The organism is Allobosea caraganae (assembly GCF_003351345.1).
Taxonomy (GTDB): domain Bacteria; phylum Pseudomonadota; class Alphaproteobacteria; order Rhizobiales; family Beijerinckiaceae; genus Allobosea; species Allobosea caraganae.
Genome location: NZ_QQTO01000033.1, coordinates 1 through 56264, shown reverse-complemented (window position 1 = coordinate 56264; position 56264 = coordinate 1). Strand labels below are relative to the sequence as shown.

General features: G+C 67.5%; 50 protein-coding genes and 1 pseudogene (1 of these 51 running past the window's edge). 28 read left to right on the top strand and 23 right to left on the bottom strand.

All coding sequences use genetic code 11. From position 1 onward, the window contains the following. Positions 1 to 2617, top strand: partial view of a 3-keto-alpha-glucoside-1,2-lyase-like domain-containing protein gene (locus DWF00_RS21195; RefSeq protein WP_114829818.1) — the 3' portion only. 3590 nt of this gene lie to the left of the window's left edge; 2617 of the gene's 6207 nt are visible here — the last part of the coding sequence; its start codon lies off the left edge, out of view; its stop codon occupies positions 2615 to 2617. A 92-nt stretch (positions 2618 to 2709) separates the two neighbouring features. On the opposite strand, the gene DWF00_RS21190 is transcribed toward DWF00_RS21195, so the two are convergent. Beyond that, complete coding sequence (locus tag DWF00_RS21190; RefSeq protein ID WP_114829819.1) at positions 2710 to 3585, bottom strand: aldo/keto reductase; 876 nt, start codon at positions 3583 to 3585, stop codon at positions 2710 to 2712. A 281-nt stretch (positions 3586 to 3866) separates the two neighbouring features. On the opposite strand from DWF00_RS21190, the gene DWF00_RS21185 reads away from it, so the two are divergent. After that, positions 3867 to 5453 carry a S10 family peptidase gene (locus tag DWF00_RS21185; RefSeq protein ID WP_114829820.1) on the top strand — a complete coding sequence of 529 codons (1587 nt, stop codon included), beginning with the start codon at positions 3867 to 3869 and terminating at the stop codon, positions 5451 to 5453. Here the strand turns inward: DWF00_RS21185 and tenA are convergent. The 4 genes from tenA to DWF00_RS21165 all read right to left on the bottom strand — a co-directional run bounded on the left by tenA (position 5425) and on the right by DWF00_RS21165 (position 8633). After that, on the bottom strand, positions 5425 to 6117 hold the full coding sequence (tenA, locus tag DWF00_RS21180; RefSeq protein WP_114829821.1) for a thiaminase II: 693 nt from the start codon (positions 6115 to 6117) through the stop codon (positions 5425 to 5427). The genes DWF00_RS21185 and tenA overlap by 29 nt on opposite strands. 10 nt (positions 6118 to 6127) lie before the next feature. Beyond that, entirely contained in the window at positions 6128 to 7057 is a 930-nt protein-coding gene (locus DWF00_RS21175; protein WP_114829822.1) for an acetamidase/formamidase family protein, read from the bottom strand. A 173-nt stretch (positions 7058 to 7230) separates the two neighbouring features. Beyond that, entirely contained in the window at positions 7231 to 7929 is a 699-nt protein-coding gene (locus tag DWF00_RS21170; protein ID WP_245974164.1) for a flavin reductase family protein, read from the bottom strand. Then, positions 7926 to 8633, bottom strand: a complete 708-nt coding sequence (locus DWF00_RS21165) for a GntR family transcriptional regulator (protein WP_114829823.1) — start codon at positions 8631 to 8633, stop codon at positions 7926 to 7928. The genes DWF00_RS21170 and DWF00_RS21165 overlap by 4 nt, the downstream gene beginning before the upstream one ends. 251 nt (positions 8634 to 8884) lie before the next feature. On the opposite strand from DWF00_RS21165, the gene DWF00_RS21160 reads away from it, so the two are divergent. The 7 genes from DWF00_RS21160 to DWF00_RS21130 all read left to right on the top strand — a co-directional run bounded on the left by DWF00_RS21160 (position 8885) and on the right by DWF00_RS21130 (position 17157). Then, positions 8885 to 10453: an ABC transporter substrate-binding protein gene (locus DWF00_RS21160; RefSeq protein ID WP_114829824.1), complete on the top strand. Its 1569-nt coding sequence runs from the start codon at positions 8885 to 8887 to the stop codon at positions 10451 to 10453. Between the two features lie 61 nt (positions 10454 to 10514). Then, a complete protein-coding gene (locus tag DWF00_RS21155) occupies positions 10515 to 11507 on the top strand; it encodes an ABC transporter permease (protein WP_114829825.1) in 993 nt (330 codons plus the stop codon). After that, positions 11497 to 12429, top strand: coding sequence for an ABC transporter permease (locus DWF00_RS21150; protein ID WP_114829826.1), 933 nt, complete (start codon positions 11497 to 11499; stop codon positions 12427 to 12429). Before DWF00_RS21155 ends, DWF00_RS21150 begins: the two co-directional genes overlap by 11 nt. 22 nt (positions 12430 to 12451) lie before the next feature. Next, a complete protein-coding gene (locus tag DWF00_RS21145) occupies positions 12452 to 13648 on the top strand; it encodes an amidohydrolase family protein (RefSeq protein WP_114829827.1) in 1197 nt (398 codons plus the stop codon). Beyond that, positions 13645 to 15150, top strand: a complete 1506-nt coding sequence (locus DWF00_RS21140; RefSeq protein WP_210207894.1) for an amidohydrolase family protein — start codon at positions 13645 to 13647, stop codon at positions 15148 to 15150. The genes DWF00_RS21145 and DWF00_RS21140 overlap by 4 nt, the downstream gene beginning before the upstream one ends. Then, entirely contained in the window at positions 15147 to 16136 is a 990-nt protein-coding gene (locus DWF00_RS21135) for an ABC transporter ATP-binding protein (RefSeq protein WP_114829828.1), read from the top strand. The genes DWF00_RS21140 and DWF00_RS21135 overlap by 4 nt, the downstream gene beginning before the upstream one ends. Positions 16137 to 16191: 55 nt before the next feature. Continuing rightward, on the top strand, positions 16192 to 17157 hold the full coding sequence (locus tag DWF00_RS21130; protein ID WP_114829888.1) for an ABC transporter ATP-binding protein: 966 nt from the start codon (positions 16192 to 16194) through the stop codon (positions 17155 to 17157). Between the two features lie 52 nt (positions 17158 to 17209). Here DWF00_RS21130 and DWF00_RS21125 read toward each other — a convergent pair whose 3' ends face one another. Beyond that, positions 17210 to 17497, bottom strand: coding sequence for an acylphosphatase (locus tag DWF00_RS21125; RefSeq protein ID WP_114829829.1), 288 nt, complete (start codon positions 17495 to 17497; stop codon positions 17210 to 17212). A gap of 184 nt (positions 17498 to 17681) precedes the next feature. Here DWF00_RS21125 and poxB point away from each other — a divergent pair, with 184 nt between their 5' ends. After that, a complete protein-coding gene (poxB, locus tag DWF00_RS21120) occupies positions 17682 to 19418 on the top strand; it encodes a ubiquinone-dependent pyruvate dehydrogenase (protein ID WP_114829830.1) in 1737 nt (578 codons plus the stop codon). A gap of 70 nt (positions 19419 to 19488) precedes the next feature. Here the strand turns inward: poxB and DWF00_RS21115 are convergent, their stop codons facing one another. Further along, positions 19489 to 20469, bottom strand: a complete 981-nt coding sequence (locus tag DWF00_RS21115) for a Bug family tripartite tricarboxylate transporter substrate binding protein (protein WP_114829831.1) — start codon at positions 20467 to 20469, stop codon at positions 19489 to 19491. 214 nt (positions 20470 to 20683) lie between these two features. Here DWF00_RS21115 and DWF00_RS21110 point away from each other — a divergent pair, with 214 nt between their 5' ends. After that, entirely contained in the window at positions 20684 to 21160 is a 477-nt protein-coding gene (locus tag DWF00_RS21110; RefSeq protein WP_114829832.1) for a tripartite tricarboxylate transporter TctB family protein, read from the top strand. Between the two features lie 9 nt (positions 21161 to 21169). Then, positions 21170 to 22678, top strand: coding sequence for a tripartite tricarboxylate transporter permease (locus DWF00_RS21105; protein ID WP_114829833.1), 1509 nt, complete (start codon positions 21170 to 21172; stop codon positions 22676 to 22678). Positions 22679 to 22694: 16 nt separating this feature from the next. Here the strand turns inward: DWF00_RS21105 and DWF00_RS21100 are convergent, their stop codons facing one another. After that, positions 22695 to 23465, bottom strand: a complete 771-nt coding sequence (locus DWF00_RS21100) for a glucose 1-dehydrogenase (RefSeq protein ID WP_114829834.1) — start codon at positions 23463 to 23465, stop codon at positions 22695 to 22697. A gap of 207 nt (positions 23466 to 23672) precedes the next feature. Here DWF00_RS21100 and DWF00_RS21095 point away from each other — a divergent pair, with 207 nt between their 5' ends. Continuing rightward, complete coding sequence (locus DWF00_RS21095) at positions 23673 to 24479, top strand: amidohydrolase family protein (protein ID WP_181832688.1); 807 nt, start codon at positions 23673 to 23675, stop codon at positions 24477 to 24479. A gap of 264 nt (positions 24480 to 24743) precedes the next feature. Here DWF00_RS21095 and DWF00_RS21090 read toward each other — a convergent pair whose 3' ends face one another. From DWF00_RS21090 to DWF00_RS21065, 6 genes are all read right to left on the bottom strand, one after another. Further along, on the bottom strand, positions 24744 to 25697 hold the full coding sequence (locus DWF00_RS21090; protein ID WP_114829836.1) for a DUF6282 family protein: 954 nt from the start codon (positions 25695 to 25697) through the stop codon (positions 24744 to 24746). Positions 25698 to 25855: 158 nt separating this feature from the next. Further along, a complete protein-coding gene (locus DWF00_RS21085) occupies positions 25856 to 27361 on the bottom strand; it encodes a tripartite tricarboxylate transporter permease (RefSeq protein WP_114829837.1) in 1506 nt (501 codons plus the stop codon). A gap of 4 nt (positions 27362 to 27365) precedes the next feature. Then, entirely contained in the window at positions 27366 to 27854 is a 489-nt protein-coding gene (locus tag DWF00_RS21080; RefSeq protein WP_114829838.1) for a tripartite tricarboxylate transporter TctB family protein, read from the bottom strand. A gap of 27 nt (positions 27855 to 27881) precedes the next feature. Continuing rightward, positions 27882 to 28859, bottom strand: a complete 978-nt coding sequence (locus DWF00_RS21075) for a Bug family tripartite tricarboxylate transporter substrate binding protein (protein ID WP_181832689.1) — start codon at positions 28857 to 28859, stop codon at positions 27882 to 27884. 73 nt (positions 28860 to 28932) lie between these two features. Then, complete coding sequence (locus tag DWF00_RS21070; RefSeq protein ID WP_114829840.1) at positions 28933 to 30093, bottom strand: sialidase family protein; 1161 nt, start codon at positions 30091 to 30093, stop codon at positions 28933 to 28935. 31 nt (positions 30094 to 30124) lie between these two features. Then, positions 30125 to 30565, bottom strand: coding sequence for a YybH family protein (locus DWF00_RS21065; protein WP_210208764.1), 441 nt, complete (start codon positions 30563 to 30565; stop codon positions 30125 to 30127). 340 nt (positions 30566 to 30905) lie between these two features. Here DWF00_RS21065 and DWF00_RS21060 point away from each other — a divergent pair, with 340 nt between their 5' ends. The 3 genes from DWF00_RS21060 to DWF00_RS21050 all read left to right on the top strand — a co-directional run bounded on the left by DWF00_RS21060 (position 30906) and on the right by DWF00_RS21050 (position 34179). Beyond that, positions 30906 to 31820 (top strand): hypothetical protein, encoded by a 915-nt coding sequence (locus tag DWF00_RS21060; RefSeq protein WP_147283716.1) that lies wholly within the window; start codon positions 30906 to 30908, stop codon positions 31818 to 31820. Between the two features lie 252 nt (positions 31821 to 32072). Continuing rightward, positions 32073 to 32996 (top strand): 3,5-dioxohexanoate:acetyl-CoA acetone transferase, encoded by a 924-nt coding sequence (kce, locus tag DWF00_RS21055; protein ID WP_114829843.1) that lies wholly within the window; start codon positions 32073 to 32075, stop codon positions 32994 to 32996. 157 nt (positions 32997 to 33153) lie between these two features. Next, positions 33154 to 34179 carry a helix-turn-helix domain-containing protein gene (locus DWF00_RS21050; RefSeq protein ID WP_114829844.1) on the top strand — a complete coding sequence of 342 codons (1026 nt, stop codon included), beginning with the start codon at positions 33154 to 33156 and terminating at the stop codon, positions 34177 to 34179. A 186-nt stretch (positions 34180 to 34365) separates the two neighbouring features. Here DWF00_RS21050 and DWF00_RS21045 read toward each other — a convergent pair whose 3' ends face one another. Continuing rightward, positions 34366 to 35136 carry an HpcH/HpaI aldolase family protein gene (locus DWF00_RS21045; protein ID WP_114829845.1) on the bottom strand — a complete coding sequence of 257 codons (771 nt, stop codon included), beginning with the start codon at positions 35134 to 35136 and terminating at the stop codon, positions 34366 to 34368. Positions 35137 to 35333: 197 nt separating this feature from the next. Between DWF00_RS21045 and DWF00_RS21040 the strand changes: the two genes are divergently transcribed. From DWF00_RS21040 to DWF00_RS21025, 4 genes are all read left to right on the top strand, one after another. Continuing rightward, a complete protein-coding gene (locus DWF00_RS21040; RefSeq protein ID WP_181832691.1) occupies positions 35334 to 36305 on the top strand; it encodes a tripartite tricarboxylate transporter substrate binding protein in 972 nt (323 codons plus the stop codon). Positions 36306 to 36421: 116 nt separating this feature from the next. After that, positions 36422 to 36868 (top strand): tripartite tricarboxylate transporter TctB family protein, encoded by a 447-nt coding sequence (locus DWF00_RS21035; RefSeq protein ID WP_181832692.1) that lies wholly within the window; start codon positions 36422 to 36424, stop codon positions 36866 to 36868. After that, entirely contained in the window at positions 36856 to 38364 is a 1509-nt protein-coding gene (locus DWF00_RS21030) for a tripartite tricarboxylate transporter permease (protein WP_114829848.1), read from the top strand. Before DWF00_RS21035 ends, DWF00_RS21030 begins: the two co-directional genes overlap by 13 nt. A gap of 59 nt (positions 38365 to 38423) precedes the next feature. Beyond that, positions 38424 to 39431 (top strand): alpha/beta hydrolase, encoded by a 1008-nt coding sequence (locus tag DWF00_RS21025; protein WP_114829849.1) that lies wholly within the window; start codon positions 38424 to 38426, stop codon positions 39429 to 39431. A gap of 6 nt (positions 39432 to 39437) precedes the next feature. On the opposite strand, the gene DWF00_RS21020 is transcribed toward DWF00_RS21025, so the two are convergent. The 3 genes from DWF00_RS21020 to DWF00_RS21010 all read right to left on the bottom strand — a co-directional run bounded on the left by DWF00_RS21020 (position 39438) and on the right by DWF00_RS21010 (position 41554). After that, positions 39438 to 40496 carry an NAD(P)H-dependent flavin oxidoreductase gene (locus tag DWF00_RS21020; protein ID WP_114829889.1) on the bottom strand — a complete coding sequence of 353 codons (1059 nt, stop codon included), beginning with the start codon at positions 40494 to 40496 and terminating at the stop codon, positions 39438 to 39440. A gap of 38 nt (positions 40497 to 40534) precedes the next feature. Continuing rightward, positions 40535 to 40780, bottom strand: coding sequence for a tautomerase family protein (locus DWF00_RS21015; protein ID WP_114829850.1), 246 nt, complete (start codon positions 40778 to 40780; stop codon positions 40535 to 40537). 63 nt (positions 40781 to 40843) lie between these two features. Continuing rightward, positions 40844 to 41554 (bottom strand): SDR family NAD(P)-dependent oxidoreductase, encoded by a 711-nt coding sequence (locus DWF00_RS21010; protein WP_114829851.1) that lies wholly within the window; start codon positions 41552 to 41554, stop codon positions 40844 to 40846. A 155-nt stretch (positions 41555 to 41709) separates the two neighbouring features. Between DWF00_RS21010 and DWF00_RS21005 the strand changes: the two genes are divergently transcribed. After that, positions 41710 to 42606 (top strand): LysR family transcriptional regulator, encoded by an 897-nt coding sequence (locus tag DWF00_RS21005; protein ID WP_114829852.1) that lies wholly within the window; start codon positions 41710 to 41712, stop codon positions 42604 to 42606. 12 nt (positions 42607 to 42618) lie between these two features. On the opposite strand, the gene DWF00_RS21000 is transcribed toward DWF00_RS21005, so the two are convergent. Further along, positions 42619 to 43965, bottom strand: coding sequence for an LLM class flavin-dependent oxidoreductase (locus DWF00_RS21000; RefSeq protein ID WP_114829853.1), 1347 nt, complete (start codon positions 43963 to 43965; stop codon positions 42619 to 42621). A 402-nt stretch (positions 43966 to 44367) separates the two neighbouring features. On the opposite strand from DWF00_RS21000, the gene DWF00_RS20995 reads away from it, so the two are divergent. The 3 genes from DWF00_RS20995 to DWF00_RS20985 are packed head-to-tail and all read left to right on the top strand — an operon-like array spanning position 44368 to position 47180. After that, a complete protein-coding gene (locus tag DWF00_RS20995; protein WP_114829854.1) occupies positions 44368 to 45399 on the top strand; it encodes an ABC transporter substrate-binding protein in 1032 nt (343 codons plus the stop codon). Between the two features lie 15 nt (positions 45400 to 45414). Beyond that, on the top strand, positions 45415 to 46311 hold the full coding sequence (locus DWF00_RS20990) for an ABC transporter ATP-binding protein (protein WP_114829855.1): 897 nt from the start codon (positions 45415 to 45417) through the stop codon (positions 46309 to 46311). Further along, the gene (locus DWF00_RS20985; protein ID WP_114829856.1) at positions 46308 to 47180 is read left to right on the top strand and encodes an ABC transporter permease; all 873 of its coding nucleotides are present in this window, start codon (positions 46308 to 46310) and stop codon (positions 47178 to 47180) included. Before DWF00_RS20990 ends, DWF00_RS20985 begins: the two co-directional genes overlap by 4 nt. A 78-nt stretch (positions 47181 to 47258) precedes the next feature. On the opposite strand, the gene DWF00_RS20980 is transcribed toward DWF00_RS20985, so the two are convergent. Further along, entirely contained in the window at positions 47259 to 47981 is a 723-nt protein-coding gene (locus DWF00_RS20980; protein WP_245974162.1) for a formylglycine-generating enzyme family protein, read from the bottom strand. A gap of 71 nt (positions 47982 to 48052) precedes the next feature. Continuing rightward, on the bottom strand, positions 48053 to 49165 hold the full coding sequence (locus DWF00_RS20975) for an aldo/keto reductase (protein WP_245974160.1): 1113 nt from the start codon (positions 49163 to 49165) through the stop codon (positions 48053 to 48055). A gap of 231 nt (positions 49166 to 49396) precedes the next feature. Here DWF00_RS20975 and DWF00_RS20970 point away from each other — a divergent pair, with 231 nt between their 5' ends. Beyond that, positions 49397 to 50263, top strand: a complete 867-nt coding sequence (locus DWF00_RS20970; RefSeq protein WP_114829858.1) for an AraC family transcriptional regulator — start codon at positions 49397 to 49399, stop codon at positions 50261 to 50263. 3 nt (positions 50264 to 50266) lie between these two features. Here the strand turns inward: DWF00_RS20970 and DWF00_RS20965 are convergent, their stop codons facing one another. Then, on the bottom strand, positions 50267 to 51166 hold the full coding sequence (locus DWF00_RS20965) for a LysR family transcriptional regulator (protein ID WP_114829859.1): 900 nt from the start codon (positions 51164 to 51166) through the stop codon (positions 50267 to 50269). 94 nt (positions 51167 to 51260) lie between these two features. On the opposite strand from DWF00_RS20965, the gene DWF00_RS20960 reads away from it, so the two are divergent. Both DWF00_RS20960 and DWF00_RS20955 read left to right on the top strand, forming a co-directional pair. Next, a complete protein-coding gene (locus DWF00_RS20960; RefSeq protein WP_181832693.1) occupies positions 51261 to 51776 on the top strand; it encodes a nuclear transport factor 2 family protein in 516 nt (171 codons plus the stop codon). 34 nt (positions 51777 to 51810) lie between these two features. Further along, positions 51811 to 52824, top strand: a complete 1014-nt coding sequence (locus DWF00_RS20955; protein ID WP_114829861.1) for an alpha/beta hydrolase — start codon at positions 51811 to 51813, stop codon at positions 52822 to 52824. Between the two features lie 24 nt (positions 52825 to 52848). On the opposite strand, the gene DWF00_RS20950 is transcribed toward DWF00_RS20955, so the two are convergent. Then, positions 52849 to 54063: a helix-turn-helix transcriptional regulator gene (locus DWF00_RS20950; protein ID WP_245974158.1), complete on the bottom strand. Its 1215-nt coding sequence runs from the start codon at positions 54061 to 54063 to the stop codon at positions 52849 to 52851. Between the two features lie 232 nt (positions 54064 to 54295). Between DWF00_RS20950 and DWF00_RS20945 the strand changes: the two are divergent. Then, positions 54296 to 56264: pseudogene (locus DWF00_RS20945) on the top strand (autotransporter outer membrane beta-barrel domain-containing protein); the annotation flags it as partial.

The window sequence follows — 56264 nt, the reverse complement described above, 5'->3', positions numbered from 1 at the left end:
CGGCAAGGCGAGCGTCACGCTCGACGCCGGCAGCTCGTTCGGCCGCACCGACATCACCTCCTATGTCTGGACCGACAAGGACGGCAACGTGGTCGCGACCGGCAAGAACCCGGCCGTCGAGTTCGCCGCCGGCCTGCACCAGCTCACGCTGACCGTGACCGACGCGGCGGGCAAGACCTCGTCCGACCGCGTCGACATCGACATCGTCGACAAGTCGAAGCTCCTGGTCGCCGAGGACTTCTCGTCCGCGGCCTCGCTGTCGAAATGGACGATCGTCGACGAAGGCGAGTTCGGTGGCGTCGGCACCGGCGGCAAGTCGTCGGAATGGCACGTCACGGCAGACGGCAAGCTGATCCAGACCAGCGACCTGCAGAGCCGCGAGCTGACCTGGAACGGCGCCAGCAACCCGGATGTCTGGCAGGATGGCTGGAGCCCGCTCGGCGACGGCGTCAACGTGCTGCGGCTGGGCACCTACGCGCTCTACAACGATCCGGCCGCGCGCAACTGGGACGACTACGCCATCGAGGCGACGTTCCAGACGCCGGATAATGACGGTCTCGGCTTCCTGTTCCACTACACGGACAACAAGAACTACTACAAGCTGGAGCTCGACGCCGAAGGCACGCTCGACCGCAGCCCCTCCAACGGCGCCGGCAGCATCTTCAACCTGATCCGCATGCGCGACGGCATTGAGGAGATCCTCGCCCAGGTTCCCGGCAAGTACGAGCCCGGCCTGGCGACGCAGCTGCGCGTCGAGATCGTCGACAACCGCATCCAGGCCTGGCTCGGCGGCGAGCCGCTCTTCGCCTACGCCATCGAGGACCATGGCAACGAGAAGGGCACGTTCGGGCTCTACTCATGGGGCAACCAGGGCCTGAGCTTCGACGACGTCCGGGTCACCGATCTCTCGGCCACGCCCGACACGCCGGTCGGGGGTCCGACCGAGTTCGACGACACGCTCGTCGGGAGGGCTGGCGACGACGTGATCAACGCGCTTGCCGGCGACGACATCGTCTCCGGCCTGGCGGGCAACGACACGCTCGACGGCGGCAGCGATGACGATACGCTCGATGGCGGCGAGGGCAACGACGTGCTGCTCGGCAACATCGGCGACGACGACCTGATCGGCGGCGCGGGCGACGACACGCTCGTCGGCGGCGTCGGCGACGACACGCTCGATGGCGGCGACGGCACGGACATCGCCGACTATTCCGGCGACACCGCCGGCGTGGCGGTCGATCTCGCGGCCGGCACCGCCGATGGCGACGCGGCCGGCTCGGACGAGCTCTCCGGCATCGAGACCGTCATCGGTGGCTTCGGCAACGACAGGCTGACCGGCGATGCCGGCGCCAATACACTCCGCGGCCAGGCCGGCAACGACGTGCTCGACGGCGGCGCGGGTGACGACGCGATCGATGGCGGCAACGGCATCGACACGCTCGCCCTCCTCGGCGCAACCGGCACGGTCCTGCTCGACTTTGCCGCGCACAAGGCCTCGGGCCAGGGCATCGGCACCGACAGCTTCAGCAGCATAGAGCGCGTGCTGTTCGGCGATGGCGACGATACGATCCGGCTTATCGCCGGAGCGGCTGCGGCGATCGATGGCGGCGCCGGCCATGACGTGCTGGAGCTTGCCGCGGCAGGCGAAAACACGCTCGGCCCGATCGCCGGGATCGAGGTGCTGAAGCTCGTCGACGGCGCCTGGACGGTGTCTCAGGAAGGCGCGGCGATCGCCTTCCAGGACGGCGCCCAGACCCTGCGCGTCGACCTCGACCTGCTCGGCGACAACCAGTTCGCCGGGACGATCTCGGGCTTCGGCCAGGAGGACGTGATCCAGCTCCAGGGCATCGGCGACGCCAACGCCGCCACCCTCAGCGCCGGCAACTTGCTCACCGTCCTGGGCGGGGCGATCGGGCCAATCACCCTGCAGCTCGATCCGGCGCAGGATTTTGCCGGCATGGCCTTCAGCGTGGCGTCGGACGGCAATGGCGGGATCAACCTCAGCTACGCTCCCGTCGCCACCGACGACACGCTGACTGGTGGCAATGGCAGCGACGTGCTCGACGGCGGCGCGGGCAACGACACCGTCACCGGCGGCGCCGGCAATGACACGCTCACGGGCGGCACCGGCAACGACGCGGTCGATGGCGGCTCGGGCGCCGACCTCGTCTCCGGCGGTGCCGGCGAGGACGTGCTGAAGGGCGGCTCCGGCGTGGACGTCATCGACGGCGGCGACGGCGCGGACAAGCTCGACGGCGGCTCGGACAACGACATCCTGACCGGCGGCGCGGGCGACGATGCCCTGGCCGGCGGCTCGGGCGACGACCGGCTCATCGGCGGCGCCGGCAATGATACGCTGACGGGCGGCTCCGGGCACGATGCCTTCGTGTTCCAGGCCGGCATGGGCAACGACCTCATCACCGACTTCACGCTGACGGGCTCGAGCTCGGACGTGATCGAGATCGACGCCACCCTGTTCGCCAACCTCGCCTCCCTTGTGGATGTGATGGCGCAGGACGGCCGCAACGTGGTGATCACGGTAGATGAGAACGATACGATCACCCTCGCCAATGTCTCGCTCTCCTCGCTCCAGACCGACGATTTCCGCTTCGTCTGAGCCGGCGAGAAGCACCCATCAATGAGGAAGGGGCGCCAATGGCGCACCTTTTTCGTTGTGATATCTGTCCGAGGCGAGCCGCTCGCCCGGGATCAGCGCCCGGCTTCGGCCTTGCCGGCGCGGTCGAGCGCGGCGAACTCCTCGTCCGAGAGCTGCAGCGCCGCAGCCGCGACGTTCTCCTCGAGATGGGCGACTTTCGAGGTTCCCGGGATCGGCAGCATCACCGGGCTGCGCTTGAGCACCCAGGCAAGCGCGACCTGGCTCGGCGCCACGCCATGGTGATGCGCGATCGTGTCGAGCAGCGAGCCGGGCTTGGCGAGGTTGCCCGCTGCGAGTGGATACCACGGGATGAAGCCGATGCCGTGCGCGGCGCAATAGTCCAGCACGTCCTCGCTGCCGCGATCGACGAGGTTGTAGCGGTTCTGCACGCTCGCCACCGGGAAGACCTTGCGGGCGGCCTCGATATCGGCGACCGAGACCTCGCTCAGGCCGGCATGGCGGATGAGGCCCTCAGTGAGCAGCGACTTGATGGCGGCGAACTGCTCGTCGCGCGGCACTTTCGGATCGATGCGGTGGAGCTGCCAGAGGTCGATCCGCTCGACGCCGAGCTTCTGCAGGCTCTTCTTCGCCTGGCCGATCAGGTAGTCCGGGCGCCCGTTCGGCGCCCACTGGTCGGGGCCGCCGCGGGTGAGCCCGCCCTTGGTCGCGATCAGCAGGCCGGAATAAGGGTGGAGCGCCTCGCGGATCAGCTTCTCCGAGACGTCCGGCCCATAGGAATCGGCCGTGTCGATGAAGTTCACGCCGAGCTCCGGCAGGCGCTTCAGGGTGCGGATCGCCTCGGCATGGTCGCTGGGCTCGCCCCAGACGCCACGGCCGGTGATGCGCATCGCGCCGAAGCCGAGGCGGTTGACCGTGATCTCGTTGCCGATCTTGAAGGTGCCGGATTGGGCTGCGTTCGGTTGAGACATGAAACGGGTCCTCAAAAGCTTGAATTCAGCAAATTCGATGGCGGGCACAGCCAATCGGCGGGATTGCGCCCGGCCGCCGCGCCCGCTGCCCATGTGGGGCGCCAACCCGGCGCCGATAACCGCAGCCCAGGGCGAAACGGCATGAAGCGCAGCTTATCAATCGCGCGCAATCGCCGAAATCGTGCCCGCGGCGGTCCCTGACGGCTTCGTGATATCGAATTCGTCAATTGCGCCCGGTTGCCGGCTTAGTCTCGCTAACGGGTCCGCTGTCGAGGTTCACCATGAAAATCCGTCCCCTGCTCTCACTCGCCCTGGCCGGGCTGATCGTGCTGGCGCCGCTCGCCATGGCCGAGCAGGCCTGGTCGCAGGACGCCGGGCCGTCGCGGCGGGGGCCGAGCCAGTCAAGCCAGCAGGAAGGCCGGGCGGAGAGCCGGCAGGAGGCGCGGCCCGCAGCGCCTCAGGGAGCAGCCTTGCCGGCACCTTCGATCACCCGGCACGACCTCGCCCTGCCCGGCCGCACGCTGCGCTACACGGCCACGGCCGGCGCGCTGCCGGTGCGCGACCAGTCGGGGCGTGTGCTCGCCGAGATCGCCTATGTCGCCTATGTGCTCGACCGCGACCAGGGCGCCCCCGCCACGGCACGCCCCGTCACCTTTGCCTTCAATGGCGGACCCGGCGCGGCTTCCGCCTATCTCAACCTCGGGCTGATGGGCCCAAGGCGGTTGCCCTTCGGCCGGCAGGGCGACGTGCCCTCGATGCCGCCCCTGCTCGTCGACAATGCCGACACCTGGCTCGACTTCAGCGACCTCGTCTTCATCGACCCGGTCGGCACCGGCTTCAGCCGCTTCGCCCCCGGCGGCGGCGAGGCGCGCGGGCTGCTCTGGTCGGTCGAGGGCGACTACAAGTCGCTCTCTCGCTTCATTGCCAACTGGCTGCGGCAGAACGACCGCCTCGCCTCGCCGAAATATCTCGTCGGCGAGAGTTATGGCGGCTTCCGCGCGCCGAAGATCGCCAGCGAGTTGCAGACAAGCGACGGAGTCGGCGTCTCCGGCATCATCATGCTCTCGCCGGTGCTCGACTTCACCTATCAGCGCGATGCCGGCGGCTCGCCGTTGCGTTGGGTGGTGTCGCTGCCCGCGATGGCGGCAGTGAAGCTCGAGCGCGACGGCAAGCTCTCGCAGCAGGCGCTCACCGACGCCGAGCGCTATGCCACCAGTGACTACCTCGCCGACCTGCTGAAGGGCCCGCGCGATCGCGACGCGGTCAAGCGCATGACCGAGCGGGTCTCGGCATTGACGGGGCTCGACCGGGCGCTGGTGGAACAACTCGGCGGCAAGGTCGATGCCGGCACCTTCCTGCGTGCGCTCGACCGCGACAAGGGCCTGGTCGGCAGCCCCTATGACGGCAGCGTCGCCTCTCTCGATCCCGATCCCGAAGCCGCCCGCAGCCGGGCGCCCGACGCCGTGCTCGGGGCGATCACCGCGCCGCTGACGAGCGCCATGCTCGGCTATTATGCGAGCGAGTTGAACTGGCGGCCCGACGGGCGCTATTTCCTGCTCAACGACGAGATCGCCCGGCGCTGGAGCTACGGCCAGGGTCGGGGCGACCGCGAATCCATGCACGAACTGCGCAGCGCCCTGGCGCTCGATCCGCGCCTCCAGGTGATCGTGGCGCACGGCTTCACCGATCTGGTCACGCCCTATTTCGAGAGCAAGCTCCTGCTCGACCAGTTGCCGGCGCTGGGCGATCCGGCCCGCGTGCAGCTCAGGACGTTTCCCGGCGGCCACATGTTCTACGCGCGAGACGCCTCCCGCGCCGGCCTGCGCGAAGCCGCCCGCGTCATGATGGAGAGCCGGCAGGGCCTGTGAGGGGCCTGTCATCCAGCGCCATCTGCCAGAAATCCGCCTCCAGCAGCGAAGCCTTGGCGAAGAGCGCAGCGAGTTCGCTGAAGCGCCGCTCGGTCATCGCCCGGGCGGCGAGATCGTCGAGATGGCGGCGGGCCATGGCCGCGATCTCCTGATAGGCATCGCCGGCATATTCGCCGATCCAGTCGCGATAGGGATGGTCGCCGAGCGCGGCCGTACCCGCGGGCGCAAGCCGCCGGCCGATCTCGGCATAGCCGACGACGCAGGGCGCCAGCGCGACGTGAAGGTCGAGCAGGTCGCCGGACATGCCGCAATCGAGCACGAAGCGCGTATAGGCGATGGTGGCCTGATGCTCGGGAGCCGCCTCGATCTGGCCCGGCTGGAGCCCCCAGCGCCCGCAGAGCCGGACGTGCAGGTCCATCTCGACATCGAGGATCGCGGACAATCCCGCCTGCGCCGCCCGCATGTCGGCCAGGGTCCGGCTCTTGTAGACCGCGAGCGCGTAGGCGCGGGCGAACTGGATCAGGAACAGGTAGTCCTGCACGAGATAGGTCCGAAACGCCTGTTGAGGCAGCGTGCCCGCGCCCATCTGCCGGACGAAGGCGTGATCGACATAGCTCGTCCATTCGGCCGGGGTGGCCTGCTTGAGGCGATCGAAGATGTCCAAGTCAGCCTCGCTATGAGCCGAACAACGACATGCCCTGGGTGATCGCATTCTTCTCCAGCCGGCAGGCGACGCAATAGGCCGGGTTGAAGACGTTGGCGACGTCGTAGCGCACGGCTTGGCCGAGCAGGTGGCTCGCCTCGGCAGCGTCCACCCCGAGATCCTCGACGATCCAGCGGAGCATCTCCGTCGTCGCGAACTGGAGCGGCTGGTCGAGCGGCCGGCCGCTCGCAAGGGTGATGATGTCGGTCGCGGTCTCGCAGCGCGGCCAGCGGCCCGGCGCATTCTTGCGCAGATGCAGCGTGAACTCGATCTCGAAGCTCGTCTCGATGCCGGTTCCGACGATCTCGCCGTCACCCTGGCAGGCATGCCCGTCGCCGAGGAAGAACAGGCCACCCGGCGCGGCGACGGGAAAGGCGATGCTCGCGCCCGGCCCGAAGCGGCGATAGTCCATGTTGCCGCCATAGGAGCCGCTCGTCGCGGTGGAGATCGCCTGTCCGCGCTCCGGCGCAACGCCGAAGCAGCCGATCATTGGCGTCAGCGGGAAGCTCCAGCCCGAAATGCGCTCGGAAACACCGATCAGCTTGACGGTGCCCGCTGCGGCATCGATGGCCCATTCGAAGCGCTCGCTCTTGGGCAGGTCGGCGACCGTGCGGGGATCGACCACCTGCGGGGAGACCGGCGAGTAGGTCCAGCCGGTCGCGCGCGTGGGGGTCATGCGGTCGATGGTCACGATGAGCGCATCGCCGGGCTCGGCGCCCTCGACGAAGAACGGGCCGGTCATCGGGTTGCCGCGCGGCGCGCGCGTCACGCCTTCGTGGTCGGCGCCGGCGGCATCGAGCGTCGTGGTGATGATCGTGTCGCCGCTGGCGACGCTGAGGACCGGGGGCAGCGTGCCGATGACGTTCGAATAGCTGGTCGGGACGAAGCGATGAACGGCCATGGGTGCTGCCAGTCTTGTCGGGGCTTCAGGAGCGACGCCGGGACGAATCGAGCCGCCGCGGCGCCGGAAGCAGCGATGCTAGTGGGACCAGCGCTCGCCGCAACCATGGCTGCCGCATCGCAACCCGCGTGCCAGCATGCAGATCGCTTTTGCAGCCCCGAGCCGCGCAGGGCTCAACGGCGGGCGTTCGCCAGGGCGGGATCGCCGCGCCAGGCATCGACCGACATGGTCGGCAGGTCGAAATAGTCGCGCGTCGTGGCGTAGCCGTGCCCGCCCATGCGGCCGATCGCGTCGAGGGCGACGGGGTCGACATAGTGCCGGTTGGCATCGACCGTGTCGGCGCGGAAATGCGCGTAGACGACCTCGCCCAAAATGATCTCGCGCGAATTGCCGATGCCGAGCGTGGTGTGGTGCCTACACTCGAAGGCCGCGGGAGCCTGGCCGATCCACGGACAGGGCACTTTTACGCCCGGCATCGCGGTCAATCCCGCCTCGGCCAGTTCGTCGATACCCGGCTCGAACGGCACGGCGCAGACGTTCATGCCCGCGAGCAGCGCGTCGGAGACGATGTTCACCGTAAAGGACAGCGTCTCGCGGACGTTGCGGCCGGTGTCTTTCTGGCCGCCCACCTGTCGGTACTCGACGCCGAGCGCCAGGATCGCCGGGTCGGCCGAGAGGCAGTTGAAGAAGCTGAACGGGGCCGCGTTGACCACGCCCTGCGCATCGACCGTCGTCACCAGCGCGATCGGCCGCGGCACGACGGCGCCGATCAGGAGCTTGTAGCGCTCGCGGGGCGTCAGGGCGGCGAAGTCGAAGGTGACGACCGGCGCTGTGTCGGCAGGCGGCGTGTCCGGGCGGGCATGGATGGTCACGATGGATTGAGTCCTTCGCTCAGTGCGTAGGGCGCGAGCAGGTCGCGAATGTCGCGTTCGCCGCGCGGCGTCAGCAGCGCGCGCGTCACCACGGCCTGCAAATGATGGTCCATCAGGCTGGCGGCGCGAGCGCCATCGCCCGAGCGCAGCGCCTCGATCAGCTGGCGGTGCTCCGAGACGGCGCAATCGGAGGAATGCGGGCGGCCGTAGATCGCCAGGATCAGCGAGCAGCGCGAGCTGACCTCCTGGACATAGCGCAGCAGCAGCGCGTTGCCGGTCATCTCGGCGAGCTTGATGTGGAATTCGCCGGCGAGCCGGATCGATTCCGGCCCGTCCTGGCCATGCGCCCTCTCCTCCAGGCGGACATGCTCCTCGAGCTCGGCTGCCTGCGCCGCGGTCAGACGCCCCGCGAGGCTCTCCGCCACCTGCCGCTCCAGCCCGCGCCGGACGTCGAAGACGTCGCGCGCCTCCTCCAGCGTCGGATAGGCCACCGAGGCGCCTTTGTTCGGCTTCAGCTCGACCAGGCCCTCGATGGCGAGCCGCCCGAAGGCCTCGCGCACCAGCGTGCGGCTGACGCCGAGCTGCTCGCCGATCGTATCCTCAGGCAGCTTCATGCCGGGCTTCAGCGCCTGCTCGATGATCGCGCGCCGGAGCGCTCGGTATACGGATTGCGCACGCAATCCGGGGGCACGGGATTCCGTCATGGCGGCCAGGTTTCGCGTTGGTTCCGAGAGATGTTGGCCACTCGATGACACGGGATGCCGCTCCACTCCAGTTTTTCCCTTGTCTTCAATAATCGCATACAATACGATCTCTCAATCGTATGCAAGATTGATTATTAATCGCACACGAACTGCCGCAGAATGCGCCACGCTGGTTAAAATGGCGGCAGCAACGAGGGGTAGCGGGCCGCACGAGCGCCGAACGCGCCGAGGCTCATCGAGAGGAGAGATCGATGAAGAAGCATTGGCTGCTGGCTGCCGTCGCCGCGCTCGCGCTCACCGGCGCTGCAGAGGCGAAGACGCTGAAATGGGGCGCGGCGCGCGAGATCGCCTCGCTCGACCCCTATTCCTTCGGCGAGACCTTCACGCTCTCGGTGCTCAACCACGTCTATGAGGGGCTGGTGCGCTATACCGGCGACCTCAAGATCGAGCCGGCGCTGGCGGAGTCATGGGAGACGCCGACGCCGACCACCTGGCGCTTCAAGCTGCGCCAGGGCGTCAAGTTCCATAACGGCAACCCGTTCACCGCCGACGATGTGATCGCCTCTCTCGACCGCGTCACCCACGAGACCTCGCCGCTGAAGGGCAACCTGCCGGCCTATAAGAGCTCGAAGAAGATCGACGACTACACCGTCGAGATCGAGGTCAACGGCCCCTACCCGCTGCTGCTCAACGACCTGACCAACATCTACATCTTCGACAAGGAGTGGATGGAGGCCAATAACAGCCTGCTGCCAACGGATTCCGGCAAGGGCGTCAAGGGCTACGCCACCGACAACGCCAACGGCACCGGACCGTTCTCGATCGAATCGCGCCGGGCCGATTCGAAGACCGTCTTCATCAAGAACCCGAACTGGTGGGACAAGCCGCAGCACAACATCGACCGGATCGAGTTCACGCCGATCACCTCGGCCGCGACCCGCGTCGCCGCCCTGCTCTCCGGCGAGATCGACTTCACCAATGTCGCGCCGCTGCAGGACCTGCCGCGGCTCTCGGCCTCGCCCGACGTCAAGGTGCTGCAGACCAGCGAGCTGCGCTCGGTCTTCTTCGCCTTCAACCTCGGCAACGCGCTGTTCGAGAGCGACGTCAAGGACAAGAACCCGCTCAAGGACATCCGCGTCCGCGAGGCGATGTACCGCGCCATCGACATCGACGCGGTGCAGAAGCGCGCCATGCGCGGCCTTTCGCGCAATACCGGCGCGCTCGTCGCGCCCGCCATCCCCGGCTACGAGCCGTCGCAGGACGTGCGCCTGCCCTTCGACCTCGACGGCGCCAAGAAGCTGCTCGCCGCCGCCGGCTACCCCAACGGCTTCTCCTTCCAGATGAACTGCCAGAGCGACTCGCTCGTCAACGAGGAGGAGTTCTGCCAGGCGGTCGCCTCGATGTGGTCGCGTGCGGGGCTCAAGCCCAATCTCAGCCTGGCGCCGCGCAGCCAGCAGGCGCCCAAGCGGGTCAAGGGCGAGTTCGACGTGATCTCGTTCGGCTGGGCCAACGAGCCGATGATCGATGCCTACTCGCTGCTGGTGCAGGTGCTGCGCTCGAAGAGCGGCACGGGCGGCGTGTTCAACTGGGGCAATTGGGGCGACCCGCGCATCGACGCGCTGACCGACAAGGCCGGCGTCGAGCTCGACAACGCCAAGCGCATCCCGATGATGCAGGAGGCCCTCAAGATCGCCAAGGCCGAGCAGCTCTTCATACCCTTGCACCAGCAGCCGATGGCCTGGGCGATCGGCAAGAACGTCGAATCGACCGTCCAGGCCTCGGACAACAAGCCGCGGCTCTGGCTGACCAGGATGAAGTGAGCCGACCTGTCCCCGGCCGGATCGCGCAGGTCCGGCCGCCCTCCTGAACGGAGCGCGCGCGATGCCGGCCTTCCTGTTCAAGCGACTGCTCAATGCGGCCGGCGTCATGCTCGCGGTCGCCTTCCTCGCCTTCCTGATCTTCCGCTTCGTCGGCGACCCCGTCGAGCTGATGCTGAACGAGCAGGCGAGCCAGGCGCAGCGCGACGAACTGCGCGTGCGGCTCGGCCTCGACAAGGGCTTCGTGCTGCAATTCGCCACCTTTGTCGGCAACGCGCTGCGCGGCGATTTCGGCATCTCCTTCCGCAACCAGCAGGACGTCTTCACGCTGATCTCCGAGCGCTTCCCGGCGACCTTCGAGCTCGTGCTGGTCGCGACCTTCCTGTCGCTGGCGGTCGGCATCCCGCTCGGGGTCTACACCGCGATCCGGCGCGACAGCCTCCTCGCCAAGACGCTGCAATTCGTCTCGGTGCTCGGCGTCTCCCTGCCGAGCTTCGCGCTCGGCATCCTGTTCATCCTGGTCTTCTCGGTGACGCTGCAATGGCTGCCCGCCTTCGGGCGCGGCGAGGTCGTGCAGCTCGGCTGGTGGAGCACCGGCTTCCTGACCTCGTCGGGCCGGCGCGCTCTGATCCTGCCCGGCATCACGCTCTCGCTCTTCCAGATCACGCTGGTGATGCGGCTCGTCCGCGCCGAGATGCTGGAGACGATGCGGACCGACTTCATCCGCTTCGCCCGGGCGCGCGGCCTGACGCTCCGTTCCGTGCATTTCCGCCACGCCCTGCGCAACTGCCTGATGCCGGTGATCACCGTCACCGGCCTACAGATCGGCAACCTGATCGCCTTCGCGCTGGTGACCGAGACCGTGTTCCAATGGCCGGGCATGGGCCTGCTCTTCGTCCAGGCCGTGACCTTCGTCGATATCCCGGTGATGGCGGCCTACCTGATCGTCGTCTCCTTCATCTTCGTCTCGCTGAACACGCTGGTCGACCTGCTCTATGCCTTCGTCGACCCGCGCCTGCGCGACGACGCGATCTCGGGAGCCGCCAATGCCCGCTGACGCCGCACGGCCCGGCCGCCTGCGCCGCTTTCTCGACAGCGATATCGGCTGGAGCTTCAAGCGCACGCCGGCCGCCTGGCTCTCGGCGCTGGTCCTGTTCCTGCTGATCGCCAGCGCCTTCCTGGCGCCGCTGATCGCACCGCAGAACCCCTACGACCTGAGCCAGGTCTTCATCGACAAGGCCGAGATCCCGCCGATCTGGAGCAAGGATGGCGAATGGCCCTTCCTGCTCGGCACCGACCCGCAGGGCCGCGACGTGCTCTCCGCCATCCTCTATGGCACGCGGGTGTCGCTGATCATCGGCTTCGCCAGCGTCGTCGTCTCGATGGGACTCGGCGTCACCATCGGGCTGGTCGCCGGCTTCCATGGCGGGCGCATCGACAACCTGCTGATGCGGCTTGGCGACACCGTGCTCTCGATCCCGACCCTGCTGATGGCGATCCTGGTCAGCGCCATCTTCCGCGAATTGCTGCCGCCGCCGCTGCGCGAGCCCTTCGCCGCGGTCGTGCTCGTCGTCTCGATCTCGCTGACCAACTGGGTGCAGTACGCCCGCACCGTCCGCGCCTCGACCATGGTCGAGCGCCGCAAGGAATACGTGCTCGCCGCGCGCATCATCAAGGTCGCGCCGTCGCGGATCATGCGGCGGCACATCCTGCCGAACACGCTGACGCCGGTCATGGTCGCGGCGACGCTCAATCTCGGCCTCGCCATCCTCTCGGAAGCGACGCTGTCCTTCCTCGGCGTCGGCATGCCGATCACCCAGCCCTCGCTCGGCACGCTGATCCGCATCGGCAACCAGTACCTGTTCTCCGGCTCGTGGTGGCTGGTGGTGTTCCCGTCGCTGCAGCTCGGCCTGATCGTGCTCAGCGTCAACCTGCTCGGCGACTGGCTGCGCGACGCGCTGAACCCGAAACTCCGCTGACAAGAAACCTGACGAGGAAACGATGGCCGACCTGCTGCTGCGCAACATCCGCCCCTATGCCGGCGCACCGACCGACATGCTGCTCCAGGCCGGGCGCATCGCACGCATCGGCAAGGGATTGACGGCTCCGGAGGGCGTCGCGGTCGAGGACGGTCGCGGTGATATCGTGCTGCCCGGCCTGGTCGAGGCCCATACCCATCTCGACAAGAGCCTCTGGGGCCTGCCCTGGTACGTCAACGAGGTCGGCCCGAAGCTGCTCGACAAGATCGACAACGAGCGCATGAACAAGCGCGCACTCGGCATCGATCCCTACCGCCAGTCGGCGCGCCAGAGCATCCAGTCCTCGCTGATGGGCTCGACCCATATCCGCAGCCATGTCGACGTCGACACCGAGCATGGCATGTGGGGCATCGAGGGCGTGATGCGTACCCGCGACGAGTATCGCGACATCGTCGACATCGAGATCGTCGCCTTCCCGCAATCGGGCCTGCTGCGCCGGCCGGGCACGCTGGAGCTGATGGACGAGGCGATGAAGCTCGGCGCGGAAGTCGTCGGCGGGCTCGACCCGTGCACGATCGACCGCGACCCGAAGGGCCATCTCGACGCCGTGTTCGCGCTCTGCCAGCGCTACGGCAAGCCACTCGACATCCACCTGCACGAGCCCGGCGAGGTCGGCGCCTTCTCGATGGACATGATCATCGAGCGCACCCGCGCGCTCGGCATGCAGGGCAAGGTCACGATCAGCCACGCCTTCTGCCTGGGCACGCCCGACCCGGCGCTGATCGACCCGCTGATCGCCGGGCTCGCCGAGCTCGACATCGCCATCATGACGACGGGCCCGGCGAGCCGCCCGGCCCCGCCGGTGAAGAAGCTGCTCGAAGCCGGCATCCGGGTCTGCTCCGGGTCCGACGGCATCCGCGACACCTGGGGCCCCTACGGCAATGCCGACATGCTGGAGCGCGCCATGTTCATCGGCCTGCGCAACAACTTTCGCCGCGACGACGAGCTGCGGCTCGGCCTCGACGTCTGCACCTGCCAGGGCGCCAGGGTGATGGAGGTTGCCGGCTACGGCATCGACGAGGGCTTTATCGCCGACCTCGTGCTGGTGCCGGGCGAGACGGTCGCAGAGGCGATCGTCACCCGGTCGCCCAGGCGCCGCGTGATCAAGCGCGGCAAGATCGTCGCCCGCGACGGCGTCTCGATCCGGACCGCGCCGTGACGCTGCAAGCTGCCAGGAGGCCAGAGGGCCGCATCCTGCTGACGGCGCGCTGGCTCGTTGGCCATCGCAACAGTCGCCATATCCTGATCGAGAATGGCGAGATCGTCTTCGAGGATGGCGCGGTCGTCTTCACCGGGCATAACTTTGCCGGCGAGGTGGCGCGGCGGATCGACTATGGAAACGCGCTGATCGGCCCCGGCTTCGTCGATCTCGACGCGCTCTCCGACCTCGACACCACCATCCTCGCCTATGACAACCAGCCGGCCTGGAAGAAGGGTCGCGTCTGGCCGCGCTTCTATCTCGATGCCGGCCCCTACGAGATGTACTCGCGCGACGAGCTGGCCTTCCAGAAGAAGCACGCCTTCGCCACGCTGATCCGCAACGGCATCACGACGGCGCTGCCGATCGCCTCGCTGTTCTACCGCGAATGGGGCGAGACGCCGGAGGAGTTCGGGGATGCCGCCGAGGCCGCGGCCGCGCTCGGCCTGCGCGCCTATCTCGGCCCGGCCTATCGCACCGGCAACCAGGTGGTCGAGGCGGACGGCAGGATCACCACGCATTACGACGAGGCGCGCGGCCTGAAGGAGCTCGATGCCGCCGTCGCCTTCTGCGAGCGCTTCGAGGGCGCGGCCGGCGGATTGATCCGCACCATGCTGGCGCCGGATCGGATCGAGACCTCGACGGCGGAGCTGCTTAAACGCACGGCTGCAGCGGGGCGTTCGCTTGGCGTTCCCGTCCGGCTGCATTGCTGCCAGTCGAAGATCGAATACGAATTGGTCCTCGCTCAGCATGGCATGAGCCCGCCGGAATGGCTGGAAAAGCTCGGCTTCCTCAACGAGCGCACCTTGCTGCCGCACGGTACCTACGTCTCCGGCAGCAAGCACATCGCCCGTCCCGGCCGCGATCTCGAGATCATCCGCGACGCCGGATCGACCATCGTGCATTGCCCGCTGGTCTCCGGCCGGCACGGCAACGCGATCGACCATTTTGGCCGCTATCGCGCGCTGGGCCTGAAGATCGGCATGGGCACCGATACGAGCCCGCCCGACATGATCATGAACCTGCAGGTCGGCATGATCCTCGCCCGCGTCATGGCCGGCAACGCCACCGACGTGCGCAGCGAGGACTACTATGACGCGGCCACAATCGGCGGCGCAGACGCGCTCGGCCGGCCCGATCTCGGCCGGCTCCAGCCGGGCAGCCGCGCTGATATCACGGTGTTCGACCTCGACCGCCCGCATCTCGGCCAGGTCATCGACCCGATCCAGACCATGCTGCTCGCCGGCCACGGCCGCGACTTCTCGACCGTGATCATCGACGGCCGCTTCGTCATGGAGGACCGGATCATCCCAGAGATCGATGAAGCCGCCGACAAGAAGCGGGCGCAGGCGCAGTTCGAGGGCGTGATGGCGCGCTATCCCGAGCGCACCCATGGCCACCCGCCGATGAGCGAGATCTTCTCGTCGAGCTATCCGATCGCACGCAAGGAGGCCGCCGCATGAATGCGCCGACGTCAGCCGCGCTGCTCTCGGTCCAGGACCTGCGCATCGTCTTCGACGGCCGCCGCGGCCCGCTGACGGCGCTCGACGGCGTCTCCTTCGAGATCGCGCCCGGCGAGATTTTGGGCGTGGTCGGCGAATCCGGCGCGGGCAAGTCGCTGACCGGCACGGCAGTGATCGGGCTGCTCGATCCGCCCGGCCGGATTTCGGGCGGCAGCATCCTGCTCAACGGCCAGCGCATCGACGATCTCCCCGCCGAGGCGATGCGCAAGCTGCGCGGCCGCCAGATCGGCGCGATCTTCCAGGATCCGCTGACCTCGCTGCACCCGCTGCTGACCGTCGGCGACCAGCTCGTCGAAACCATCATGACCCACCTGCCGGTCAGCAAGGCGCAGGCGCGGGAGCGCGCCCTGCAATTGCTCAGGGAGGTCGGCATCCCCGCCGCCGAGACCCGGATCGACCAGCATCCGCACCAGTTCTCCGGCGGCATGCGCCAGCGCGTCGTCATCGCGCTCGCGCTTTGCGCCGAGCCGAAGCTGATCATCGCCGACGAGCCGACGACGGCGCTCGACGTCTCCATCCAGGCCCAGATCACCACCTTGCTGAAGCGGCTCTGCCGCGAGCATGGCACGGCGATCATGCTGGTCACCCACGACATGGGCGTCATCGCCGAGACCGCCGACCGCGTCGCCGTGATGTATGCCGGGCGCATCGTCGAGATCGGCCCGGTCGAGGAGGTCACGCGCCGGCCGCGCCACCCCTACACGGCCGGGCTGATGGCCTCGATCCCGAGCGTCCACCAGCGCCATGCCGAGCTCAACCAGATCGACGGCTCGATGCCGCGGCTCAACGCCATTCCCGCCGGCTGCGCCTTCAACCCGCGCTGCGGCAGCGCGACCAGCTTCTGCCGCGAGCACAAGCCCGGCCTGCCACCATCGGGCCACGCCGCCGCCTGCCATTTCCCCTTGCGGGAGGCCGCGCATGCATGAGGACGTGACCACGCTCGCTCCGGGCCTCGACCGAAACCCGGCCAATGGTGGCGGCATGAGCAACGAGGCCATCTTGACGGTCAAGGCGGCCTCGTGCCGGTTCGACGTCTCGCTGCCGGCGCTGACGCGGCTGATCTCACGCGCGCCGCGCCGCATCCTGCGCGCCGTCGAGGCGGTCAGCTTCGCGATCCCGCGCGGCACCACCTTCAGCGTCGTCGGCGAATCCGGCTGCGGGAAGTCGACGCTGGCGCGGATGGTCGTCGGCCTCCAGCGTCCCACCGAGGGCAGCCTGCGCTTCGCCGACATCAGGCGCGGCGACGGCACGTTCGGCCCGCCGCGCGTGCAGATGATCTTCCAGGATCCCTATGCCAGCCTGAACCCGCGCTGGCGCGTCGGCGACATCATCGCCGAGCCGATCCGCGAGTTGAAGCTGCGTTCAAGCGAGGCCGAGACCGGCATCCGCGTCGGCGACCTGCTGGAGGTCGTCGGCCTGTCCCGCACCGACGCGACGCGCTTCCCGCACGAGTTCTCCGGCGGCCAGCGCCAACGCATCTCGATTGCGCGTGCGCTCGCGACCGAGGCCGACTTCCTGGTCTGCGACGAGCCGACCTCGGCGCTCGACGTTTCCGTGCAGGCGCAAATCCTCAACCTGATGGTCAGGCTGCAGAAGGAATTCGGGCTGACCTACTTGTTCATCAGCCACAACCTCTCGGTGGTCCGGCACATGTCCGACCATCTCGCGATCATGTATCTCGGCCGCTTCGTCGAGACCGGGCCGGCCGAGCAGGTCTTCAATCGGCCACGTCATCCCTATACGCGGCTGCTGCTCGAGACGATCCCCGATGTCGAGAAGCCGAACCGCGAGCGCCGGCCGATGTCGGGCGAAGTACCAAGCCCGATCTCGCCACCATCGGGCTGCGCCTTCCACCCGCGCTGCGCCATCGCCGTCGAGCGCTGCCGCAGCGAGCGCCCGCTCCTGCGGAACGATGGCGAGATCAGGCTCGCCTGTCACCTGGCGTGACAGGATACGTATCCTGCTGCGGCCGCCACGTTCCGCTGGGTGGAGCCGCAGCCTATGAGGCGCTGGAGGCGATGAAGAACGCCTTGCCGGCCTGATCGACCTGCGCCGCCTCGGCCTCGCGCCGGCGGATGTCGTCGACCCTCGCGCCCGGTGGCCCGGCCATCGCAGCGGCAACTAGGGCCTCGACGCTCTCGGCTGGCCCGCACAGCACGGCTTCCACCGTGCCATCGGCCCGATTCCGAACCCAGCCGGTGACGCCTGCGGCGAGCGCGCGCCCGCACAGCCATTGCCGGTAGCCAACTCCCTGAACCCGGCCGGATATGATGAGGTGGAGTTCCATTTGCTTGGCGGCCCATGTTTCCGGCGCTTCGACCTGCTGACCTCCAGCGCGAGGCCCAAGCCCGTCGCAGCGCGATGATCACATTGGGGGCGGGCTTCGTCGTCTCGCCGCCATTATCGGCAAGTCATCCTGCATAATCCTGCAAGGCCACTCAACCGGACCAGCGCGAAACGGAGATCAGGACATGTCGGACAGCGTCGCAGACCAGTTCGCAGCCACCTTGGCCGCCGTCGGCGTCAAGAGAATCTACGGGGTCGTCGGCGACAGCCTGAACGGCTTGACCGACGCGTTGCGCCGGCAGGGCAAGATCGAATGGGTCCATGTCCGCAACGAGGAGGTCGCCGCCTTCGCCGCAGGCGCCGAGGCGCATCTGACGGGCGAGCTCGCGGTCTGCGCCGGCAGCTGCGGGCCGGGCAACCTGCACCTCATCAATGGCCTGTTCGACTGCCATCACTCGCGCGTGCCGGTGCTGGCGATCGCGGCGCAGATCCCCTCCTCCGAGATCGGCTCGGGCTATTTCCAGGAGACGCACCCGCAGGAACTGTTCCGCGAATGCAGCCACTACCGCGAGCTCGTCGCGGGCGCCGACCAGATGCCGCGCGTGCTGGAGATCGCCATCCGCGAGGCCCTCGGCAAGCGCGGCGTGTCGGTGGTGGTGATGCCGGGAGACGTCGCCCTGCAGAAGGCTGCGGAGGCTCCCGCGACGAAGCTTGCGGGCCTGCTGCCGAACCGGCCCGTGGTGGTCCCGCCGGCCGGCGACCTGGAGAAGCTGGCGGCGCTCCTCAACGGCGATGCCCGCGTCACCCTGCTCTGCGGCTCCGGCTGCGAGGGCGCGCATGACGCCCTGCTGGCGCTCGGCGAACGACTCAAAGCGCCGATGGTCCACGCCATGCGCGGCAAGGAGCATGTCGCCTGGGACAACCCCTACGATGTCGGCATGACCGGGCTGATCGGCTTCTCGTCCGGCTACTACGCCATGATGGATTGCGACGTCCTGCTGATGCTCGGCACCGATTTCCCCTATCGGCAGTTCTATCCGAAGGGTTCATCCACGAAGGTCGCGCAGGTCGACATCCGGCCCGAGCAGATCGGGCGGCGCACCCCGGTCGATCTCGGCCTCGTCGGCGATATCCGCAGCACGATCGAAGCGCTGCTGCCGCATCTCAAGGACAAGCAGGACCGCGCCCATCTCGACAAGGCCGTGGCGCATTACGGCCGCGCGCGGAAGGACCTCGACAAGCTCGCGGTCGGCACGCCCGGCAAACGGCCGATCCACCCGCAGCAGATCGCCAAGGCAATCAGCGACCTCGCCTCCGACGACGCCGTCTTCACCTGCGATGTCGGCCTGCCCACCGTCTGGGCGGCGCGCTACCTCGCCATGAACGGCAAGCGGCGCCTGATCGGCTCGTTCTGGCACGGCTCGATGGCCAATGCGATGGCGCAGGCGATCGGCGCGCAAGCCGCTTTTCCGACGCGCCAGGTGATCTCGCTGTCGGGCGATGGCGGCTTCACCATGCTGATGGGCGATTTTCTTACCCTTGCCCAGCTCAACCTGCCGGCGAAGATCGTGGTCTTCAACAATGGCGCGCTGGGCTTTATCGAGGTCGAGCAGAAATCGACCGGGTTCCTGCCCTTCGGCACCGATTTCAAGAATCCGAACTTCGCGGCGATGGCGGAAGCGGTGGGCATCAAGGGCATCCGGATCGAGGACCCGGCCGATGTCGAGAGCGGCATCGCCGCCGCGCTCGCCCATGACGGCCCCGTTCTCGTCGACGCCGTCGTGGCGCGCACCGAATTGCCGATCCCGCCGGCGATCACCGCCGAGATGGCGAAAGGCTTCACGCTCTATATGCTGAAGGCGGTGTTCAGCGGCCGCGGCGACGAGATCGTCGATCTCGCGCGGACCAATCTCTGGCATTGACCATGGCCGCGTCACCGGCCGCAACCTCTGCAAATGCGCCGACGATCGGGATCGTCGGCGCAGGCACGCGTCACTCGGATGTGATGTTGTACTTCGTGACGATCGGCCGCCATTTCTCGACTTCAGCCTTGACCATCTTCTCGAACGCCTCGGGCGTGCTCCAGCTCGGCGTGATGCCGGCGCCGGCCAGCTTCTCCTTGGTGGCGGGGCTCTTGAGGATCTCCACCACCGCCGCGTTCATCTCGGCAAGGATTTCGGGCGGCAATCCCTTGGGCGCCTCCAGCCCGTACCAGGGCTCGGCGGTGAAATCAACGCCGAGTTCGCGCATGGTCGGCACATCCGGCAATTGCTCGAGCCGCTTGTTGCCGATGATCACGAGCGCCCTGAGCTTGCCCGCCTTGATCTGCGGCAGGTAACCGCCGGTCAGGTCGATGACGGCGTCGATCTGGCCCGAGAGCATGTCGCTGACCATTTGCGGCGCGCCGCGATAGGCGACGAGGTTGAACTTGATGTCGAGCAGGTCCTGCAGCGCCAGCTGGGTCATGTGCGCGTAGGTGCCATGGCCGGGATGGCCGAACTGGACCTTGCCCGGATTGGCCTTGGCGAAGTCGAGGAACTCCTTCGCGGACGTCGCTTGAAGCCGCGGACCGGCAACGACCAGCATCGGATCCTCGTTCGTCACCGTGACGAAGCTGAAATCCGTCAGCGGGTTGAACGGCAGCGCCTTGAAGGTCAGCATGTTGTTGGCGGCCGGGCCGGGCGTCGAGACGATGAAGGTGTAGCCGTCCGGCGCGGCCTTCGCGACGTAGTTCTGCCCGATGTTGCCGGTGGCGCCGACCTTGTTCTCGACGATGACCGTATTGCCCCATTTCTTCTGGAGGCCGTCGGCGATGACCCGCGCGACGATGTCGGCGCCGGTCCCGGCCGGCCACGGCGCGACGATCGTCATCGTGCGGTCCATCGGCCATTTCGCGATGGCGCCGGTGACGCCGGCGGCGACCGTGCCGGCCCCGATGAGGCAGGCCAAAAAGACGTGTCGAATGAAACGCATGGCTAGCTCCCTACCCTGAAATCAGCGGGCTTCGTTCGGCAGAGCGTTCAGAGTCTCTCAGTGAGCCCGATGCCGGCAGACTAGGTCTGCGACGCCCGCGGCCGCGTGCGAAACCATGATGATTTCGGCCCGCGAAAATGCGGCTCGCATCCGCGACAACGCGGCTTGGTGCTCTAACCTGAGCTGAAAGAAGAAGCCGGCCCGGAGGAAGCCCATGGAGTTGCGGGTGCAGCGCGCCCAGGTCAGCCTCACCGACCTGGTCACGAGTGTCATGCTGCTGGGCACGGCGGGGTTTTTCGCGTTCACCGCCTGGCGCGGCCTCAAGATCGGGACGCCAGGCGCGATGGGGCCCGGCTTCTTCCCCCTGATGATCGCGACGCTGCTTGCTGTGCTCGCGCTCGTGATCGGCGCCCGCGCCTTCAGCCATGCCGCGCGGCCGGCGCGCGTGGCGGGCCTGCGCGCCTTCGCCCTGGTGCTCGGCGCGCCCGTGGCCTTCGCGCTGCTGATCGGCCCCGGCGGCTTCATCCTCGCGATCGCGACAAGCACGCTGATGGCGTGCTGGAGCAGCCGGCTGATGAGCTGGCGCTTCGCCTTGCTCGTCACGCTCGGCCTCACCGCGCTCTCGACCGGGATCTTCGTCTACCTGCTGAAAATGCCCGTATCGCTGTTCGGCTCCTGGGCCGGACTCTGAGAGGCCGTCATGGATCTGTTCTCCAATCTCGAGCTTGGCGTCGCGACGATGCTCAAGCCCATGAACATCCTGTTCTGCTTCGTCGGGGCATTCCTGGGAACGGCGGTCGGGGTGCTTCCCGGCGTCGGGCCGCTGGCGACGATCGCGATGCTGCTGCCGATCACCTTCAAGGTCTCGCCGGAGGCCTCGATCATCATGCTCGCCGGCATCTACTACGGCGCGCAATATGGCGGGTCGACCACCGCGATCCTGATCAACCTGCCGGGCGAGGCCTCGTCGGCCGTCACCGCGATCGACGGCTACCAGATGGCGCGGCAGGGCCGGGCCGGCACCGCGCTGAGCATCGCGGCGATCGGCTCGTTCATCGCCGGCACGGTCGCGACGGTGCTGATCGCGCTGTTCGCCATCCCGCTCTCCATGCTGGCGCTGAGCTTCGGGCCGGTCGAGTACTTTGCGCTGATGACGCTTGGCCTCGTCGCCTCGATCACGCTGGCGAACGGCTCGCTCGTCAACGCGCTGGCGATGATCCTGTGCGGCCTGCTCCTCGGCACGGTCGGCACCGACATCTACACGGGCAGCGCGCGCTTCACGCTCGGCCTCGACGGCCTGGCGGACGGCATCCCCATCGTCGCCTTCGGCGCCGGCATCTACGGCATTTCGGAGATCCTCACCGGGCTCGAGGAGGAGCTCACCAAACCGGCCGAGGTCGCGCAGATCTCCAGCATGATCCCGTCGCGGGAGGACATGCAGACCGCCCTGCCGCCGATCGCGCGCGGCACGATCCTGGGATCCGTCCTCGGCGTGCTGCCCGGCGGCGGCCCGCTTCTCGCCTCCTTCGGCTCCTATGCGCTCGAAAAACGCGTCTCGAAGCATCCCGAGCGCTTCGGCAAGGGGGCGATCGAGGCCGTGGCCGGGCCGGAAGCGGCGAACAACGCCGGCGCGCAGACCTCCTTCGTGCCGATGCTGACGCTCGGCATCCCCTCGAACCCGATCATGGCGCTGATGATGGGGGCCCTGATCATCCAGGGCGTCACGCCGGGGCCGGACTTCATGAACACCCACCCAGCCCTGTTCTGGGGCGTCATCGCCTCGATGTGGATGGGCAACCTGATGCTGCTGGTACTCAACCTGCCGATGATCGGCCTTTGGGTCAGGCTGCTCCGGATTCCGCAGCGGGCCCTGTTCCCGGCGATCATCGCGTTCGCGTCGGTGGGCGTCTATTCGGTCAACACCAACCCGTTCGACCTCGTCGTGATGGTGGCCTTCGGCTTCGTCGGGTACCTGATGACGAAGCTGCGCTGCGAGCCGGCGCCGCTGCTGCTCGGCTTCGTCCTGGGACCCATGATCGAGGAATATTTCCGCCGCGCCATGACCATCTCGCAGGGCGACCCGATGATCATCGTCCAGAAGCCGATCGCGGCGGCGATGCTGGCGCTCGCCGCGGTGATGTTCGTCGTCGCGCTGATGCCGACCATCGCCAGGAAACGCGACGAGATCTTCGTCGAGGACGCGAAGTAGCCGCGAGGCCGCTGCTCTAAGCCAGCGAGAGATAGCCGCCATCGACCGGGATGGCCGCGCCGTTCAGGAAATTCGAGGCGGGGCCGGCCAAGAACACCGCGATGCCCTCGAAATCCTGCGGGCTGCCCCAGCGCCCCGCAGGCGTGCGCGCCAGCACCCGGTCGTTGAGGCCGGGAATGTCGCGGCGGGCGCCCGTCGTCATGTCGGTCTCGATCCAGCCCGGCAGGATGGCGTTCGACTGGATGTTGTCCTTGGCCCAGGCGCAGGCGAGCGCCTTCGTCATCTGCAGGATGCCGCCTTTGCTGACGACATAGCCGATCGAGAAGGGCGAGCCCATCACGGAGACGATCGAGCCGGTATTGATGATCTTGCCGCCGCCGGCCGCGAGGAAGTGCGGGTAGCAGGCCTGGGACAGCACGAAGGCGCCGGTGACGTTGGTCTCGAAGACCTCGTTCCATTCGTCGAGCGTGTAGTCCTGCGGCGCCCGGCGATAGCTCATGCCGGCGTTGTTGACGAGGATATCGACCTTGCCGAACTGCGCGACCGTCGCCTCGACCAGTGCGCGGCAGGATTCCGGCTTGCGGACGTCGAGGGCGAATTCCAGCACCTCGACGCCGAAGCCGCGCAGCTCCGCGGCGGCCTGCGTGTTCTTGGCGGCATTGCGCCCGGCGACGACGATCGAGGCCCCGGCCTTCGCCAGCCCCCGCGCCAGCCCGAGGCCGATGCCGCCATTGCCGCCGGTGACGATGGCCACCCGGCCTGAAAGATCGAACATGGTCGTGGCCATTGGCAGTGCCTCCCCGGACCTGGTTCCCGTGCGTCTTCATGCTCGAACGGGTTGCGCTCTCCCGCGAGATTAGGTCAGCTGCGAGGCGTCGGCTGGCTTGCGGCCCTGGATTTCGCGGTCTGAAAATGGGCCATGCCCAGGTCGAACCGGGGATGCCGGAATGTCAGGCTGGATGGCTACGGTCTGGCCTTTGAAGTGGAGCGCATCTTGCCTTTATCCGAACCGCCGCTCGTCGATTCCCATTTCCATGTCTGGCGCGAAGACCTGCCGCTGATCGACAGGGCCTGGCACCGGAAAGGGCGGGACGCGACGATCGAGCAGTTGATCGAGACGCTCGACACGCATGGCGTGACCTTCGGCGTGATCGCGGCCGCGAGCCTGCACGGGCTCTACAACGACTATGTCCGCGCGGCGCTGAAGCGCCATCGCCGCCTGCGCGCCACCGCGACGGTCGCGCCGACGACCGACATCTACCAGCTCGAGCGGATGCAGGCGGAGGGCTTCGTCGGCATCCGCTTCGTCTGGGAGCTGCTCGACGAGATCCCCGACATTCATAGCGGCGACTACCGCATGCTGCTGCGCCGGGTCGCCGATCTCGGCTGGCACGTCCACCTGACCGACCGGGCGCACCGCTTCGCCGACACGGTCGCGGCGGTGGAAGCTTCGGGCGCGAAGGTGGTCATCGACCATCTCGGCCTGTTCGATACGCCGGAAGGCATCAACGGCGCGGCGTTCAAGACGCTGATGGCGGCGGTCGAGCGCGGCCGGACCTGGGTGAAGCTCTCGGGCGGGTTCCGCTTCAAGCCGGCCTCCGAGGCGAAGCAATACGCCCAGGCGCTGGTGAAGCTCACCGGAGGCGAGCGCCTGGTCTGGGGCAGCGACTGGCCCTTCGCCGCCTTCGAGGACGAGGTCACCTACGCCGACACGATCGCCGCCTTCGAGGATTGGGTGCCGGACCCCGCGGTCCGGCGGATCATTTCCGGAACGACGCCGCTTCGCCTGTACTTCACCTGAGAGTCTGAGCAAAAAGGGGATCGATGCTACCGGATCGAGCGCGCGAGCCCCTCCCCCTCGCGGGGAGGGGTTGGGGTGGGGGGCGAAAAGTCCGAACAAGCAGCGTCATTCCTGAGCCACCATCACCGGTACAGCCGCCAGCAAATGAGCAGCGCAGCACCCAGTCGTCCGCCCCCCATCCCCATACCCTTCCCCGCAAGGGGGAAGGGAGGAGTCCAACTCTCCGGCCGCAGAGGCGCTTTTCGGGCGGACACCAAGGCCCCGTCAGGCCGCGGCGCGGTCGAGGCCTACCAGTGCGGCGGCATTCCCCGAGATCATGCGGGTGATGTCGTCATTCGAGTAGCCGAGCGTCAACAGCATGCTCACCATGTGCTTGAAGCCAAGGATCGGATGGCCGTTATTGCGCTGGCCGAGATCGGAGCCGAAGAAGGTGCGGCCGACGCCGGCGGCCTCGATCACGTCCCTGAGCTCGTCGGGACGATGATTGCGCTCCGTGGTCACGGGCACGTACATGCCGATCGAGTGCTCGATATAGGCGCCCATGCCGACCAGCGCGCGGATATCGGCCAATGACGCGCCGATGATGTAGGTCGGGTGGTTGGTGACCATGCGCGTCACCCCGCGCCGCTTCGCCTCCTCGAACAGGGGCCAGATCTCGCGGATGTTGAGATGGCCGGAGGAGAGCACCGCGTCATGCGCGGCGATGAGATCGAGGATCGGCCCCAGCTCCTCGCGAAGCTTGCCGGCGCCATCGAGCACGCTCAGCGGCTCGGCCTCCGGCATCGCCTTCGTGGGACGCGGGAAATTGCCCTTCGGGTCGAGCTTGCCGCGCTCGTAGGCGACATGGTTGGCGGCCGACAGCGTCGGCATCCAGACATAGCGCGCGCCGATATTGAGGCCGTGGGCCACGGCGAAGCGGTTGAGCCCACCCATCGAATTGTTGAGCGGCACGCCTGACAGCAGCGTCACCCCGCGCGCCGCGAACAGCGTCTGAAGCTGGGTCACCAGCGGCGTCGCGCCATAGAAATGGTCCTTGACCAGGACGGCGCGCATGCCCGCCTGCGCGGCCTCCTCGAGCGCGGTCGCGCTGTCGAGCGAGCGCGGCATCAGCGAGGGGCCGGAATGACAATGAAGGTCGACGGATCCGACCAGGAGCCGCTCGACGGCCGGACGATGAGCCGCGGGTATCGCATGCTCCGGTGTCAGTTCGAATGCCATAGCCTGTTTCCATGTGCGCGATGGGAAGCGCATTAGACAGCGGCATCGGCACGGCCGGCGGGCTAACTGACGCTATTTCGCCCCATGGAACACAGGTCCCGGCCCGCCATTTTTTCGCGACGACCGCCTCTCGCGCGATCCGTTGGCAACCGGTCCCGTCACTGCTCGACGAGGACCTCCTCGCGGCCCTTGCGGACCCTCGGGAACAGCGTCGCGCAGAACATGGCCAGGGCCGCGAGCAGCAGCACGACGGCGACGGGGCTCGACACGAACTTGGTCCAATCGCCGTCGCCCAGAATGAGGACCCGGCGGAAATTGGCTTCGAGCGAGTCGCCGAGCACGAAGCCGAGCAGGAGCGGCGCCGCCTCGAAACCGAGCTTGGCCAGCGCAAGGCCGACGAGGCCGAAGCCCGCCATGAAATAGACGTCCTCGGGCAGCCGGTTCACGGAATAGAGGCCGATGCAGCAGAACAGCAGGATCGCCGGGAAGAGCAGCCGGTACGGCACCTTCAGCAGCGAGACCCAGAGGCCGATCAGCGGCAGGTTGATCACCAGCAGCATCGCGTTGCCGACCCACATGGAGGCAACCATGCCCCAGAACAGGTCGGGATGCTTGGTGAAGACCTGCGGGCCCGGCACGATGCCCTGGATCGTCATCGCGCCGAGCATCAGCGCCATCACGGCGTTGGGCGGCAGGCCGAGGCTGAGCAGCGGGATGAAGCAGGTCTGCGCGGCGGCGTTGTTGGCGGCCTCCGGCCCCGCGACGCCTTCGGGAGCGCCGTGGCCGAAGCGACTGGGATCGCGCGAGATCTTCTTCTCGACGACATAGGAGGCGAAGGGCGCGAGCAAGGTGCCGCTGCCGGGCAGGATGCCGAGCAGCGAGCCGAGGAACGTCCCGCGCATCACCGGCCCGGCGGAGCGCCGGAGCTCGTCGCGGCTCGGCCAGAGCCGGCCGATCGCCGCCTGCACGACCGGGCGCCCCTCGGCGTTCTCGACATTGTGCAGGATCTCGCCGATGCCGAAGATGCCCATGGCGAGGATCGAGACGCTCAGGCCCTCCAGCAGCGAGGGGAGCCCGAAGGTCAGGCGCTGCGCGCCGGTCTCCATGTCGGTGCCGACCGTGGCCAGGACGATGCCGAAGAGCACGGCGAGGATCGCTTTCAGCAGGGAGCCGCCGGCAAGGACGATGGCGAAGACGAGGCCGAGCACGATCAGCGCGAAATAGTCTTCCGGCCCGAGATAGAGCGCGATCCGGCCGAGCGGCTCGGCGAAGGCGCCGATGACGATGGTGGCGACGCAACCGGCGACGAACGAGCCCAGCGCCGCAAGCGCGAGCGCCGCCCCGGCCCGGCCGTTCCGCGCCATCGCGTTGCCGTCGATGATGGTCACGATCGAGCTGGCTTCGCCCGGCATCCGCACCAGGATCGCGGTGGTCGAGCCGCCATATTGCGCGCCGTAATAGATGCCCGCGAGCATGATCATCGAGCCCACCGGCGGAATGCCGAAGGTGAAGGGCAGCAGGATCGAGATCGTCGCGATCGGCCCGATGCCCGGCAGCACGCCGATCAGCGTCCCGATCAGGCACCCGAGCAGGCAGAGCAGGATGTTGTTGAACGTCAGCGCGATGGACAGGCCGAGTTCGAGGTTTGCGAGCAATGACGTCATGACATCAGAAGCTCAGGCCGGGAAGAATGACGGCCGGCATCGTCAGCTTCAGGACATAGCTGAACAGCACGACGCTGAAGACGATGAGGATGAGCGATACGGCCAGCAGCTGGCGAAAGCGCACGTCCGGCGCGGCGAGCCCGCCGATCAGAAGCGTCAGCAACCCGGCCACCGCATAGCCCAGCCGAGGGCTGACGAAGCCGAACGCGACGACGGCAAGCGTGACGAGTACGGCCGGGCGGAACGGCAGCCGCCCCAGACCCGGCCCGGTCCTGAGCAAGCCGCGGGCGATCAAGGCCAGCCCGCCGACCATGATCACGTAGGTGCAGAGACGCGGAAAGAGCGCGGGCGAGAAGGCCGAGTAGCTCGTGGTGGTGATCAGCGACAAGGCGTACAGGATCACCGCGGAGATCAAGATGACCGCGACGCCGGCCACGACGTCCTGCGGCCCGCGCACCCATTGCCGGCCGCGCCCTGCCCCCGATGCGCTCATCTCACAGGCCTCCGGCGGCGCATCCGCTCACTCTTTCTGCAGGCCCGCGCGCCGGATCATCTCTTCCCAGCGCGTCATTTCGGAACGGACGAAGGCGTCGGCCTCGTTCTGCGTCATGACGGTGGGTTCGAGGCCGAGCTGCCTTAGCCGGTCGCGGACCTTCTCGGAGCCGAGGACGATCCTGCTCACCTCCTGATTGAGCCTGTCGAGGATCGGCTGCGGCGTGCCCGCGGGCGCAAAGACGGCGAGCATCGAATCCGTGACGACGTCGAGGCCCTGCTCGCGCATGGTCGGCACGTCCGGGAAGGCGGCCGAGCGCTTGGCCGTCGTCGAGGCGAGGAGCCGCATCTTGCCGGCCTCGACCGGGGCCCGGCCACCGGCAATATCCGTCACCATGAGCGGCAGGCGGCCGCCGAGGAAGTCCGTGTTCGCCTCGACCTGGCCCTTGTAGGGGACCTTGCGCATCCGGATGTCGGCCATGCGCCCGAAGGTCTCGCCGGTGACGAGGACGCTGCTCTGCCAGAACGGGAAGACGAGCTTGCCGGGATTGGCCTTGCCATAGGCGACCACGTCGGCAAGCGACTTGAACTCGCTCTCCATCGGCACGGCGATCAGCCAGGGGCTGCGGCCGATCGAGGCGACCGGGACGAGATCCTTGAGCTGATCGAAGAGCGGGTCCTTCATCAGGTTGGGGTTGAGCGAATAGGTCGACTGCGCCGTGAACAGCAAGGTGTAGCCGTCAGGCACGGCGCGCGCGACGACGGCCGAGCCGATGGCGCCGTTCGCGCCGGGCCTTGCCTCGACGACGATGGATTGACCGAGCGCCCGGCTGAGCTCGTCCGAGACCGTGCGGGCGATGACGTCGGTGCCGCCGCCTGCCCCGAACGGCACGATCATGGTGACCGGCCGGCTCGGATAGGTGTCGGCGGCCATCGCGGCCGATGCCGTCGAGAGGCCGATGACACAGGCAAGCACTGCGGCCAGGGACTTTGAGAGCGGGATCATGTGGCTTGTCCTCCCGAGTTTCTTGTTTGCGGTCCACGTTTCTTGTTGTCGATCGATAGGGCGCGGCGGCGTTTCAGTCCGGCGTGAACAGGGTGCGGGCGATGTGGCGGACGCCGCCATTGAGCTGGATCGGATCGTCCCTGGTGTTCATGTAGTAGACGGTGAGCAGGCGTCCGGGCGCGACCTCGACGACGCGGGGATAGCCGAGGTCCCAGCTGCCGCCATCGTCGCGCAGGATGAGTTCGGAACCCCAGCTACGCCCGCCGTCCTCGCTGACGCGGGCGCGGATGCCGTAGGGGGCGAGCCGGTAGCCGTAGACGCAGACGATCCGGCCATCAGCCATTTCGACGATGTCGCCGGGGGCGCCCCAATCGTTGACCCGCGACAGGAAATGCCAGGTCCGGCCGCCATCTCGGCTCTCGAAGACATCGGTCCAGAAGATGCCGCGCGCATCGCGCTGGAAGCGCAGGGACGCGAGAATGCGGCCATCCGCCAGGGCGAGCGGCCGTGCGTAGAGATGCCGGATGGCCCCGAAGAGCGGCAGCTCGGTCCTGTCGCTCACAGCCGAGCCGCCCTCGATGGCGGGCGTGACGAATGAGAGGAAATTCCAGCGCGCGCCGTCTGTGCTGGCATAGATCAGCGGCCTGTTGGTCCAGCCGTCCGGCGTCGTGGTCGACATGCCGAGCAGCGCCACGCCGTCCCCGCGGATGGTCGGCGGCCCATGCCCGGTCAGGGAGCCGAGGCCGTGCAGCGGCAGCAGGATGGTCCGGCGCCAGTTGCGCCCGGCATCGGCGGAGATGCGCAGCCAGGCGCGGCTGTCGGGCTTGAGCAAGGCCGGCATCGCACCGGACATCACGATCACGTTCGGATCGAGGAAATCGAGCGGCGGCTCGTCATCGTAATTGTCGCCGCCCGTGCGGTCGATCTCCTCTGCCGAGGTGCCGAGGTCGAAGACGGTGTTCAGGCTGTCCTGGTCCCAGCTCTTGCCGCCATCGCTGGAGCGGATCGTCTTGAGCTGGCCCTGCCCCACTGTCAGGCGGGTGTGGCTGATCTCGGCGGCCTCGTCATAGGTCTTGGCGATCTTCTTGAACCCGGTCAGCAGGCTTCCATCCGGGAACGTCCACAAGCCGCAATAGAACGGCCAGCCGCAGAAGGCGGCATCGTCGCGGTGGACGATGCCGTGCTCCGCGTCAGTGCTGCGCCTCGGCTTGTGGAACTGGATAGGTGCGTTCATGCGCGCCCCGATGCTACTTTCTCGGCAGGCCCTACTTGTCGTCGAGATTGGGATTGGTCGTCGGCACGCCGCCCTCGAACCAGGTCTCGAACTTGCGGTATTCGTAGAGCCAGCGGCCGTCGGGCTGCCTGACGCAGCGGTCGGTCATGTGGGCGATCTGGATCGGCGGGTTGGTCGGCAGGATCGGCTTGCCGTCCGCCGCGAAGAGCAGCAGGTACCAGTTGCAGGTGGCGCGGTCCGGGCCGTCCAGGACGACCCGGAAATTCGTCACCGCGTGGACGGCGACGCGCGGTCCGCGGTCGAGGCGATACTGGTAGAACTGCTGGATCTTCGCCTTGCCCTTGTAGCTGGCATAGGTCGACTCGAAGAGCGCGTCGTCGGTGTAGTAGTCGCCGGCATTGCGTCCCCAATTGGTGTCGACGTCGTGCCAGTAATCCGCGAGAAGCGCTTCCAGCTCATGCCTTGCGCGCATGCGATCTTGAGAGTCCATTGAATCCTCGATTGGCTTGCCCGGAGGCAGGGAGACTGGCCCCCGGGGGAGAGATTTGACCCGGAGGCGGAAAGGCTTGAGCGGAAGCTAGCGCGGCATTCGGCGCGGCTGCGCGGTCATTTCCCATGTTTCATTCGATGAAAATGACGCTGCCCGCCGATGGCCGCGGCGCATTTCGCGGGCGTTTTGGTTTCGGAGCCTGAAATAGCTTCGGAACGGGTTGGCGGCCGGCGACACGGCGCGACTACCGTGGGCGATGGCCTCGCCGAGGTGGCGAGCCCCATCCGGCGACAGGCCGGCAACCCTTTCTCAGGAGAGCGCAGTGACGGAAACGGCAGCACGACAGGCCTCGGTTGCCTGTTTCGACACGATGGCAGCGCAGGAGACCGATGCCGCCGGGACGCGCACCTGGATCACGCGGGGCGGCAACTTCGTCGTCACGGTCTCGCGCGTGAAGCCGGGCGCGACGCTGGTCCGGACCGACAACGCCGACGAGTACATGGTCATCCTGCCGCCCGGCACGACGGCGACGATCAAGGCCGGCAACGAGGAGATCGAGGCTGGCGAAGACTCCCTCACCATCGTGCCGCCCGGCCCGAGCGTGGTGACGGCCCGCAGCGAAGGCCTGATCGCCCGCATCATCACCAGCCAGGCGAAGGACCTGCTCGACAAGGCCTGGAACGCCGCGACCTATGCCGACGGCGCGCCCGAGGTGGCCCCCGTTCAGCCCTGGCCGGACCCGGTCGACGGCTTCAAGCTGCGGCACTACCCGCTGGCGCCCTTTGCCGACCCCAAGGGCGAGCGGATCCAGCCGCGCCTGTTCCGCTCCACCAACATGATGGTGAACCTGTTCGCGCATTATCACACCCGCCGCGACACGGCCGCGCTCAGCCCGCATTGGCACGAGGATTTCGAGCAGGCGTCGCTGACGCTGCACGGCACCTGGATCCACCATCTGCGCTGGCCGTGGAACGCCAACCTGGCCGAATGGCGCCCGGACAATCACGACGAGATCCCGACCCCGTCGGTGATCATCATCCCGGCCAATGTCGTCCACACCTCGCGGGACACCGGCAACGGCGAGTCCTCGCTCTACGACATCTTCTGCCCGCCCCGCCTCGACTTCGCCAGCAAGCCCGGCTTCGTCCTCAACGAGGCGGAATATCCGATGCCGGAGACGGACGGTTCGAAGATCGTCACCAAGGGCACGCTCCTGTCCTGGCAGAAGAGCGCGTGAAAATGCAGGGCCGGATCGCGGCGGTTTTTCCTCGACCTGACCTGCATTCGGCCCAACGATAGGCGACCCTTCGCCGGAGCGCATGCTCCGGCGAAGCTGCAACAGACGGGGCCATGATGACGACACGCTTCCCGTGACCGCGCCCAACGGCGGAATCCACCCTATCGCCCGCACGATCTTCCCGCCGGACTAGCCGCGCACCTGCCGCGCGAACCCAGCCACCGGCACCCCACACGGAAACGGAACCCTGCAATGGCCAAGATCATCATCAGCGCCGCCATCACTGGTGCGATCCATACGCCCTCCATGTCGGAGCATCTTCCCGTCTCGGCCAGCGCCATCGCGGATGCGGCCGTGGAGGCGGCCGAGGCCGGCGCCGCGATCGTCCATCTCCACGCCCGCAACCCGCAGACCGGCAAGCCCGACCAGTCGCCCGAGGCCTTCCTGCCGATCGTGCAGGCGATCAAGCAGCGCTCCGACTGCGTCATCAACCTGACCACCGGCGGCTCGCCGACGATGGGCATCGAAGAGCGCCTGGCTCCGGCCAGGGAGCTGAAGCCGGAACTGGCCTCGCTCAACATGGGCTCGATGAATTTCGGGATCTATCCGATGCTGGAGCGGACGAAGACCTTCCAGCACGACTGGGAGCACCCTTATCTCGAAGGCTCTCGCGACCGAATCTTCAAAAATACCTTTGCAGATATCGAACACATCCTGCGCACCGGAACCGAGAACGACACCCGCTTCGAGGTCGAGTGCTATGATATCGGGCATCTCTACACGCTGTCGCACTTCGCCGATCGCGGCCTGATCAAGCCGCCCTTCTTCGTCCAGTCCGTGTTCGGCATCCTCGGCGGCATCGGCGTCCACGCCGAAGACGTGATGCACATGAAGCGCACCGCCGACCGGCTGTTCGGCGACGACTACCGCTGGTCCGTGCTCGCCGGTGGGCGCCACCAGATCAGGATCGCCACCATGGCCGCCACCATGGGCGGGAACGTGCGCGTCGGGCTGGAGGATTCCCTCTGGATCGGCCCGGGCAAGCTGGCCCGCTCCAGCGCCGAGCAGGTCACGCTGATCCGCGGGATCGCCGAGCGGCTCGGCCTCGAGCTGGCATCCTCCGACGATGCGCGCGCCGTGCTGGGGTTGAAGGGCAGCGACAGGGTCGGCTTCTGAGCCCGCTTGATAATTCTACTATCGCGGGCTTCTGACGAGGCGGCGATTTCGCAGGGCGAAACGTATCGTCCCAAACCGTCGCGGCCCTCGTTTCATGCTACGATCCTCCCAACAACAAAGTGTCCGGGATCACGGACACTGACATGGGAGAAACGCTATGGAAGGTCTCCGGCATCCGGAAGACATGGCCAATCTCGACCAGGTCTTGGCCGCCCGAGCGGCGAGCGACAACGCTCTACGCCAAGGGAAACCAAGCCAAGAAAAACCAAGCCAAGAAAAACCTCCTGCACAACGCTGCCGAACGAATTCCCGGCGCGGCCTGTCCGACCCCGGCAAGCGGTCCTATCCCCCGGTGCAATCCGTCAAGCGCGCGCTGGAAGTCCTGAGGGCCGTGAACCGGCTGCGCATCGCCTCGGTGACGGCGATCCACGCCACCACCCACCTGCCGAAGCCGACGATCATCAGGATGCTCGAAACCCTGATGGCGGATGGCTACGTCGCCCGCGACAACATGTTCGGCGGCTATCGCGTGACCTGCCGGGTGCATGAGCTGACCAAGGGCTATGACGGCATATCGATGGTGATCGAGGCCTCGCGCGTCCCCGCCATCGAACTCACGCAGCGGATCAAATGGCCGATCGGCATCGGCGTGCTCGATGGCGACGCGATCTCGATCCAGTTCTGGACCGGCGCGATCAGCCCCTGGGCCCATACCAACACGGTGCTGGGGTTGAGGCCGACGCTGCTGAGCTCGGCGATGGGCCGGGCCTACATGGCCTATTGCCCGGAGGAAGAGCGGGAGAAGATCCTCGCCTGCCTGCGCGACGACCCGCATCACGAGTTCGACGCCCAGACGGAGGCCGACTTCCGGCAGTTGCTGAGCCGCCTGCGCAGCACCGGCAAGGCGGGCTTCGCCGTCCGCGACCCGCGCACGGAACCCAAGCAGATGACGACGCTCGCCATGCCGCTGATGTTCGACGACCGCGTGCTCGCCACCATATCGGTGAGTTTCTACAAGACGGCGGTGCCGCTGCAGAACATCAGCGCGCAGATCGTCGCCCCGCTCGGAGAAACCCGCCGCAAGATCGAGGAGAACCTGGCCCTGCTGATGCGCGGCGCCGGCGCTCCGCCGGTCGAGGCGGGCCGTCTGCCCACCGGCCTGGCGCCACTTTCACCAGGCTGATGAGGCCCGGTGAAAGCGACCGGTGGGATCCGCCCGCGGCCCTTAGAGACCGTTTGGGAATTCGCTGGCGTGGGTTGGCTGGCGTGGCTGTCGAGAACCGGAGCGCAGCGGACATCGGTCCGTGAGCACCGGAAGCGCAGACAGCCGCGCCAGACGGCTGCGCCAGTAGAATTCGCAAGCGGTCTCTTACCAAGCTGCCGGGTCGCCGTAGTCCTTGAGCGCCGCGCTCGCGGCGGATTTGAGGAAGTTCTGGTCGTTGGAGACGATGAAGGCCGTCGCTCCGAGGTCCTTCATCGCTTTCGCGTCCGCCTTGCTCGACACCATGACCATCGTCGTCCTGTCCGCGGCGCGCGCCGCGGCGGCGATCCGCCTGACGGCGGCCTCCATGCGTTCGATGCCGAGGGCGGCGGTCAGGTCGCCGCGGCCGATGAAGAAGGCGTCGATGCCCTCGACCGCGGCGATCGCGTCGAGTTGGTCGAGCGCGACCTCATCCTCGATCATGGCCACGCAGGCCACCTGCGCGTCCTGCGCCGCGATGTGATCGTCAAAGGACGCGCCGCCGAAATTGCCGGCCCGCGTCGTGTTCGAGAAGCCGCGGTTTCCGCCGCGGTAGCGGCAGGCGGCCGCGATCATCCTGGCCTTCTCCGGCGAATCCACATGCGGGACCAGGACGCCGGTCGCTCCCAGGTCGAGGACGGAGAGGATGCTGGCCGGCGTCGGCTCGGCGACCCGGACCAGCGCGGCCGTTCCCGAAGCCCTGGCACCGAGGCAGGCCATGTCGATGGAGTTGCGGTCGAAGGGCGCGTGCTCCTGGTCGATGATCACGAAGTCGAAGCCGATCGATCCGACGATCTCGGTCGTGTGGCTGGTCGGCGTCTTGATGAAGGTTCCGAGCACATGCTCCTTCCGGCTGATCCGGCTGCGAAATTCGGTGGCGGCAGGGCGGGCCCCAGACATCGATGCGATCTCCTGTCGGTGATGTGGAGTCGGACGGGCCCATCGGCACCGCCGCGAACTGGCGATCCTTCACTCCTATCCGATCGCGGGAGCCGACAGCCGGGGGCAGAGATTGATTTTCGACCGGCGAAACAGGCCCAGTTCCGTTCGGTGGACGACGTCGTGCGATGTATGAATTTAAAAAACGGGGAAGCGCCATGACATCCAGATTCAACAAGCATTCCTTGCGATTGCTTATTGCCGCGCCCTTCTGTGCCTTCGCGATGACTGGAGCTGCGGCAGAAGCCGCCAAGTGTCCGAGCGGGTTTCCCGACAAGCCGATCCGCTTCGTGGTCGGCTTTGCGGCCGGCGGCGGGACCGACGTCATCGCGCGCTCCATCGCGAACGCGATGGAGAAGCAGCAGAAATGGACGATCGTCGTCGAGAACAAGCCGGGGGCCAATGGCGGTGGCATGGCGGTCTGGCTCAAGAGCCAGCCGGCCGATGGCTACATCGTCGGCGTCGCCGGCACCGACGCCATCTCGGTCAACCCCGCCCAGGGCAATGTCGGCTACACATGGCGGGATTTCGACTATCTGGGATCGGGCATGCAGACCTGGCTCGGCCTCGTCGCGCTGTCGGACCGGCCCTATAGCGACCTTGCCGGCCTCGTCGCCTACGCCAAGCAGAAGGGCCGCGCCACCGTCTCGGTCGCCGGCATCAACCAGGAAGTGCTGATCCGCCAGCTGGCGGAGGAGTTCAAGGTCAACCTCATCGCAGTGCCCGGCACGGGGGCGGCGGAGGCGATGACGAGCGCTCTCGGCGGCCATGTCGACGCCACCACGCAAGGCACGCTGCACGTGGCGCAGATCAAGTCCGGCAAGATGAAGCAGCTCGCCTCGATCATCGACCGGCGGGTGCCCTATGCGCCGGATTCCGGCACGCTCGCCGAGCAGGGCTCGAAAGCCCAGCCGCTGAACTCCCACACGATCCTGATCACGCCGCGCGGCCTCGCCGAGCCCGTCAAGACCTGCCTGAAGGAGGCCGTCGCGCAGGCCGTCAAGAGCCCGGACTACGAGGCGCAGATGGCCAAGTTCGAGAACGAGGCCCTGAATCTCGGCGAGGACGGCAACCGCGACCTCAACGCCCGCCTGGCCGACTTCTACGCCAGCATGCTCGCCAAGAAATAACGCGCGGCTTGCGAAGCCGCGACCTCGTTTCCGGGGGGACGGCGCGCGCTCGGCCCGACGGCAGATTGTCTTGAGGACGCACCATGGCGATCAATCAAAAAGACCTGGGAGCGGGCTTGAGCTTTCTGCTCCTGGCGCTGGTCTACGGCTGGATCGCCTATCGCGACCTGCCATTCGGCGTCATGCTCAACATGGGCCCGGGCTATTTTCCGCTGGTCCTGTGCACCATCCTCGCCGGCATCGGCGCGCTCCTGACGATCCGCGCGCTGCTCGCTGGCCTTCGCACCGGCCTGCCCGGCCGCTTCGCCTGGCGCCCGGTCGTCGCGATCTGCCTCGCCGTCATCCTGTTCGGCACATTCCTGCGCGAGCTCGGGCTCTTCGCCAGCGTGTTCTGCACGGTGCTGATCTGCTCGCTCGCCAGCGCGCGGATGAACTGGCTGCAGGCCGGTCTGGCGGCCTTGATGCTGGCGGTCATTTGCACCGGCGTCTTCGCCTATGGCGTGCGGCTGCCGCTGCCGGTCGTCGGCACCTGGTTCACGGGGCTCGCGACATGGACCTTCTGAACCATCTCGAGCTCGGCTTCTCCGTCGCCTTCCTGCCGATAAACCTCGCCTTCTGCCTGCTCGGCGCCTTCCTCGGCACCGTCATCGGCGTGCTGCCCGGCATCGGCCCGCTGGCGACGATCTCGATGCTGCTGCCGCTGACCTTCGGGCTGCCGCCGGTCACGTCGCTGATCATGCTCTCAGGCATCTATTACGGCGCGCAATATGGCGGCTCGACCACCGCGATCCTGGTCAACCTGCCCGGCGAGGCGTCGTCGACCGTGACGATGATCGACGGCTACCAGATGGCGCTGCGCGGCCGCGCCGGGCCGGCACTGGCGGCGGCGGGGCTCGGCTCGTTCTTCGCCGGGACGGTCGGGACGCTTCTCGTCGCCGTGGTGGCGACGCCGCTGACGGCGCTGACGCTGAGCTTCGGGCCGACGGAATACTGCGCCCTGATGATCATCGGGCTGGTCTCGTCGATCGCGCTGGCGTCCGGCTCCCTCGTCAAGGCGATCGGGATGATCTGCGCCGGCCTGCTGCTCGGCCTGACCGGGACGGACATCTACACCAACCAGCCGCGCTTCACCTTCGGCATCGTCGACCTGCTCGACGGGCTCGACTTCGTGGCGATCGCCGTCGGCGTGTTCGGCATCAGCGAGATCCTGCGCAACCTCGAGAACGAGGATCTCCCGCGCACGGTCATCGGCAAGGTCACGGGCCTCTGGCCGAGCCGGGACGACCTGCGCCGCATGATCGCGCCCGCCTTGCGCGGCACCGCGATCGGCTCGCTGCTCGGCGTGCTGCCGGGCGGCGGCGCACTGCTGTCGTCCTTCGTCAGCTATAACCTCGAGAAGAAGATCTCGCCCAACAGCGCCGAATTCGGCAAGGGCGCGATCGAGGGCGTGACCGCGCCGGAATCCGCCAATAACGCGGCGGCGCAGACCTCCTTCATCCCCATGCTCTCGCTCGGCCTGCCGGCGACGCCCGTCATGGCCCTGATGATCGGCGCGATGACGATCCAGGGCATTACGCCGGGGCCCAACGTCATCGTCGACAAGCCGGACCTGTTCTGGGGGCTGATCGCGTCGATGTGGATCGGCAACGCCATGCTGATCGTGCTCAACCTGCCGCTGATCGGCATCTGGGTTAGCCTGTTGCGCGTGCCCTACAACATCCTGTTCCCGGCGATCGTCACCTTCTGCTGCATCGGCGTCTACAGCGTCTCGAACTCGCCCTTCGGCGTCTACCTGATCGTCATCGCCGGGCTGGTCGGATACGTCACGTCGAAGTTCGAGTGCGAATGGGCGCCGTTCTTCCTGGGCTTCGTCCTCGGCCCGCTCTTCGAGCACCAGCTCAGGCGCGCGATGCTGATCTCCGGCGGCGACCCCACGGTCTTCCTGACCCGGCCGATCAGCGCCGTGCTGCTGGCGGTCGCGGTCGTCGTCCTCATCATCGTCGCCATGCCGGCGATCGCGCAGACGCGCAAGCAGGTCTTCGTCGAGGACCAGGCCTGACCCGAGCGCCAGCAGCCTTCACCCCGCACGAGCTACACCCGCCACAGGAACGACAAGCGATGGAATTCGCCCGCAAGGACTTCAAGGTCAGAACCATCGACGATGTCGAGATCGGCATCCGCGGCGTCCAGCTCGCGACGCCCGCGGCAGCGCCGGCGACGCCGATGATCCTGATGCACGGCACGCGCATTCCCGGGATCAGCGAGTTCGACCTTCCCGTCGAGGGCGGCTCGCTGGCGGAAGACCTCGCCCGCGCCGGCCATGTCTGCTTCATCCCGGACGCCCGCGGCTTCGGGAACTCCCAGCGCCCCAAGGAGATGGATCAGCCGCCGCAGCCAACCAAGCCGATCGTCCGCTCGCTGGAGATAACCCGCGACATCGACGCGGCGGTGAACGCGCTACGCGCCGAGACCGGAGCGGAACGCGTGGGCCTGTTCGGCTGGGGCACGGGCGGGACGCTCGTCTTGATGTACGCGGCGCTCTGGCCCGAGAAGGTCAGCCACATCATCCTCTACAACCCGCTTTATGGCGGCGTGCCCGACCACCCGGAGATCGGCAGCGGCTCGCGCTGGGAGGCTCCCGGCCAACCGGGGCGCTTCAATCAGGAGAAATACGGCAACTACTACTTCAATCAGGTCGACATGCTCCGCAAAGGCTGGGATCGGCAGATTCCCGTCGAGGACAAGGATTCGTGGCGGGACCCGCGCATCCTCGCCGCGTTCGAGCAGGCGCTGATCGATGGCGATCCGACCAGCCTGGAACGGGAGCCGCCCAGCTACCGCAGCCCCAACGGCATGCTCGAAGACAGCTTCTACATGGGGCACGGGCACAAGCTCGTCCACGCCAGCCAGGTCTACTGCCGGGTGATGGTCATCAGCCCGGAATACGACCTCTGGACGCGCGCCGGCGATATCGCGGCGCTCAGGGAAGACCTGGTCCATGCGGAAGAGGTCAGGGTCTGGGAGCCCAAGAACACGACGCACTACATCCTGCTGGACCGGCCCGAGCGGGGCAGGAACGAAGCCTTGAAGCGCATGAAGAACTTCCTGTCCGGCGTCCCCGACTGAGGACGATCAGCCCGCCTCCCCGGCCAGGTATCTGGTCAATTCCGCGCTCGACATCTCGCGTGCGAGCCCCGCTGCCTGGCCTGACCACATATTGGAAAAGTCCGGCTTGCCCTGCTTCTCCGTCACGGCGCGCAGCGGCGCGAGCGCCCCGCCTGCGGTCGGAAATGCCGGCGCCAGCTTCGAAAGCGGGCCGAGCTCGCGCATGACGCGGTTGACGATGCCCCGGGCAGGACGCCCGGTGAACAGGTTCGTCAACGCGGTGCCATCGTCCCGCGCCACCAGCAGCGCCTCGCGATGGAAGGCCGGAATCTTCGCCTCGGGCGTGAACAGGTAGGCCGTGCCGACCTGAGCCGCTGAGGCCCCCAGCGCGAAGGCCGCGCGAACCCCGCGCGGGTCCGCGATCCCGCCGGCCGCGATCACCGGGACCGACACCGCGTCGGCGATCTGCGGCACTAGCGCCATGGTGCCGACCTGGGTCGACATGTCGTGGTGCAGGAAGTCGCCGCGGTGGCCGCCAGCCTCGTAGCCCATGGCGATGACCGCATCGACGCCGCGCTCCGCGAGCCAGCGCGCCTCGGCAACCGTCGTCGCGGAGGCGATGATCTTTGCCCCCGTCCGCCTGACGCGTTCGAGCAGTTCCGGCTTCGGCAGCCCGAAATGGAAGCTGACCACCTCCGGCCGATAGGCTTCGACCACGTTGCAGTAGACGTCGTCGAATGGCGCCCGCCCCGTGCTCGGAACCGGATCGGCCGGGTCGAGCCCAAGCTCGACATAATATGGCGCGAGCACCGACCGCCACGCCATCTGCGCGGCGAGGTCTGGCACCGGCTCGGCATGGGCGAAGAAGTTCAGGTTGATCGGCTTGCGCGTCGCGCCGCGAATCTGGTCCAGCGCCGCCTTCATCTGCTCAACCGAGAGCAGCGCGCCCGGCAGCGAGCCCAGGCCGCCCGCCTCGCTCGCCGCGATGACCATTTCCGCCGTGGTGGCGCCGGCCATCGGCGCCTGGATGATCGGAAGCGCGATCCCGAAGAGGTCGATGATCCGCTTGTCTTGCACGTCGCCCATGGCCCGGTTCTCCATCGCTTGTCGGTTTCGAGCGGGCGTCAGACGGCCGCCTCGCCTCCGCCGGCGCTTCGCCTGCGGTATTCCGGTACGGTGACGCCGCCGACGCCCCAGCTCTCCATCTCGACCTCGTCGATGACGACGAAGGTCGAGTCGTGCGGCTTGCCGAGCACCTCGAAAAGCAGATCGCTGACGCCCTTGATCAGCGCAGCCTTCTGCCCGGGCGTCGTACTCGTCGCGCCAGGCGCCGTCCCTTCGCGGGTCACCTTGATATTCACATAAGGCATTGTCGCTCTCCTGAAGAGTGGGCGCAGGCGCCGCGCGCCGTGCGCTTTTTCACTTCCCGGTCATCAACGGCCGGCGTGCTGGCCGCCATCGACGTGGATCGTCTCGCCGGTCACGAAGCCGGCCCGCTCGAGGTAGAGGATCGCGTCGACGATCTCGCCGACCTCACCCAGCCGCCCCAGCGGATGCAGGGCGCTGAGGAATTCGTGGGTTTCCGGCGCGTGCATCGGCGTCCTGATGATGCCGGGCGCCACCGCGTTCACGCGAATGCCGCTCTTGGCGTATTCGATCGCCAGGCCGCGCGTGACAGCGTCGAGGCCGCCCTTGGTCAGGGTCGCCAGACCCGAGGGCACATTGGCAAGCGGCTGGTCGACGAGCGCCGTCGTGATCTGGACGACATGGCCGCTGCCCTGCTTCACCATCTGGGCAATCGCGAACTGGGTGACGTGGAAGAAGCCGGCGACGTTCACGTCGACGACATTGCGAAAGTCCTCCTCGGTGTACTCCGTGAACGGCTTGCCGATGAAGATGCCGGCATTGTTGATCAGCGTGTCGACCCGGCCGAAGCGTTCAAGCGCCGTCTTCACCACGCGCTCCGCGACGCCGCGCTCGCCGATGTTGCCGGGCACGGCGACGATGCCCTCGTCCTCGCTCGGCTTGATGTTGCGGGAGTTGGCGACGACGACATAGCCGTTGTCGCGATAGCCCTTGACGATGCCGGCGCCGATGCCCTGCGAGGCACCGGTGACGATGGCAACCTTCAGTTCCTTGCTCATGATCGTTCTCTTGGGGTTGGGCGCCCCGGCGCTCCCACGCCGCTGACTGATGGGGATCAGGTTCAGGCCTGGAAGGAGATCTCGGGCACCTCGTTTCGAAGTGCCATGAGAGATAACCCCGTTCACATCTGCGCAAAATTGGCTAGTATCTCTCAATGGCTGTTAAAAAACGCACAGAACCGGACTGGCAGGATGTTCGCGTCTTCCTCGCCCTCGGCAGGCATGGGAGCCTGTCCGCGGCGGCGCGGACGCTCTCGGTCAATCACGCGACGATCGCACGCCGGATTCAGTCCCTCGAAGCGACGTTGGGGGAAAAGCTCGTCGAACGGCGCCCGGACGGGTACGTCCTGACGTCTGCGGGCACGCGCACCCTCGCGGCGGCCAGCGACATGGAGGCGGCCATTCAGACGCTCGGCCGGGGCGGGACGGACGGTGCCCCGCGAGGCCTCGTGCGCGTGAACGCGTCGCCGGCCTTGTCGCAGGGCTTCCTGATCGCCCGCCTGGCGCAGCTTCCGACGCAGCATCCCGGCCTGGACATCGACCTGGCCACTGATCTGCGTTCGGTGAGCCTTGAACGGCATGAGACGGACATCGCCATCCGCTTCGGGAGACCGCAGGACGGCGACCTCATCGGCAAGCCGCTCGCGACCATGGGATACGGCTTCTACGGCACGGATTCAGTCTGCCGACGCGTGGAAGGCGGGACTGAGCCCGTCTTCGTCGGCTTCGACGAGGTCAACGCCTTCGTGCCTGAAGCGATGTGGCTGGCCCGCCAGTTTCCCCGGGCGCGCGTGTCGTTCCGGGCGAACAACCAGGTCGCCCAGGCGACCGCCGCCAAGGCGGAGGCGGGTCTGGCGCTGCTTCCCCACTACATCGGCCGCACGGAACCCGAGCTGCGCCATTGCCGGCTCGAACTCGCTCCGCCGCCACGGGAGGTCTGGCTGCTGACGCGACGCCACGACCGCAAGGACTTGCCGATCCGGACGGTCGTCGAGCACCTGATCGGGATCTTCGCCCGGGAACGCGCCCTGTTCGAGCCGTCCGACGCGTAACTCCGGACCCGCTCAGGCGCTCCTGCGCCTTGCCACGGCATAGCCGCTCTCGGGCCGCGGCAGGCCGTAATGGTCGCGCAGCGTCGTGCCGGAATACTCCTCGCGGAACAGGCCGCGCTTGCGCAGGATCGGCACGACCTCGGCGACGAAGGCGTCGAAGCCGCCGGTGAGCCAGGGCGGCATGACGTTGAAGCCATCGGCGGCGCCGGTCTCGAACCAGGTCTGGATCTCGTCGGCGATGCGCTCGGGCGTGCCGGCCAGGACCCAATGGCCACGCGCACCGGCGAGCCGCTTGATCAGGCCGCGAAGGGTCGGCTGCTCGCGGTCGACGATGTCGATGACGAGTTGGAAGCGGCTGGCGATGCCCTTGGGGCCGCTGGTATCGATGAGATGGCGCGGGAACGGGGCGTCGAGATCGTAGCCGCTCAGGTCGACGCCGAGCATGCGCTTGAGCTGCTCCAGCGAGGCGGCCGGCTGGATCAGGTCGTTGATCTCCTCCTCCAGCCGGTCGGCCTCGGCTTGCGTCGAGCCGATGAACGGGCTGATGCCCGGCAGGATGCGGACATGCTCGGGATGGCGGCCGAGCGCGACGGCGCGCTTCTTGATGTCGTCGTAGAAGGCCTGCGCGCTGGCGAGCGTCTGGTGCGCGGTGAAGATCGCTTCGGCATGCTGCGCGGCGAAGGAGCGGCCATCCTCCGACGATCCGGCCTGGACATAGACCGGCCGCCCCTGCGGCGGGCGCGCGACGTTGAGCGGACCGCGGACGCGATAGTGCTTGCCGGCATGGTCGATGCGGTGGACCTTGTCGGCATCGGCGAAGACACCGCTTTCGGCGTCGGCGACGAGCGCGTCGTCCTCCCAGCTGTCCCAGAGCTTGGTCACGACTTCGAGGAACTCGCGCGCCTTCTCATAGCGCTCGCCATGTGGCGGATGCTCGGGCAGGCCGAAATTCTGCGCGGCGCCGGCATCGCTGGTGGTGACGATGTTCCAGCCGGCGCGGCCGTTGCTGATATGGTCGAGCGAGGCGAAGAGCCGGGCCAGGTTATAGGGCTCGTTATAGGTGGTGGACGCCGTGCCGATCAGGCCGATGCGGCTGGTCGCCGCCGCGATCGCTGTCAGCCAGGTGATTGGCTCGAAGCGCAGGCGCGCGGAATAGCGGATGTTCTCGGGCAGCGACGGCCCGTCGGCGAAGAAGATCGCATCGAACTTCGCTGCCTCGGCCCGGCGCGCCAGCTCCTGATAATAGCCGATGTCGAGCACGCGCTGCGGCTCGGAGTCCTTGTAGCGCCAGGCCGCCTCGTGATGGCCGCCGGGGTAGATGAACAGGTTCAGCGTCAGCTGGCGCTCAGGCTTGGACATGGAAACCTCGCTTCGCATCGCCGCTCGAGAACATCGCCGCTGAAGAGCACATCCGGGTGCGGCGTCTGCGCCCTCGCTCGGCCGGGGCCGTCCCTCACCGCCCGAAAAGCATGCCGGCGAGGCCATCGACGGGTCAAGAGAAGCGTTTTTTAAAGAGAACGGACCCCAGAGAACAACCAGTCTGTTTTTGCCCGGCATCCGCAAATGTGGCGGGACCATCAACAGTATGGCCGCAAACCACTTAATTCATCTCCGAGGCAAGCTCAGAATAGGTGAATCCTCTCACCTATTCTGTTCTTTAAAAAGAACATTCTCATTGACGCGCCACATCCGGGTCGCCAGATTCTCCGTCATCGCGCGGGCCGTTCGACGCCTGCCATTCGACAGCATCAGGAGCGACCCATGACGAAGCCAGGCAACCTGCTTTCGCGCCGGCAGGCGACGGCCCTGCTCGGAGGCCTGGCGCTCGCCGCGACCGGCACTGGCGCGGCCCACGCCGCCGAGGGCCAGCTCCGCATCGCCAAGCAGTTCGGCGTCGTCTACCTGCTGCTGAACGTCGCCGAGGACCAGAAGCTGATCGAGAAGCACGGCAAGGCGGCCGGGATCGACATCAAGGTCGAGTATATCCAGCTCTCGGGCGGCTCCGCCGTCAACGATGCGCTGCTCTCGAACAATATCGAGATCGCCAGCGCCGGCGTCGGCCCGCTCTTCACGCTGTGGGACCGCACCCACGGCCGGCAGAACGTCAAGGGCGTCGCCTCGCTCGGCAACTTTCCCTACTACCTCGTGACCAACAACCCGAACGTGAAGACGATCGCGGACTTCACCGAGAAGGACCGCATCGCGCTGCCCGCGGTCGGCGTCTCCGTGCAGGCGCGCATCCTGCAATGGGCCTCCGCCAAGCTCTGGGGCGACAAGGAGTTCGCCAGGCTCGACAAGATCAGCGTGACCCTGCCGCATCCCGAGGCCGCGGCCGCGATCATCAAGGGCGGCACCGAGATCACCGGCCATTTCGGCAACCCGCCCTTCCAGGAGCAGGAACTGGCCGACAACCCGAAGGCGCGCATCGTCCTGAACTCCTACGACGTCCAGGGCGGCCCCTCCTCCTCGACCGTGCTCTACGCGACCGAGAAGTTCTACAAGGACAGCCCGAAGACCTATAAGGCCTTCCTCGACGCCCTCGACGAAGCGGCGAAATTCGTCGTCGCCAATCCGGAGCATGCGGCCGACATCTACATCAAGGCCAATGGCGGCAAGGCCGACCGCAGCCTGCTGCTCAAGGTGATCAAGAACCCCGAGGTGAGCTTCAAGGTCGAGCCGCAGAACACGCTCGGCCTCGGCCAATTCATGCACCGGGTCGGCGCGATCAAGACCGAGCCCAAGGCGCTGAGCGACTATTTCTTCGCCGATCCGCGCATCGCAGCCGGCAGCTGAGCCGGCAACCCCGCAATGACCCTCCTTACGGCCGATCGAGCGGCGCAGGCTGTCGTTCCGGTGCAGAGACGGGCGGTAGAACCCGCCGCCGTTCCTGCGACCGCGGTCGGCTCAGCGCCTGCGCCGCTGCTGCGCGTCGCCGGCGTCTCGCTGGAGTACCGGACGCCGGAGCGCGTGGTCCGGGCCACGCACCGGGTCGATTTCGACGTCTACGAGGCCGACCGCTTCGTGCTGCTCGGGCCGTCGGGTTGCGGTAAGTCGACCCTGCTCAAGGCCGTGGCCGGCTTCATCGCGCCGATCGAGGGCGAGATCGTGCTGGGCGGCGTGCCCGTGCGCGAGCCGGGACCGGACCGCATCGTCGTCTTCCAGGAATTCGACCAGTTGCCGCCGTGGAAGACCGTGGCGCAGAACGTCGTCTTCCCGTTGCGCGCCTCGGGCGTGCTCGGCCGGCGCGAGGCCGAGGCACGTGCCAGGCACTATATCGACAAGGTCGGGCTGTCGCAGTTCGCCGACAGCTATCCGCACCAGCTCTCCGGCGGCATGAAGCAGCGCGTCGCGATTGCGCGCGCGCTCGCCATGCAGCCGAAAATCCTGCTGATGGACGAGCCCTTCGCGGCGCTCGACGCGCTGACGCGCCGCAAGATGCAGGAGGAGCTGCTGGCACTGTGGGACGAGGTCCGCTTCACCCTGCTCTTCGTCACCCATTCGATCGAGGAGGCGCTGGTGGTCGGCAACCGCGTGGCGCTGCTCTCGCCTCATCCCGGCCGGGTCCGCGCCGAGGTCAACAGCCATGATTTCGACCTGCACAGCGTCGGCAGTAGCGCCTTTCAGGAAGCGGTCCAGCGCCTGCACGAGCGGCTGTTCGAGAGCGATCCAAACGCTGCCCCCGGCACGCCGGCCGCGCCGCGATGAACCAGCTCGTCTCGCCGCCGATCCGCCCGGAATACGACCGGGTTCTGGCGCCCTTCGTCGAGGCGCCGGTCGAGCGCGCCCTGCCCTTGTCGGTGCGGCTCTGGCAGCAGGGCTGGCTGCGCAAGGGCCTGATCATCGCCGCGCTCGCCCTGCTCTGGGAGGCGCTGGCGCGCTGGCAGGATAACGAGCTGCTGCTGCCGACGTTCCTCGCCACCCTGTCGGCCCTGGTCGACGGGCTGGCCAGCGGCGAATTGCTGGAGCGGGTGCAGATCTCGCTGACCGTGCTGGCACAGGGCTATCTCGCCGGCATCGTGCTGGCCTTCCTGCTGACGACGCTGGCGGTCTCGACCCAGCTCGGCCGCGACCTGCTCTCGACGCTGACGGCGATGTTCAACCCGCTGCCGGCGATCGCGCTGCTGCCGCTGGCGCTGCTCTGGTTCGGGCTCGGCTCGGGCAGCCTGATCTTCGTGCTGATCCACTCGGTGCTCTGGCCCATGGCCCTCAACACCTTCGCGGGCTTCCAGGGCGTGCCCGAGACCCTGCGCATGGCCGGGCGCAACTATGGCCTCAAAGGCCCGGCCTACGTCCTGCAGATCCTGATTCCGGCGGCGCTGCCCGCCATCCTGTCGGGCCTGAAGATCGGCTGGGCCTTCGCCTGGCGCACGCTGATCGCGGCCGAGCTGGTCTTCGGCGCGGCCTCCGGGCGCGGCGGGCTCGGCTGGTACATCTTCCAGAACCGCAACGAGCTCTATACCGACCGCGTCTTCGCCGGGCTTGTCATGGTGATCGTGATCGGGCTCATCGTCGAGAACGTGGTCTTCGCGACGCTCGAGCGGCTGACGATCCGGCGCTGGGGCATGGCGCGCTGATGCCGTTTGCGCCCGGGATGGCGCAAGCCTGCCTCCCGAGGCGCTCGACATGTCGCAAAGCGCCGCAGCCGAATGCGGCTAGCCCGCATCATAGGCACAGCGGAAGCCGACATAGACGGCGTAGAAATCCGCCGCCTTCCATTGCGCACCGTCTGCCTGCGTCTGCGGCAAACCGTACCACCAGGAGCCGCCGGCCGTCAGCGCCTCGCTGCCACGTCGATCCGCGAGCCATTCCCAGACGTTGCCGCCCATGTCGTAGAGGCCATTGACGCCGCGCCTGGTCGCGCCGGCGGGAGCGTGACGCTTCCACTGGTCGCTGCCGGATGTGTTCATGCCGGCGGAGTCGTCGCCGACGGCGTAGGGATAGGTTCGCCGGCGCACGAAGCCATTCTCGGGAACCTCGCGCTGCTCGGTATAGGCGGCCTGCCGCCATTCGGCGAAGCTCGGCAACCGTCCGCCAACGGAGGCGCAATGGTCGCGCGCCTCGCTCCAGCTGACATGGACGGCCGGATCATCCGGCGCACCGGGCTGGCCCGACGGCGTCCGAAAGGTCCAGCCGGGCCGGCGCGTCCAGCCTGCGGCGTATTCGAAGCCGCCGCCCTCACGCTCTGCCGCGGTGCGCAGGTTGCGGGCGGCGGCGAAGCGCTCGAAGGCCGCGATCGTCACCTCGGTGCGGTCGATGGCGAAGGCGCCGAGCCTGACGCGATCCTCCGTCTGCGCCGAGGCCGGCCCCGCAGCACTGATACTGGCCAAGATCGCGACCAGCAGGATTGCGGGATATCGATCGCAGGTCCGCATCATCCATCTCCTCAGGCTTCGGGGCGACATTGTTTAGCGCGGAGAGGGTGACGCTCCCCTCTCAGCACCGGCTCTCACGACAAGCGCTGGCGCAACTGACCCTGCGAGCGGCGGATGAGGCCCTGGTACATCTGGGCCTTGCCCGGATACCAGGGCGTGGCAGCGATGCGGTCGAAGCCGGGGATCGTCTCCATGTGGCGGACCATGCGCTGTCGCATCGCCTGATCCGGCAGCGGCCCGCGCAGCGCTCCGACATTCTCGGCCGCGTGGGCCGGATCGGCGGTCGCGGCCAGCACGCAGGTCACGGCCGGGTGCGACATCGCGAATTTCAGGAAGAACTGCGCCCAGTTCGCGGCGCCGAACTCTCTGGCGAAATCGGGCAGCGGCCGGCCCTGCACGACCTGGAACAGCCGCGCCTTCTCGAAGGGCATGTTGGTGAAGACCGCGACGCCCCGGTCGCGCGCCGCCGGCAGGATGCGGCTCTCGGCGGCGCGGTTGAAGATCGAGTAGTTGACCTGGACGATGTCGAGATTGCCGGCCTCGACCAGGGCCGCCAGCGGCTCATGATACTGGTTCTCGTAATGCGAGATCGCGGTGTAGCGGATCAGCCCCTCCTTCTTCCAGGCGCGCAGATAGGGCAGCACGACATCGACATTGACCAGGCTGTGCACGTGCATGGCGTCGATCCGCTCGCGCCAGAGCGCCCGCTGCGAGAGTTCGAGGCTGCGCCGGGCCTGGCTCTCGTCGGCGAGGTACTCGCCGGTGGCCCAGACCTTGTTGGCGATGAAGAGGCGCTCAGTGATGCCGAGCTCGGTCGCGAGCTGGCCGACGCTGTATTGCGCGCTGCCATAGAGCGGCGAGGTGTCGACGACGCGGGCGCCGGCATCGGCATAGGTCTTCATCACCTCGCGCAGGTTGTCGCGCTTGGCGCCGGGCAGGAGGTCGAAGACGAGGAAGGTACCGAGGCCGAGCGCCGGCACCGCCTCGTTGCTGGAGGGGATGGCGCGGGTGGTGACGGGGCTCGCAGCTGCGGCCGTGCCGGCGCCCGGCACGGCCGGAACCTGGGCGTTCGCGGCCGGGATGCCGAGCGGGCTGGCCATCGCCGCTGTGGCGCCGAGCACCGAGGCCGCGCCGAGGAAGCTGCGCCGGTTCGTGGTGAGGCTGGGTGTCTTCGGCTTGTCCATCATGCGTCTCCGGGTTCGCAGCGCCGCGTCGGTGCGGCCTGGTGCTGGAGATGGACGAGTGCGGGCGGGTTTTCGCGCGGAATCCTGACGGCATCAGCCTGATCCTGATGCGGAAGAGCGCGGTACGGAGGTCTCGCCCGGCGCTCGCCGAAACGTGAATTCTCGACGCCAATCTCAGGTTGAAGCGCAGCCGAAAACCCGTTTCAGGTCGAAGCTCGCATAACGAGAGGCAGAATGCGCCGGACGGTTTCCGACGACAGCACGATCGAGCGGTTGAGCACGCGCCCTGATGGCTGGCGCCGCACCGCCTGGACCGGCGGCTCCTTCGAGACCGCGCAGCGCCCTTTGACGACGCTGGTCGAGGGCTGCATCCGCTCCGACCGCCACCTGATCATGGTCACCTTGCGCGGCGGAGCCGAGCGGCACGAGATCTGGGCCGATGACGGCCATCGCTATGACGGGCCGGACCGGCCGGGCTCGGTCTCCTTCCTGCCGGCGGGCTGCGAGCGGCGCCTGCGCCTGCGCAACGTCGCCTGGCGCTGGGCCGCGATCGGATTGCAGCCCTGCGAGACCTCAGTGCTCGGCAAGGTCGGCCCGTTCAGCGGCGCGGTGGACGACGTCCTTTCCGGGCTGCTCGCCGAACTGGAACGGCTCGACGCGATCGATGGCGGGCTCGACGCCGCCTATTGCGAGACGATGAGCCTGGCGATGACGCAGTACATCGCGCAGCGCTATGGCCGCGAGGGCATGCAGGCGGGCGCGCCGATCACGCTGCCCGCCTGGCGGCTGCGGCGCGTGACCGACTACATCGACGGCGCGCTTGGCGGCGAGATCCGCATCGCCGAGCTGGCAGGGCGCGCCGGCCTCTCCGAGGGCCATTTCCACCGCGCCTTCCGCACCACGACCGGGCAGACGCCCCTCGCCTATATCCAGCGCCGGCGCGTCGATGCCGCCATGCAGATGCTGGCGCGGGAGAAGGCCTCGATCGTCGATGTCGCGCTGCGGGTCGGCTTCGTCAGCCCGACCCATTTCGCCCGCGTCTTCAGGAGCGTGACCGGCAAGAACCCGTCGGATTATCGCCGGGATTTCGGGCTCGGCTGAGCCTCACCTGCCGGCGTGGCTCCGCGCGAACTCGACGAAGACCTTGAGCTTGGGCGGCGTCAGGCGCCGGCTCGGATAATAGATGTGAAAGGGCTCGTAGCTCGGGCAGTAGGCTGCCATGACCTTGATGAGCCTGCCCTCGTGCAGGTGCGCGGCGGCCAATCGTTCGGGGGCGAAGGCGAGGCCGGCTCCTTGCACGGCGGCCTCCACCATCAGCGGCATCGTATTGACCGACAGCCGGGGCGTCGGGGTGAAGCTGACATCGCGGCCGTTCTCGCTGAATTCCCATGAGGCCACGGCGCGGGTCGAGGCAAAGCGGTAGGCGATGCAGCGATGGCGGGCGAGGTCGGCGGGGCGCTCGGGCGTGCCGTGCTCGGCGAGATAGGCCGGGCTCGCCAGCAGCGCGAAGCGCAGCGGCCCGCCCAGCCTCAGCGCCACCATGTCCTTTTCCAGAAGCTCGCCAATGCGAAAGCCGGCATCGAAGCCGTGCGCCGCCAGATCGACGAAGCCGTCATCGAAGACGAGGTCGAGCGCGACATCCGGATAGGCCGCGAGGAACGGCCCCATCAGCGGCTCGATCAGGAGCGGCCCGGCGATCCAGGGCAGGCTCAGGCGCAGCGTTCCGACTGGGTGATCCCTGGCCTCATCGAGCGCGGCGCCGGCCGCCTGGATCTCCTCCGCCGCCGGGCGCACCCGCTCGAGATAGGCGGCACCGGCCTCGGTCAGGCCGACGCTGCGGGTGGTGCGGTTGAGCAGCCTGACGCCGAGCCGCGCCTCCAGCCCACGCACCGCCTCGCTGAGCGAAGGCGGCGCTACTCCGAGTTCGGCCGCGGCACGCGTGAAGCTGCGCGTCTCCGCGACTTTCAGGAAGGCGACGAGGCCGCTGAGTTGGTCGAGGCGCATTGTGAGGTTTTCCCGAATAGCTCAATCGGACATAGCCGATTTTTCCATGCAGCGGGAGATGCGATGCCTTGCTCGTCCAACCCGGAGACGAGCCATGCCCCACACCCCATTCCCACCGACGCGCCGCGCGCTCCTTGGCCAGACGGCGGGCCTTGCCGCGCTGGTCGCCTCGGCCCTGGCGCCGGTCCAGGCCCGGGCCGCCAGCCCGAGAGACGTCGACAGCGTGCGCCGCTTCTTCGCGCTGATGCAGCGCAAGGAGATCGAGGCCTGGGGCGAGCTCTGGGCCGAGAACGGCCGCATCATCGTGCCCTACCCACCCGCCGGCTTCGGCACCAGCATCGACGGCAAGGCCGAGATCCTGCGGGCCTTCCGCACGCTATTCGCCAATTTCGAGAGCTTCGCGGCCGAGTTGACCGGGCTCTATCCGGCGGCGGATTCAGACGCGGTCTGCGTCGAGTACCGGGTCAGCGCCCGGCTGCTCAACGGCACCGAGTACAGCAACAGCAATATCGCGGTCTTCCGGTTCGAGGCCGGGCTGATCAGCACCTATCACGACTATTTCGACCCGCGCCGCTTCCAGGTCGTCGTCGACGCCCTGCCGAAGCCCTGAGCCCGATCACATCCAGCCAGCACGGAGACGAGCGATGCCCAATCTGTTTCGGCCGACCCGCCGCGCCTTCCTCGGACAAGCCACTGTCGCGGCGTTCGGCCTCAGCCTTCCCGGAGTTTCCATGGCCACCACGCTTTCCGCCGGCAATGGGCCGGCGCCGCAAAAAATCCGCTTCGACGCCGGCGACAGCTTCGTCGTCGGGCATCTGTATCTGCCTGACGGCTACAGCGCAGAGCGGCGCCATCCCGCCGTGGTGATCGGCGGCTCGCTCACGGCGGTGAAGGAGCAGATGGGCGGCATCTACGCGATCGAAATGGCCAGGCGCGGCTTCCTCGCGCTCGCGATCGACTATCGCCATTACGGCGAAAGCGGCGGCGAGCCGCGGCAATACGAGAACCCGGAGAGCAAGGCCGAGGATCTGGTCGCAGCGGTGAGCTATCTCGCCGCGCGTCCAGATGTGCGCCCGAGCGGCATCGGCCTGCTCGGCATCTGCACCTCCGGCGGCACCGTGCTCTACGCGGCAGCGCGCGACCGCAGGATCGCGGCGATCGCCTCGGTCGCCAGCCATCTGGCAGAGCCTTCGATCACGCCGCTGCTCTATGGCGGGCCCGACGGCGTCGCACGCCGCCGTGCGGTCGGGCGCGCCGCCCGCGAGGAGTTCCAGCGCTCCGGCAGGAACGCGCTGATCCCAAGCTATCACGACAGCGACCAGAGCGCCTCGCATGTCGGGCCGATGCCCTACTACATGGACAAGGCGCGCGGCGGCGGCGTGGCGCAATGGACCAACGCGCTTTCGGTGATGTCCTGGGAACCCTGGCTCGACTTCGACCCGGTCAGCCAGGCCGCCAAGATCACGGCGCCGGCCCTGATCGTCCATTCCGATGGCTGCGCCCTGCCCGACCAGGCGCGCAAGGTGCACGGCCTGCTGCAGGGGCCGAAGACGCTGCATTGGACCAGCGGCGACCATTTCGCCTTCTATGACGGGCCGGACAAGGTGCGCGAGGCCGCGGACGTCACCGCCGCGCATTTCCGCAGGCATTTCGCCTGAGCGGTCGATGCCGCCCAATGCCCGTCATGCGTCGGCAATGGCCCGAACCGCATCGTTCGAGGACAAGCGGGAGGGTTCGAGCGTTGGACGGATGTCCGAGATCAGCTTGATGAGGTCGGCCTGGCGCTTCGTGCCGGTCTTGGCGAAGATGCGGCCGAGATGGGTCTTCAGCGTATTCTCGCTGATCCCGAGCGAAGCAGCGCTCTTCGCCGGCACCGATCCCGTCCCGACCTGCAGAAGCACGCGCGCCTCCGCTGGCGTGAGGTCGAACAGCGTCGTGAGCACGGCCTCCGGCAGCGGCGAGGCGGAGGTCGTCGTCGACACGAAGACCGCGGCGCAGGCCGGCCGGAAGGCGGCGCGCGCGGTGCCTTCGCTCAGCGGCAGGACATAGGCGACGGCGGGCGGCTGGCCGGGCGCCGAGATCGGCAGGCCTATACCGCGCGAGCCGAGCGAGGCATCTGCCGTCGCAGCGCGGGCGATCGCGTCGAGCAGCGCGCGGGCCGGCACGGGGTTTTGCGCCTGGAGCAGGCCATTCTTGGACAGAATGGGGCCCTGCGTCGAGAACATGGTTTCGGCGACGGGGTTCGCATAGAAAATCGCGCCATTGGCGCCGGTGAGGACGATTGCGGTGGCAAGGCTGTCGAGCGTCTCGCGATAGAAATGAGCCGCGACGCGCGCATGGTCGAGCAGGTCGCCGATCAGCGAGGCACGGCGCAAATGCGGCGAAAGCAGCGCCAGGAAGCGCTGTTCCTCGGCTGAAATCACGTCCCGGTCGGTGCGAATGGAGGTGCCGAGCAAGCCGATTCGGTCGGGCGTATGCACGAACTTCGTCATGCAACCCTCGCGCAGGCCCTGCGGCCCGGCCCAATTCCGGTAGAATACCGTCTGCCGGAGCTCGGCCTCGCTCATGTGGGAGAGCGTGGTCAAAGGCGTATCGATATCGCCGATGACCGCTGCCTTCAGGCCGGGAATATCGTCGAAACCGTATTCTTCCTGGAGAATACGCATCTGCGCGGCGTCCCAGGGCGATTGCGCAGCGAAACGGCCATGACTGTCGGTGGGATTAGCCAAGGCTATGGTGGTATAGGCGGCATCGACAGCCTCCGTGATACGGACCAATACATCTTCCCAACCCGCAGGATTCAAGACGCAGTCGTAAATATCGCCAATAATAGAAGACAGTACTTCTGCATCTAAATTCTTCATAGTCGCCTCTGTCGCCTGCCTTCCTCCGCTCATGCCCGATCGCGAGCCGTAAAACAACACGCAGAAACTGACGGACTGCCCGCGACGACCGGGCCTTCCGAGCCCGACCGGCCAATTCCTGCGGCGTCATACTTCCGGGTGACGACAGGGAAGGGACGGCTCGATTAGGACGGGCGGACGGGCCGCTAAGTCACAGCGTTCACCCCTATTTTTCAGCCCGCATCGTTTGACGCGGGATTTGCCGCTAGATCGCTTCGGGTGGGCTATGACGTTGGTCGTCAACAGCAATAAATCGACGAATTTCCGCCGCGCCATCAGGTACTCAGCCAGTTCAAGCTATCGGGCGTTGGCGCTAGCGCTCGGCACGGCCGCGCTTGCCGGCCTCGCCCTGCCGCTGCCCGCGACGGCCAAGGATTGGACCGGCGCAGCCTCGACCCACTGGTTCGATCCGACGAACTGGAACGCTGCCGGCGTCCCGACGGGGGCCGACGACGTCAACATCAATGACTTCACGCTGCACCCGGCTTGGATCAACGGCGCTAATGCCCAGGCCGCAGGGATCATTGTCGGCGATACCGTCAATGGCGGCCTTGTCATTTTGAACGGCGGAACGCTCGACAGCAGTGCCGGCATCATCGGCAATCAGATGGGGTCTAACTTCGCCGGGGGAGTGAACGTTTCCGGGACAGGTTCGATCTGGACCAGCAGCTCGAGCATCACGATCGGCAATCTCGGCTCGGTCGGCGGCACCGGCTTCGGCACGCTGGGCATCGACAGCGCCGGTGTGGTCAACGATGTCGAGGGCGTCATCGGCGCGGGCGCGGGGTCGATCGGGTTCGTCAACGTGACCGGCGCGGACTCGGCCTGGAACAACAGCTCCAAGCTGACCGTGGGGCTTGGTGGCTCTGGGACGTTCAATATCCTGGCCGGCGGCACGGTCACCAGCGTGGGTGGCGAGGTCGCCGTTGGCGTCGGCTCCGTCGCAACCGTCAAGATCGATGGCGCCGGATCCAGCTGGAGCAATAGCGACATCCTCGCCGTCGCGCGATCCGGAACGGCCACATTCGACGTCCTGAACGGCGGCAAGCTGACGAGCAATATCGCTTATCTCGCTTTCAACGCGGACTCGAATACCGTGATGACGGTCGATGGAGCGGGTTCAAACTGGATCAACGCGGGCTACCTTTATGCTGGCTTCAACGGCACGGCGTCACTGACGATCTCTAACGGCGGCAAGGTTGAGAATGCATTCGCGGTGATCGGCGCGGGCAACGGCGAAGGCACCGTCAATGTCACCGACGCGAACTCTACCTGGACGAACAACGGCGATCTGACCGTTGGCGGGACGAGTAAGGGGACGCTGAATATTTCCAACAGCGGCACGGTCGCCAGCAGCTCTGGCCTCCTGGCCAACGACCCGGGCTCTCAGGGCGCGGCCGTCGTCGATGGCATCGGTTCGCTCTGGGCCGTCGGCGGGGAGTTCTCCGTCGGGTTCAGCGGCACCGGCGACCTGACGATCAGGAACGGCGGCAAGGTCACCAGCGCCAGCGGCGGTCTGGCAACGAATATCGGCGCGACCGGCACCGTGACGGTCGATGGCGCGGGCTCGGCCTGGACCAACACCACCGACATGATCGTCGGCGTGCGCGGGACCGGAACCCTGACCCTCAAGAACGGCGGCACGGCCGGCAACGTCAACGGCACCTTGGGCTACGATCCCGGCGCGACGGGCACGGCGCTCATCGACGGTGCCGGCTCGGCCTGGACGAATACGGGCAAGCTGACCGTCGGCCGCGATGGCAACGGCACCATCACCGTCGCAAACGGCGGCGCCCTGACGGATGCCAACGCCACCATCGGCCAGAATTCCGGCTCGACCGGCACGGTGACCGTGGATGGGGCGGGCTCGGCCTGGACCAACGGCAACAGCCTCGTCGTCGGCGAAAGCGGCTCCGGTACGCTGCGGATACTCAACGGCGGCAAGGTGACCAGCAACGATGCCACCCTGGGCTTCTTCGGCGGATCGAGCGGAACGGCAACTATCGATGGGGCCGGCTCGAACTGGACGGCCAATGGCGCGATCTCCGTCGGCGGAAGCGGCGCCGGCACGCTGCGGATACTCAACGGCGGCAAGGTGACCAGCAACGATGCCACCCTGGGCTTCTTCGGCGGATCGAGCGGAACGGCAACTATCGATGGGGCCGGCTCGAACTGGACGGCCAATGGCGCGATCT

What these genes read in the sequence shown, in the direction of transcription:
- DWF00_RS21190 (WP_114829819.1), bottom strand. Translation starts at nt 3,585, where the DNA reads ATGTCTCAACCGAACGCAGCCCAATCCGGCACCTTCAAGATCGGCAAC.
- DWF00_RS21185 (WP_114829820.1), top strand. Translation starts at nt 3,867, where the DNA reads ATGAAAATCCGTCCCCTGCTCTCACTCGCCCTGGCCGGGCTGATCGTG.
- DWF00_RS21175 (WP_114829822.1), bottom strand. Translation starts at nt 7,057, where the DNA reads ATGGCCGTTCATCGCTTCGTCCCGACCAGCTATTCGAACGTCATCGGC.
- DWF00_RS21165 (WP_114829823.1), bottom strand. Translation starts at nt 8,633, where the DNA reads ATGACGGAATCCCGTGCCCCCGGATTGCGTGCGCAATCCGTATACCGA.
- DWF00_RS21160 (WP_114829824.1), top strand. Translation starts at nt 8,885, where the DNA reads ATGAAGAAGCATTGGCTGCTGGCTGCCGTCGCCGCGCTCGCGCTCACC.
- DWF00_RS21155 (WP_114829825.1), top strand. Translation starts at nt 10,515, where the DNA reads ATGCCGGCCTTCCTGTTCAAGCGACTGCTCAATGCGGCCGGCGTCATG.
- DWF00_RS21150 (WP_114829826.1), top strand. Translation starts at nt 11,497, where the DNA reads ATGCCCGCTGACGCCGCACGGCCCGGCCGCCTGCGCCGCTTTCTCGAC.
- DWF00_RS21145 (WP_114829827.1), top strand. Translation starts at nt 12,452, where the DNA reads ATGGCCGACCTGCTGCTGCGCAACATCCGCCCCTATGCCGGCGCACCG.
- DWF00_RS21135 (WP_114829828.1), top strand. Translation starts at nt 15,147, where the DNA reads ATGAATGCGCCGACGTCAGCCGCGCTGCTCTCGGTCCAGGACCTGCGC.
- DWF00_RS21130 (WP_114829888.1), top strand. Translation starts at nt 16,192, where the DNA reads ATGAGCAACGAGGCCATCTTGACGGTCAAGGCGGCCTCGTGCCGGTTC.
- DWF00_RS21125 (WP_114829829.1), bottom strand. Translation starts at nt 17,497, where the DNA reads ATGGAACTCCACCTCATCATATCCGGCCGGGTTCAGGGAGTTGGCTAC.
- poxB (WP_114829830.1), top strand. Translation starts at nt 17,682, where the DNA reads ATGTCGGACAGCGTCGCAGACCAGTTCGCAGCCACCTTGGCCGCCGTC.
- DWF00_RS21115 (WP_114829831.1), bottom strand. Translation starts at nt 20,469, where the DNA reads ATGCGTTTCATTCGACACGTCTTTTTGGCCTGCCTCATCGGGGCCGGC.
- DWF00_RS21110 (WP_114829832.1), top strand. Translation starts at nt 20,684, where the DNA reads ATGGAGTTGCGGGTGCAGCGCGCCCAGGTCAGCCTCACCGACCTGGTC.
- DWF00_RS21105 (WP_114829833.1), top strand. Translation starts at nt 21,170, where the DNA reads ATGGATCTGTTCTCCAATCTCGAGCTTGGCGTCGCGACGATGCTCAAG.
- DWF00_RS21100 (WP_114829834.1), bottom strand. Translation starts at nt 23,465, where the DNA reads ATGGCCACGACCATGTTCGATCTTTCAGGCCGGGTGGCCATCGTCACC.
- DWF00_RS21090 (WP_114829836.1), bottom strand. Translation starts at nt 25,697, where the DNA reads ATGGCATTCGAACTGACACCGGAGCATGCGATACCCGCGGCTCATCGT.
- DWF00_RS21085 (WP_114829837.1), bottom strand. Translation starts at nt 27,361, where the DNA reads ATGACGTCATTGCTCGCAAACCTCGAACTCGGCCTGTCCATCGCGCTG.
- DWF00_RS21080 (WP_114829838.1), bottom strand. Translation starts at nt 27,854, where the DNA reads ATGAGCGCATCGGGGGCAGGGCGCGGCCGGCAATGGGTGCGCGGGCCG.
- DWF00_RS21075 (WP_181832689.1), bottom strand. Translation starts at nt 28,859, where the DNA reads ATGATCCCGCTCTCAAAGTCCCTGGCCGCAGTGCTTGCCTGTGTCATC.
- DWF00_RS21070 (WP_114829840.1), bottom strand. Translation starts at nt 30,093, where the DNA reads ATGAACGCACCTATCCAGTTCCACAAGCCGAGGCGCAGCACTGACGCG.
- DWF00_RS21065 (WP_210208764.1), bottom strand. Translation starts at nt 30,565, where the DNA reads ATGCGCGCAAGGCATGAGCTGGAAGCGCTTCTCGCGGATTACTGGCAC.
- kce (WP_114829843.1), top strand. Translation starts at nt 32,073, where the DNA reads ATGGCCAAGATCATCATCAGCGCCGCCATCACTGGTGCGATCCATACG.
- DWF00_RS21050 (WP_114829844.1), top strand. Translation starts at nt 33,154, where the DNA reads ATGGAAGGTCTCCGGCATCCGGAAGACATGGCCAATCTCGACCAGGTC.
- DWF00_RS21045 (WP_114829845.1), bottom strand. Translation starts at nt 35,136, where the DNA reads ATGTCTGGGGCCCGCCCTGCCGCCACCGAATTTCGCAGCCGGATCAGC.
- DWF00_RS21040 (WP_181832691.1), top strand. Translation starts at nt 35,334, where the DNA reads ATGACATCCAGATTCAACAAGCATTCCTTGCGATTGCTTATTGCCGCG.
- DWF00_RS21030 (WP_114829848.1), top strand. Translation starts at nt 36,856, where the DNA reads ATGGACCTTCTGAACCATCTCGAGCTCGGCTTCTCCGTCGCCTTCCTG.
- DWF00_RS21025 (WP_114829849.1), top strand. Translation starts at nt 38,424, where the DNA reads ATGGAATTCGCCCGCAAGGACTTCAAGGTCAGAACCATCGACGATGTC.
- DWF00_RS21020 (WP_114829889.1), bottom strand. Translation starts at nt 40,496, where the DNA reads ATGGGCGACGTGCAAGACAAGCGGATCATCGACCTCTTCGGGATCGCG.
- DWF00_RS21015 (WP_114829850.1), bottom strand. Translation starts at nt 40,780, where the DNA reads ATGCCTTATGTGAATATCAAGGTGACCCGCGAAGGGACGGCGCCTGGC.
- DWF00_RS21010 (WP_114829851.1), bottom strand. Translation starts at nt 41,554, where the DNA reads ATGAGCAAGGAACTGAAGGTTGCCATCGTCACCGGTGCCTCGCAGGGC.
- DWF00_RS21005 (WP_114829852.1), top strand. Translation starts at nt 41,710, where the DNA reads ATGGCTGTTAAAAAACGCACAGAACCGGACTGGCAGGATGTTCGCGTC.
- DWF00_RS21000 (WP_114829853.1), bottom strand. Translation starts at nt 43,965, where the DNA reads ATGTCCAAGCCTGAGCGCCAGCTGACGCTGAACCTGTTCATCTACCCC.
- DWF00_RS20995 (WP_114829854.1), top strand. Translation starts at nt 44,368, where the DNA reads ATGACGAAGCCAGGCAACCTGCTTTCGCGCCGGCAGGCGACGGCCCTG.
- DWF00_RS20990 (WP_114829855.1), top strand. Translation starts at nt 45,415, where the DNA reads ATGACCCTCCTTACGGCCGATCGAGCGGCGCAGGCTGTCGTTCCGGTG.
- DWF00_RS20985 (WP_114829856.1), top strand. Translation starts at nt 46,308, where the DNA reads ATGAACCAGCTCGTCTCGCCGCCGATCCGCCCGGAATACGACCGGGTT.
- DWF00_RS20980 (WP_245974162.1), bottom strand. Translation starts at nt 47,981, where the DNA reads ATGATGCGGACCTGCGATCGATATCCCGCAATCCTGCTGGTCGCGATC.
- DWF00_RS20975 (WP_245974160.1), bottom strand. Translation starts at nt 49,165, where the DNA reads ATGATGGACAAGCCGAAGACACCCAGCCTCACCACGAACCGGCGCAGC.
- DWF00_RS20970 (WP_114829858.1), top strand. Translation starts at nt 49,397, where the DNA reads ATGCGCCGGACGGTTTCCGACGACAGCACGATCGAGCGGTTGAGCACG.
- DWF00_RS20965 (WP_114829859.1), bottom strand. Translation starts at nt 51,166, where the DNA reads ATGCGCCTCGACCAACTCAGCGGCCTCGTCGCCTTCCTGAAAGTCGCG.
- DWF00_RS20960 (WP_181832693.1), top strand. Translation starts at nt 51,261, where the DNA reads ATGCCCCACACCCCATTCCCACCGACGCGCCGCGCGCTCCTTGGCCAG.
- DWF00_RS20955 (WP_114829861.1), top strand. Translation starts at nt 51,811, where the DNA reads ATGCCCAATCTGTTTCGGCCGACCCGCCGCGCCTTCCTCGGACAAGCC.
- DWF00_RS20950 (WP_245974158.1), bottom strand. Translation starts at nt 54,063, where the DNA reads ATGAGCGGAGGAAGGCAGGCGACAGAGGCGACTATGAAGAATTTAGAT.